Source organism: Enterococcus sp. AZ011, from assembly GCF_050548355.1.
GTDB lineage: Bacteria > Bacillota > Bacilli > Lactobacillales > Enterococcaceae > Enterococcus > Enterococcus faecalis.
In genome coordinates this window covers 1,504,385-1,562,055 of sequence record NZ_CP172959.1, presented here as the reverse complement: position 1 = coordinate 1,562,055, position 57,671 = coordinate 1,504,385, and the positions used below count along the sequence as shown (strand labels likewise).

Below are 57,671 nucleotides of genomic sequence, written 5' to 3'. Positions count from 1 at the left end.
ATTTCTTTGGTAACAACTATGCAACACCGCTTAACTGCCTTAACAGATGCTGCAACTTTACTAGGGGTCTTCATGGTTGGCGCTTTAGTGGCAACGATGGTTAATGTCAAACTATCATGGGCACCAAGTATTGGGGATGTAACACTTAACATGCAAAATAACTTGGATATGATTTTACCACGTCTACTTCCTGCAGGAATTGTCGGTGGCGTTTATTGGATGCTAGGTAAAAAGAATATGACGTCTACTAAAGCCATTTTTATCGTATTAATTGTCTGTGTCGCATTGTCTGCGTTAGGTGTTATTTCAAAATAAGTAAGACAGGAGAAAATCGATGAGTGAACATTTAGTTTTAGTAAGTCATGGCCGTTTTTGCGAGGAATTGAAAAAAAGTGCGGAGATGATTATGGGACCGCAAGAAACAATTTCCACTGTTGCTTTATTACCAGAAGAAGGTGAAGCTGACTTTTTAGAAAAATTTGAAGCGATTACGGAATCGTTAGAAGATTTTGTTGTCTTTGCTGATCTATTAGGGGGGACACCTTGTAATATTTTATCCAAAAAAATTATGCAAGGTGCTTCGTTTGACTTATATACTGGGATGAATTTACCGATGGTTATCAGCTATGTAAATGCAAATTTATTAGCGATTGAAGGTGACTATGTTAAGGAATCAGCAGAAAGTATTGTGAAAGTCAACGAATTGCTGCTAAATGTTGCAGTAGATGATGAGGATGAATAATTCTGACTTGTTGTCGTAAGTAATTAAAGTTTTTAAGAGAATGATTTAGAGATGGACGTTCCAAAAATAAAAGAATTTATTTTTGGAACGCCCCTTTAATTGTTAATGATGAAAGCGTGTTCAAAAAATGTTAGGGGGCTGATTTATCAGATGAAACATGGAAAAATAAAACGATTTAGTACATTGACACTATTGGCAAGCGCAACGATTTTAGTACCATTAAGTACGTCTGCAGAAGAAACAACAAACAGCAGCACTGAAACAAGCTCATCAATGGTGGAACCTGCCGCAACAGAAGAAAAATTGTGGCAATCTGATTTTCCAGGAGGGAAAATTGGTGAGTGGCAAGATGTGATTGGTAAAACAAATCGAGAATTAGCAGGAGAGTCATTGGCGATTTCACGAGATGCAGCAGCAGGTAATAATGCCGTATCTTTAAATTTAGATTCCCCTAAATTAGCTGATGGTGAAGTAGAAACAAAGTTTAAATACACTGCTGGAAACGGTCGAACGGGTGTGATTATTCGTGGTAATACCAAAGATAGCTGGGTTTTTGTAGGCTATAACGCGAATGGCAAATGGTTAGTTGAAAGCCCTAATTCGTGGAATGATTCAATTTCTGGGCCAACGTTAAATGAAGATACGAATTATTTGTTGAAAGTACGTTATGTTGGTGAAAAAATTACTATCTGGCTTAACACCACGTTGATTTACGAAGGAGAACCTGTTTTGGCCAACGGAGACAAAATTCCAACAGAAGCCGGACATGTGGGTGTCCGTTTGTGGTACGACAAAAAAATTGTCAATTATGACTATTTTAAAAATGGCCCCGTAGATAGCATTCCAGAAATTGTGCCAGAAGTGACCCAAATTGCGCCAGTCAAAGTTTTTACAAAAATTGGTGTCGCACCAAAATTACCGAAACAAGTAAAAGTGACCTATAATACTGGTAAAGAAGCCAATGAAGCAGTCCGTTGGGATGAAATCGATCCTGCTGCATACAAAGAACCAGGGACTTTTGAAGTCGACGGTACTTTGGAAAATACAAACATCAAAGCAAAAGCCAGCATTGTTGTTGCTAAAGACAATGAAGCTGAAAAAGGCGACAAAATCTCTTCTGCAGATTTAACAGCCGTGGTTGACCCACAATTTCCACGAATTATTCGCTACGAAGACCCTCAGAGTAATCAAGTGATTTTTAATGGCCAACACGAGAAAATTGACCAAGTAATGATTGATGGCAAAGCATATAAAGCAACTGCTGAAAAACAAAAGAGTGAAGCAAATCAAGCCGTTTATAACGTAGCTGTCCCAGAAATTGGCCTGCGTTTCACAACGACATTGACTGTTTCCGAAGGCCAAGAATTAGCTATGAAACTCTCAGATATTCGTGAAGAAGGAACCAAAATACACACAATTTCAATTCCAAATCAAGGCTTGATTTCTGTCAATAGTACAGATGAAGGGGCGACTTTTGCTGGCGTTGTGATGAATACTGGGACAAATGCAAATAACGGAAATAAAAATGGTGATACTATCCAAGATTTAACTACAACAAGCCAAGAAGAAACGAAAAAATATATGTATGGTTTCTTAAATACGGCGAATTATGCTGCAAGTTTTTGGACGAACGCCTATGGAGACGGCTCTGTCGATGGTAGTGACAACAATCGAATCCATAAACAAACAAAAGAAGCGGCGACTGGTTTTGTAACAACCTTGTCAAGTGGGGCATGGACCTATCGACCATTTGATGCACCGGAAGATTATACAACTGGGGAAACGCCAGAAGTGAAAGTTAAATTCTCAAAAGATAGCAACGACGACAATCGAGTGGATTGGCAAGATGCGGCAATTGGGTTCCGTTCAATTATGAATAATCCAATGGGCGCGGAAAAAGTCCCTGAATTAGTCAACCAACGGATTCCTTTTAACTTTGCTAGTCAGGCGACAAACCCATTCTTAGTGACGTTAGACGAATCAAAACGCATTTACAATTTAACAGATGGATTAGGACAAATGAATTTACTAAAAGGGTATCAAAATGAAGGACATGATTCTGCGCATCCAGATTACGGTGCTATTGGTCAGCGACCTGGCGGGGAACAAGCGTTGAATCAATTAATTGATGAAGGCCATAAATTAAATGCCGTTTTCGGTGTGCATATTAATGACACCGAGTCTTACCCAGAAGCAAAAGGATTTAATGAGGAATTAGTTGATCCAACGAAGCGTGGCTGGGATTGGTTAGATCCGTCTTATTTTATTAAACAAAGACCCGATGCATTGAGTGGTCGTCGCTATGAGCGCTTTAAAGAATTAAAACAAAAAGCACCGAATCTAGATTATATTTATGTTGATGTTTGGGGCAATCAAGGCGAATCAGGTTGGGCAAGTCGTCAACTAAGTAAAGAAATTAATTCACTCGGTTGGTTTACAACCAATGAATTTCCGAATGCTTTAGAGTATGACTCGGTTTGGAACCATTGGTCTGCAGAAAAAGATTACGGCGGTACAACAACGAAAGGCTTTAACAGTACAATCGTTCGCTTTATTCGGAATCATCAAAAAGACACTTGGATTATTTCCGACAACCCTTTGTTAGGTGGAGCTGAATTTGAAGCCTATGAAGGTTGGGTGGGTAAAACCAATTTTAATACCTATCGCCAAAAAACTTTTGCCATTAATGTCCCAACTAAGTTCTTACAACATTACCAAATTACAAACTGGGAAACTACAACAGCAGAAGATGGTCAAATCTATGGCACGATTAAATTAGCGAACGGTGCTGAAAAAGTGACCGTTACTCAAGCAGATGCTAATTCGCCAAGAAGCATTACGTTAAATGAGACAGAAGTTCTAAAAGGTGATGCGTATCTACTGCCTTGGAATGTCAATGGTCAAGACAAACTATATCACTGGAATCCAAAAGGCGGTACCAGCACTTGGTCATTGGATAAGAAAATGCAAGGAAAAACGAATTTACATTTATATGAATTAACAGATCAAGGGCGTATTGACAAAGGCGCAATTGCCACTACAAATAACCAAGTGACCATCCAAGCCGAGGCTAATACACCGTATGTCATTGCTGAACCTGACAGTATTGAACCCATGACATTTGGAACAGGAACACCATTTAAAGATCCTGGATTTAATGAAGCCAATACCTTGAAAAATAACTGGAAAGTTTTCCGAGGTGATGGAGAGGTTAAAAAAGATGCTAACGGTGATTATGTCTTTAGTTCAGAAAAAGAAAGAACCGAAATCAAACAAGACATCAATCTTCCTAAACCAGGAAAATATAGTTTGTATCTAAACACAGAAACACATGATCGCAAAGCCACAGTAACTGTTAAAATTGGTGGTAAAAAATATACGCGGACAGTGAATAATTCGGTTGCCCAAAACTATATTCAGGCAGATATTAACCATACAAGCAGGAAAAATCCGCAGTATATGCAAAATATGCGAATTGATTTTGAAATCCCAGATAATGCCAAAAAAGGCTCGGTGACGTTAGCGGTTGATAAAGGCAATTCCGTTACAAAATTTGATGATTTACGAATTGTTGAGCGTCAAACGGATATCATGAACCCAGACAAACAAACAGTTATTAAGCAAGATTTTGAAGACACACAAGCAGTTGGGTTATATCCGTTTGTTAAAGGCTCAGCTGGTGGTGTAGAAGATCCACGGATTCATTTATCAGAAAGAAATGAACCTTACACACAATATGGTTGGAATGGAAACCTTGTTTCAGATGTATTAGAAGGCAACTGGTCCTTGAAAGCCCATAAACAAGGAGCAGGTTTGATGCTTCAAACAATTCCGCAAAATATTAAATTTGAACCGAACAAGAAATATACGGTCCAATTTGATTATCAAACTGATGGTGAAAATGTCTTTACTGCTGGGACCATTAATGGGGAGTTGAAAAATAACAATGACTTTAAGCCAGTCGGTGAGTTGACTTCGACAGCAGCAGATGGTCAAACCAAGCATTATGAAGCAGAAATAATTGGGGATGCTTCAGGAAACACTACGTTTGGTATTTTTACAACAGGTGCCGATAAAGATTTCATTATGGATAACTTTACGGTCACAGTGGAATCGAAAAAATAAATTTAGTCTATCTAAGCAACTTGGGCTACAAGTTAAACGTACTTGTAGCCCAAGTTGCTTCTTTTATGAAAAGAAGCAAGGTCTAGTGCCTCATTTTTATACTGCAGAATAAACCGACACATTTTTTAAAGTGTCAGGCTTCTTTGTGTATTTCATCAAGAACGAATGGACAAACTTGCCTTTTGCCACAAATCGTTTACAATTACAATGATAGGCATAATTTATTTAGAGGTGAAGTGATTGAAGAAATACAATGTTGATTGGAATTACTGGGTTGTCCGCTTTTTATTTGTAATGGCGCTGATTGTTGGCTATTTATTAATCACGAATTATCAGCACTTTGTCCATAGTGTTTCGGGTTTATTAGGCATCTTATCCCCATTCATTACTGGGTTCGTGATTGCTTATTTATTGAGTGGAAGTCAGAAAAAAATCGAGGGATTACTAGAAAGAGTTCCTTTACCAGCCGTAAAAAAAGCGAAACACGGCTTGAGCGTACTCCTTTTGTACCTGATTATTTTGTTTATTTTTGTCTTGACATTAAACTATATCGTTCCGCTACTCATTAGTAATTTAGTAGATTTAGCAAACTCTTTACCCACTTTTTATGATCACATGGTTCAGTTTGTAATGAGTTTAGAAGATAAAGGGATTTTAAAAACAGCCGCGATTGAAAAATATTTAAATAGTGTCCTTAAAGATTTGTCGCCGGAACGTTTTTTAAATCAATGGACACAAGCGTTATTTTCATTAGGAACGTTGACTAAAAATGTTTCTTCATTCTTTTTAAATGCATTTTTGACGTTGATTATCTCAATATATGCGCTGGTATTTAAGCAATCTATTTTGACATTTGTTGAAAAGGCCGCCCACAAATTGCTGTCTGAAAAAGTGTACAAGCAAACACAAACTTGGTTAAATACAACGAATAAAATTTTCTATAAATTTATCAGCTGCCAATTTCTTGATGCCTGTATAATTGGCGTTTCATCAACGATTTTGTTAAGTATTTTGAATGTGAAATTTGCTGTGACTTTGGGGATTTTATTAGGTATTTGTAATATGATTCCTTATTTTGGTTCGATTTTTGCGTCAATTGTTGCTGGTGTGATTACGCTTTTCACAGGTGGTGTTACTCAAGCCATTACGGTGTTACTAGTTTTATTAATTTTACAACAAATTGACGGCAATATTATTGGTCCTCGAATTATGGGAGATGCCCTAAATGTCAATCCGATTTTAATTATTGTTTCAATTACGATTGGGGGAGCGTACTTCGGCGTCTTAGGGATGTTTTTAGCAGTTCCTGTTGCTGCAATCATTAAAATTATTGTCTCGGAGTGGCTAAATGAATCAAAAGAAAATGATAAGATTGTAGATTCTATTGAATCCTAAAGTAAAACTTTTCGTCTCGCGTTGACGAAAAGTTTTTTAGTGGAAAAGAAAGTTTCATTATTTGGAATTTTTGATATGCTATACTTGAAGTAAATAGAAAATCAAAATTGAGGTGAATAGATGCAGTTTTTAAAAAAATATGGCGGCTATTTTTTAGTTTTAGGGGTCTTACTTGATTTTTTTACACCTTATTATGTCGGATTCAAAGATCAAGGTTACAATCAATTGACAGAAGTAATTAGTTTATTAGGTGATGTGAATAGTCCAGTTAGGGAAAACTTTAATCGGTTAACTATCATTGCGGGAATGTTGATGTTAGCAAGTTTACCTAGGATATATGCTATTTTTTCCAGAAAAACGAAAAAAGGTGCTTGGTTAGTAGTGGCAATGATTGGCGCTTATGGTTTATTTGATTGTATCTTCAGTGGACTCTTCAGCGTAGACACTTCAACCGCTGGCACAGTTGCTGCCGCGCTTCATAACGGAGGATCAGCAGTCGGTTATACAGGCTTTTTGTTGTTATCAGGCGTCTTAACCATTGTCTACAGTAAATACGGTTCGCAAAAAAATAAAAACCTTTTTTGCTTTTTGTTTATTTTATGTATGCTTGCAGCCGGCTTATATGGCTTAGCAAGGATTCCACAGTTGCAACAGGTAAAACCATTTAATTATTTAGGCTTATGGCAAAGAGTGAGTTCATTTTGTAATTATCTACCAATGCTGGCACTGTGTTTACAAACTAAAACCAATGACAAATTTGATTGAACATTTGTCATTGGTTTTTTACTAGTTAAAATTGTCTGGTAATAACTTAATTATTGGCTACGGTGACTTCACCAGTAACAGTGGCACCATCTTTTTCTAAGTCAGCAGAATCTTTGTATTCTTGTTTATCAAAAGTAATATTGCCATTAACTTTGGTACCATTTAAAGTAAAGCCATTTGCTTTCACCTCAATATCACCTTTGACAGTCCCGTGAACGATGTTGAAATTTTCAGAAGAAACGATTAGCTTAGGAACCGTGATTTCATATTCAGCAGTTACTTTTTTATTATCATCTTGGGAATAAAGTGCTAATTTACGATAGACATCGTTGGAATCTTTCCCCTTATCATGGAAAGTACCAGCAACTGTTACCTCGTTATCAAAAGTGACATTGTCAGTAGCTGCGACAATCCAATTTCCTTTATCACTTAACGCCATTTCGAGCTCTTCAGGCTTGGCACTAATTGAAGCACCAGAGACTACTTCTGTACTTGAATTAGCTGTTTCTTTGCTACTAGAACTACTATCTGTTTTTTTATCAGATGAACAAGCACTAAGCAGCACAAGAGCAGCAGTTGCCGTCAAAACAGTGGTGAGTACTTTAGACATTTTCATGAAAATCCCTCCAAAAAATTTATTTATTTCTTCCTTTATCATAACTGATTCAAAGGGAAATGAGTAATCATACACTCAAAGATTGAGAAGTTTAGCCAACGGAAAATTAGGCTTATTCTCTCAAGAGTGTTCAGGAAATATTCAAAGTAATCATTTCTTTTTCAAATGTTCCTTTTCTGTAGTAAGCTAGTAATAGACAGAATTTAAGGAGGAGATTTTGATGCCTTGGAATATGAATGATTATCCTACATCAATGAAAAATTTAGCACCTTTGATTCGGAAAAAAGCGATAGATATTGGCAATGCGTTGCTTGCGGATGGCTACCCTGATGATCGCGCCATTCCAATTGCGATTAGTCAAGCGGAGAAATGGTATCAAGAGGCAAGTGCAGCAGACAAAAAGGCCTTCGAACAAGAAGCAAATCCTACGAAACAAGATTCGCATAAACAGGATAAACATGCTGGGAAATTATTAATGGCGGCTGTCAACGTTAAATATAAAGACGGCCAATGGTTGGTGATTTCAGACAGCGCTGAAAAAGCAAGTAATACATTTACCCACAAACAAGAGGCGATTGAACGAGCCCAAGAAATTGCTCGGAATAAGCAAACAAAGCTGAAAATCTATAAGCAAGATGGTACGTTACAAGAAACCAAAGAGTATACTGAATAATTTTTCGAAACCTTGATATTCCGTTGCAATTCAAGAAACGGTTATCAAGGTTTTTTGGCGAGGGAGAAATGGACAAGTAAGAAAAAATAACAAAAGTTAAGAATGAGAATAAGGCTTGCTTTTCTAGTTTTTGGTGGGTACAATTACACTAATTAAGATAAAAAATCAAAATAATTGAGGTGCTACGACAATGGAAAAAGTCAATCTTGATTGGAATAATTTAGGATTTTCTTACATTAAAACGCCCTTTCGTTATATTAGTTATTGGCGAGATGGCAAGTGGGAAGAAGGCACGCTAACAGATAACAATCAGTTAACGATTAGTGAAGGTTCGCCTGCTCTACATTATGGCCAACAATGTTTTGAAGGATTAAAAGCGTATCAATGTGCAGATGGTTCTGTCAATTTGTTTCGTCCAGATGAAAATGCCAAACGGTTACAAAAAAGTTGTGCGCGTCTACTGATGCCACAAGTACCAGTAGAAACCTTTGTTTCTGCATGTCAAGAAGTGGTGAAAGCCAACCTTGCTTATTTACCGCCATATGGAACGGGCGGTACGTTGTATCTTCGCCCTTATATGATTGGTGTCGGCGATAATATTGGCGTAGCACCTGCCAAAGAATACATTTTTTCTATTTTTTGCGTGCCGGTTGGTTCGTATTTTAAAAATGGTTTAGCACCAACCAACTTTATTGTTTCTGACTATGATCGAGCGGCGGGTCGAGGAACTGGGGCCGCTAAAGTGGGGGGCAATTACGCAGCTAGTCTTTTACCAGGTGCAGAAGCACATGAGAAAGAATTTAGTGATTGCATTTATTTAGATCCGTATACGCATACGAAAATTGAAGAAGTTGGTGCAGCCAATTTCTTTGGCATAACCAAAGATGGTACTTTTATTACGCCGAAATCAGCGTCTATTTTACCAAGTATTACTAAATATTCATTATTGACGCTAGCAAAAGAACGTTTAGGGATGACGGCGCTTGAAGGAGACGTTTACATTGATCGATTAGCGGACTTCTCCGAAGCGGGTGCTTGTGGCACAGCGGCGATTATTTCTCCTATTGGTGGGATTCAAAACGGCACAGATTTCCATGTATTTTATAGTGAAACGGAAGTTGGACCAGTGACTAAGCAACTATATGATGAACTGGTTGGCATACAGTTTGGTGACAAAGAAGCGCCAGAAGGCTGGATTGTAAAAGTTTAAAGAGACAAAAAAGAGAGAATTCATGCTCTCTTTTTTTTGTGTAGAATATTCAGAATTTTCTATAAAAATATTGACTTTGATTCTATTTAAAGGAATAATGGAAGATACAAGATTTAAAAAAGGAGGGGAAGTTATTGCTTATTAAATCAGCAGAATCAGAAGAAATGACGATTTTTTTTGATAAAGAAAACCAACCAAATGCACAAGTTCAAATGGGCATTATTACATTACAACCTGGTGAAAAACGGCCTTTAGCTGGATATGCTCGCCATGAACAGGATGAATATTCTTATGTGATTTCTGGCGAAGCACATACGATTTTAGAAGAAGGTCAAGACTTAGTCGGAAAAGCTGGACAAGCCCAATTAATTGAAGCTGGTGAGGGGCACATTAATTATAATAATGGGTTGGAGCCAGCGGTCGTTGTCTGGATGCTTGTTGAAAGGACAAAATAAAAGGGGAGCTGTCTTTCTGTAAGTAAGAGCATAAAAAAATGAAGAGTTATAGGAGAAAGAAGATGAAAAAGTATTTAAAAATCATAATGGTTTGTATTTTATTGGTAGGATTTTTAGCTGGGTGTACCAATAAAAATGAAAATAAAAAGAAACAGAAAAATACCAAAGAAGCCGTTCAACTGATGTCACCCTCGGAATTAACAACGCTCAACACCTCTGTATTATTGGATTTTCCAGATGCTATTGTCCAAACAGCAGCGTTTGAAGGGTTATATAGTTTAAATGAACAAGACCAATTGGTACCAGCCGTAGCAAAAGCATTGCCGACGATTTCAGAAGATGGAAAAACTTACACGATTTCTTTGAGAAAAGAAGCGGTTTGGAGTAACGATGATCCTGTCACAGCACATGATTTTGAATATGCTTGGAAAAAAATGATTGATCCTAAAAACGGCTTTGTCTATAGTTTCCTCATCGTTGAAACAATTCAAAATGGTGCAGAAATCTCAGCTGGGAAATTAGCACCCAATGAACTAGGTGTCACAGCTGTGGATGATTATACATTAAAGGTGACGCTCAAAGAGCCAAAACCGTACTTTACGTCCTTGTTAGCTTTTCCGACATTTTTCCCGCAAAATCAAAAAGTAGTCGAACAATTTGGTGCGGACTATGGAACTGCTAGTGATAAAGTCGTCTATAATGGTCCGTTCGTGGTAAAAGATTGGCAGCAAACAAAGATGGACTGGCAACTAGCAAAAAATAATCGCTATTGGGATCACCAGAACGTGCGCTCAGACATTATCAATTATACGGTTATCAAAGAAACATCTACCGCATTGAATCTTTTTGAAGATGGACAATTAGATGTGGCTACACTAAGTGGTGAATTGGCGCAACAGAATAAAAATAATACGTTGTATCATTCGTACCCAACAGCGACAATGAACTATTTGCGCTTAAATCAAAAACGGAAAGGGCAAGCAACGCCGCTTGCAAACGAAAACCTGCGTAAAGCGTTGGCTTTAGGAATAGATAAAGAAAATCTAGTCAATAATATTATTGCAGATGGTTCTAAAGCGCTACATGGTGCGGTTACGGAAGGCTTTGTGGCGAATCCCACAACGGGACTCGATTTTCGTCAAGAAGCAGGTGATTTAATGGTTTATAACAAAGAAAAAGCGCAAAGTTATTGGAAAAAAGCACAAGCAGAATTAGGAGAAAAGGTTAACGTTGAATTGATGGTAACAGATGATGGTTCTTACAAAAAAATTGGTGAAAGTTTGCAAGGCTCGCTACAAGAACTGTTTCCTGGTTTGACAATAGAGCTAACCGCATTGCCGACTGAAGCTGCATTGAACTTTGGGCGAGAAAGTGACTATGATTTATTCTTAATTTACTGGACACCAGACTATCAAGATCCTATTTCTACCCTGATGACTTTATACAAGGGCAATGATCGCAATTATCAGAACCCTGTCTATGACAAATTATTAGATGAAGCAGCCACAACCTATGCCTTAGAGCCAGAAAAAAGATGGGCGACACTGATTGCAGCTGAAAAAGAAGTGATTGAAACGACTGCTGGCATGATTCCACTTAGCCAAAATGAACAAACAGTCCTGCAAAATGATAAAGTCAAAGGCTTGAATTTTCATACCTTTGGCGCTCCATTAACGTTAAAAAATGTTTATAAGGAAAAATAAAAAGAGAGCCTGGGCTGAAAATCGCTTTTGATTTTCGGCCCAGGCTTAAATCCTGCTTTTTAACCCAAAATTTGTCACCATTTAGCCTTTTCGGGTTTTATCTCGAACGCTTCTGTTCTAATAGTTCAGAATCAGGTGCAGTGTGGGGCTGGGCATATTTTTTCATATATGTCGGCAAGGCTTGACTAATCTTCGTTGGTAAAACAACATAGTCAGTTTTGGCCAAATCATCTCCAATGAGACTGTGTAAGTAGACGGCGCCAGCAATAGTTTCAATTGTCGGCTTAAACTGAGCTAAAAAACCAGCAATGATGCCAGCCAAGGTATCCCCAGTTCCGCCAGTAGCCATCCCAGGGTTGCCACCTTTATTTTGAAAAGGTTCTCCTGAGTGGAAAATTGTGGTGCGATGACTTTTTAAAACAATCGTACTGCCTAATTTTGCTTGTTGACGCTGGTTATTTGCCAGTGTTTGTTGCTCAATAGGTAAGTGACTCAAACGTTGCCATTCCATTTGATGAGGTGTGAAAACAACTTTTTCAGGATAGGTAAGGGAAAAATTGCCTTGGCTAAACAGGGTAATCGCTGAGCCATCGATAATTAACCATTGTTGTTTTTGATGTTGGGCGAGTACCATCTTTAATATTTGTTGTGCAATAGCATCTAAGCCTAAACCTGGACCAATTAAAATAACCTCCGCTTGCTCTACGACGTCCGTCAGAAGGACTGTTTCTTCAAAGCCCACGACCATCGCTTCTGGGCATCTTGCATGTAAAGGCCCGTGATTTTTAACATCAGTAATCACAGTGGTGAGACCAGCGCCACTATTGATACACGCTTCGGTACTCATGATGATGGCTCCGCCATATTGTCGGTTTCCTCCGATTAATACGACACGCCCAAAATTGCTTTTATAAGAGTCGGAGGGGCGTTGAGTGATGACTTCCTCTAAAATGTCCTTGCTTAAATAGCGCATTCTATCACTCCTTTTCTTGGGATTTCTTTGTTCTCAGTATACTACAAGAGCCCCGAAAAAATCAGTTTATTTAATGTTAAAAGTTACTCTATTGAAGGCAATGAGGTGTATAATAAGGACCAGATAAATGAGTTAGGAGAGTGAAACAGATGGAAGAGAAAAAAACATTTTATATGAGTGGCTACGTAGGAATTGCGAGCTTATTAGTTATTTTAATTGCGGGAATTGGTTTATTTATTTATGGAGCAAGTCATACCAATGGAGTTCTTGTTGTTTTAGGTATTATTTTGTTAGTTGGGGCTATTTTATTTTTAAGTTCCTTAACTATTGTTAGTCCCAACCAGGCGAAAGCTATTTTATTTTTTGGTCGTTACTTAGGTACGATTAAAGAAAATGGGTTGTTTATTACCATTCCATTTACGCAAAAAATGAACATTTCTTTGAAAGTACGAAATTTCAATAGTTCTCTATTAAAAGTCAATGACTCTGACGGGAATCCAATCGAAATCTCTGCGGTCATCGTTTTTCGGGTAGTCGATACAGCTAAGGCGTTATTTAATGTCGATTATTATCAAGACTTTGTGGAAATTCAAAGCGAAACGGCAATCCGGCATGTAGCAACACAATATCCTTATGACACTTTTTCAGATAATGATGTAACTCTGCGAGGAAATACCGAACAAATTTCCGAGGAGTTAACCAAAGAATTGCAAGAACGCTTAGCAGTGGCTGGTGTAGAGGTTATCGAAACACGGTTGAATCATTTAGCTTATGCAACTGAAATTGCTAGCTCCATGTTGCAAAGACAGCAAGCAAAAGCAATCTTAGCGGCTCGACAAACAATTGTTGAAGGTGCGGTAAGCATGACACAAATGGCCTTAGAACAGATTGAAGAAGGGCAAGAAATTAATTTTACCGATGAACGAAAAGTACAACTTATTAATAATTTACTAGTCTCAATCATTACTGATAAGGGCACACAACCAGTTATTAATACAGGCGACGTTTCTTCTTAAAGAGGAAGCAACGCTAAAAATAGCAAAAAAAGAGTCATCTTTCCGATGACTCTTTTTTTGATAAACACGAACATTATATAATTTTAATCTATAATATTTCGGTTTTTCTTTGACATCTCTTTTTCTCATTGTTAGAATAACAGTGAAAAAAGGCGGAAGGAGTTATTACATTCATGAAACCATTAGTCGCTGTGATTATGGGAAGTACCTCAGACTGGGCAACGATGAAAGCTGCTTGTCTTGTGTTGGAAGAGTTGGGAATTTCTTATGAAAAACGAGTGATATCAGCACATAGGACCCCTGACTTGATGTTTCGTTTTGCAGAGGAATCACGAACAAAAGGATTGAAGGTTATTATTGCTGGCGCAGGCGGAGCGGCTCATTTACCAGGGATGGTAGCTGCAAAGACAACCTTACCTGTCATTGGTGTTCCAGTTAAAACACGAACATTAAACGGTATTGATTCACTGTTGTCTATTGTGCAGATGCCAGGGGGAGTTCCTGTAGCAACAACTGCGATTGGCTCAGCAGGTGCTACCAATGCTGGGTTATTAGCTGCAGAAATACTAAGTATTGATGATTTACAGTTGGCAGAAAGAATCCAAGCAAGACGACAATCATTGGAAAAAGCGGTTGTGGAAAGTGGGGAACAACTTGAATAAACCTTTAAAAGTCGGAGCAACTATTGGCATTATAGGTGGGGGACAGTTAGGGCGAATGCTAGTCATGAGTGGTAAAAAAATGGGTTTCCAAATGATTGTGTTGGACCCAACGCTCAATAGTCCAGCTGGTCAAGTAGCTGACCGTCAAATTGTGGCAGCCTTTGATCAGATATCTGCTTTAACTGAACTAGCAGAGTTATGCGATGTGATCACCTATGAATTTGAAAATATTGAAGTGGCCTCCCTAGAAAAGGCCATTCCACTAGAAAAGTTGCCACAAGGAACAGAATTGTTAAAAATTACTCAAAATCGATTGCTTGAAAAAACGTTTCTTCAATCGATTGGCTGTAAGATTGCCCCTTTTGCGGAAGTGAAAAGTCAGAAAGAGCTGCCACAAGCAACAGAAAAGATTGGTTTTCCATGTGTCTTAAAAACTATTCAAGGTGGATACGATGGAAAAGGACAGGTCGTCTTAAAATGCGAAGAGGATTTCTCCCAAGCGACTGAATTATTAGCTAACGCTACTTGTGAATTAGAAAAGTGGGTGCCTTTCACTAAAGAACTTTCAATCATCGTTGCAGGGAATAAGCATGGTTACCAAAGCTTTCCTGTATCTGAAAACATTCATCGAAAGAATATCTTGCATGAATCAATTGTGCCAGCTCGAATTTCTGAGAATGTGCAACAAAAAGCAGCGGAATTGGCGCAACACATTGCTGAGGAATTAAATTTATCTGGGGTTTTAGCTATCGAACTGTTTTTAACGGATTCAGAAGAGTTGTACGTCAATGAATTAGCGCCACGGCCTCATAACTCAGGTCATTACTCTATTGAAGCTTGCTCATTTAGTCAATTTGATGCGCATATTCGAGGGATTAGCAATTGGGGCATTGGGTTACCCCAGTTACTTCAACCAGTGGTTATGGTGAATCTCTTAGGTGAACACTTAGAAAAAAGCTACCAGTTATGCACGTCAAAACCCACTTGGCAAGTCCATTACTATGGAAAAGCCGAATCAAAAGTTGGCAGAAAAATGGGCCACGTCACCATTACAACACCTTGCTTATCAGAAACGTTAAAGGAAATTGAGACTGTTGGTATTTGGAACGTAACTTAATAAATGCTTGCTCCAAGCAAGTTTTTTATTTTTACATTCGGAAAACACGAACGATTATTGTTTTTTTGTAATTAATGTAAGTCTTTGTCTGATGTAAATCAGTTGACTTAGAAAGAATAGGGTTCATGAAGCTAACGAGAAGAGGGAAAGAATGGAAAAGAAAGCACTTGTGTATACAGGAAAAGCGAAGAAGTTGTATCAAACAGAAAATGCAGCGGTTCTTTTTGTGGAATATCTTGATCAAGCAACAGCTTTAAACGGTCAAAAAAAAGACAAAGTTCTTGGGAAAGGCGCTTTAAATAATCAAATCACTAGTCTAATTTTTGAACATTTACAGCAACAGAAGATTCCCAATCATTTTATCAAAAAAGTATCTGAACACGAACAATTAATTCAGGCCGTAGAAATGATTCCTTTGGAAGTTGTCGTACGTAATTATGCGGCAGGAAGTTTTTCAAAGCGTTTAGCGATCGAAGAGGGCACTAAATTAGTGACGCCCGTTATTGAATTTTATTACAAAGAAGATCGTCTGGATGATCCTTTTATTAACGAAGACCATATTCAATTTCTAAAAGTAGCCACTCCTGCTGAAATTGTGGAGATTAAAGCATTGGCTTTACAAATTAATCAGGCGCTTAGTCAACTCTTTCAACGCCTCAATATTTGTTTGATCGATTTTAAAATCGAGATTGGTCGGACGAAGGCCAATCAATTGTTACTGGCAGATGAAATTTCTCCAGACACCTGTCGTCTATGGGATTTAACCACAAACGAACATCTGGATAAAGATGTTTATCGCCGTGAATTAGGAGAAATAGTTCCTGTATATGAAGAAGTTTTACAACGTTTACTAACAGCTAATTGAGGAGGAAGCGCGTATGTATTTTGTCAAAGTCTATGTTACGTATAAAGAATCAATTTTGGATCCCCAAGGTGAAGCGGTTAAGGAAGCAGTCCATCGGCTTGGTTTTACAGAAGTAGCCGAAATCCGTGTCGGTAAGTATTTTGAAATGCACGTCCAGCAGACAGAAGCAATTGAAGAGAAAATTGAACAAATTTGTGATCAACTATTAGCCAATGTAAATATGGAATCCTATCGTTTTGAAATTTTATCTTTGGAGGAAATTTAAATGAAATTGGCAGTGATTGTTTTTCCAGGATCCAATTGTGATGCAGACTTATTGTGGGCTGTCAAAGAGGTGATGGGCGTCGATGCAGAATTTGTCCGACACGATGCCACTTCTTTAGCAAAATTTGATGGCGTATTGTTGCCTGGTGGTTTTTCTTATGGCGATTACTTACGTTGTGGTGCAATTGCTCGGTTTTCGCCAATTATCAATGAGGTGATTCGCTTTGCTACAGAAGGCAAAATGGTTTTTGGTACTTGTAATGGCTTTCAAATTTTAACAGAAATTGGCTTGCTTCCTGGTACGTTGTTAAGAAATGATTCGCTTCGTTTTATTTGTAAAAGTGTCCCATTGAAAGTGAATACGCACACAAAGTTTACAAGCGAGTATCCTGAAAATATTTTGATACATTTACCAGTAGCACATGGCGAAGGGAATTACTATTGTGATGAAAAAACGTTGAAAGAGCTGAAAGAAAAGAACCAAATTGTTTTTACGTATCAAGAAAAGGTGAACGGTAGTCTTGCGAATATTGCTGGTATTTGTAATGAACAGGGCAATGTTCTAGGAATGATGCCTCATCCGGAACGAGCGATGGAAGAATTGTTAGGTTCAACAGATGGACGCAGCTTTTTTGCTTCAATCATTAAAAACTTTGGAAAGGAATTAAGCCAATGATGAATGAACCAACACCAAAAGAAATCAAGGAGACACGGTTGTATGCAGAATGGGGACTAACAGATGAAGAATATCATCAGATTGAGACCATTTTGCAAAGAGAACCTAATTATACAGAAACTGGCTTATTCTCCGTGATGTGGAGTGAACATTGCTCTTACAAAAATTCCAAGCCCGTTTTAAAAAAGTTTCCGACGGAAGGGCCACAAGTGCTTCAAGGCCCTGGTGAAGGAGCTGGGATTGTCGATATTGGTGACGGATTAGCTGTTGTTTTTAAAGCAGAGAGCCATAATCATCCTTCTGCAGTAGAACCTTACGAAGGAGCAGCTACAGGCGTTGGTGGAATTATTCGCGATATTTTCAGTATGGGGGCGCGGCCGATTGCTTTACTGGATTCGCTAAGATTTGGCGAACTGACGGATGCACGAACACGTTATTTGTTTCAAGAAGTTGTGGCGGGGATTAGCGGTTATGGAAATTGTATTGGTATTCCAACCGTTGGCGGCGAAATTGCTTTTGAGCCATGTTATCAAGGAAACCCACTTGTCAATGCTATGTGTGTGGGATTGATTCGTCATGATGAGATTCAAAAAGGCCAAGCAAAAGGCGTCGGAAATAGCATTCTTTACGTAGGTGCGAAAACAGGACGAGATGGAATTCATGGTGCGACCTTTGCTTCAGAAGAATTTAGTGAAGGTGAAGAACAGCAACGATCTGCGGTACAAGTAGGTGATCCGTTTATGGAAAAATTATTATTGGAAGCTTGTCTTGATTTAATCAAAAATCATCAAGATATTTTAATCGGCATCCAAGATATGGGGGCGGCTGGCTTGGTTTCTTCAAGTGCTGAAATGGCATCAAAAGCAGGTTCAGGCTTGATTCTAGAGCTGGATAAAGTTCCGCAGAGAGAGACGCAGATGAGCCCCTATGAAATGCTCTTGTCTGAGTCCCAAGAACGGATGTTAATCTGTGTGGAAAAAGGAGCAGAACAGCAAGTTTGTGAATTGTTTCAAACATATGACTTAGAAGCGGTAGCGATTGGATCCGTAACAGATGATGGACAGTATCGTGTCTTTCACAGTGGCAAAATAGTCGCAGATGTACCAGTAGATGCTTTAGCAGAAGAAGCACCTGTTTACCAGAAAGCCTATCAAGAACCAGAGCGGATGCGTGCTTTTAAAAAATTAGCGCCCTTCATTCCAGAAATTACGAATAGTACGGAATTATTAAAACGCCTATTGCAACAGCCAACGATTGCATCGAAAAAATCAGTTTACGAAACCTATGATAGTCAAGTACAAACGAATACAGTGGTGCAACCAGGAAGTGATGCAGCTGTTTTAAGAGTGCGGGGCACCAATAAAGCCTTAGCGATGACGACAGATTGTAATAGCCGTTATTTGTATTTAAATCCTGAAATTGGTGGGCAAATTGCGGTTGCAGAAGCAGCCCGTAATATTGTAGCAAGTGGAGCACAACCTTTGGCTATCACTGATTGCTTGAATTATGGTTCCCCAGATAAACCAGAAAGTTTTTGGGAATTATGGACGTCGGCGGATGGAATCGCCGCAGCCTGCCGTCAGCTAGGAACACCCGTGATTTCAGGGAACGTCTCTCTTTACAATGAAACAGATGGTCAAGCCATTTATCCAACGCCAATGATCGGCATGGTGGGAGTGATTGAAGATGTTTCACAAATTACCACACAAGCGTTTAAACAAGTGGATGACTTAATTTATCTCATCGGTGAAACCCACGCAGATTTTAACGGCTCAGAAATTCAAAAAATGCAACTGGGGCGAATTGAAGGGCAATTACGCTCATTTGATTTAAAAGAGGAAAAAGCAAACCAAGAATTAGTTTTAAAAGCAATTCAAGTAGGCCTAGTTGCTAGCGCGCATGATTGCGCTGAAGGTGGCGTTGCCGTTGCTTTAGCCGAGTCGGCTTTTGCTAACGAACTGGGGTTACAGGTGACACTGCCATTAAAAAAAGAATATCTATTTGCGGAGACGCAATCCCGTTTTATTCTTTCAGTTAGTCCCCAGCATCAAGAAGCATTTGAAACACTTATCGGAAGAAAAGCTCAACATATTGGGAAAGTGACTGAAACTGGTTTGATCATTCATGCGTTAGATGATGTGATCAATTGTTCAACAAAAGAAGCCAAAGCCTTATGGGAGGATGCGATTCCATGTCTTATGAAGCAAAAAGCTTAAATGAAGAGTGTGGTATTTTTGGTATTTGGGGTCATCCTGATGCGGCACAAGTGACCTATTTTGGTTTACACAGCTTGCAGCATCGAGGCCAAGAAGGCGCGGGAATTGTGGCGAACAATTCTGGGAAATTAGATGGCCACCGTGATTTAGGTTTATTAGCAGAAGTATTCCAAAAGCAAGAACAACTGAATGCGTTAGAAGGAACGGCGGCTATTGGTCATGTACGCTATGCAACCGCTGGTACGGGTAGCGTGGATAATATTCAGCCATTTTTATTTAAATTTTATGATAGTCAAATTGGGTTAGCACACAATGGCAATTTGACAAATGCCAAGCGTTTACGAAAACAACTAGAAAGAGAAGGCGCTATTTTTCATTCCAATTCAGACACTGAAATTTTAATGCACTTGATTCGAAAAAGCACTGCTGCCTCGTTTATCGATAAACTAAAAGAGAGCTTGAATTTGGTTAAGGGGGGCTTTGCTTATCTTTTATTAACAGAAACGATGATGATTGCTGCACTCGATCCCAACGGCTTTCGCCCTCTCTCCATCGGACAAATGAACAATGGGGCGTACGTTGTGGCATCCGAAACGTGTGCATTAGAAACAGTTGGGGCTCGCTTTATTCAAGATGTGGCGCCTGGTGAAGTAGTCATCATTTCTGATGAAGGCTTGAAAATAGAGGTTTTCACTACGGAAGTCCAACCGGCAATTTGTGCAATGGAATATATTTATTTTGCACGACCAGATTCAAATATTGCTGGAGTTAATGTGCATACAGCTCGTAAAAGAATGGGGAAGAACTTGGCAATCGAAAGTCCAGTCGCAGCTGATATGGTAATTGGTGTACCGAACTCGTCATTGTCTGCAGCTAGCGGCTATGCAGAAGAAGCACAGATACCTTACGAACTAGGTTTAGTAAAAAATCAATATGTCGCTCGAACATTCATCCAGCCGACACAAGAATTAAGAGAACAAGGTGTCCGTATGAAACTATCGGCAGTTCGTGGCGTGGTCAAAGGAAAAAAAGTCATTTTAGTAGATGATTCGATTGTTCGCGGGACCACTATTCGGCGCATTATTCATTTATTAAAAGAAGCAGAAGCGCAAGAAGTTCATGTCAGAATTGCTTCACCACCATTAAAATATCCGTGTTTTTATGGCATTGATATACAGACGCGGGACGAACTAATTGCGGCAAACTATTCAATTGAAGAAATCAAAGAGCAGATTGGCGCAGATTCGCTGGCTTTTTTGAGTGAAGCAGGGCTGATTGATGGGATTCAATTAAATTATGATGCTCCTTATTCTGGGCTGTGTATGGCTTACTTTAATGGAGACTATCCAACGCCTTTGTATGATTATGAAGAACAATATCAAGCATCCTTGAAAAAAGAAACTAGGAGGAATTGACATGGAAAATGCCTATTCAAAAGCTGGTGTAAATGTTGAGGCGGGATACGAAGTAGTAGAACGAATTCAAAAGCATAGCCAAAAAACACAACGGACGGGAACGTTGGGCATGCTTGGTGGTTTTGGTGGTTGTTTTGATTTAAGTAGTTACAAGCTTAAAGAACCAGTTTTGGTATCAGGAACGGATGGCGTAGGCACAAAGTTACTCTTGGCAATTGAAGAACAGAGACACGAGACAATCGGAATTGATTGTGTAGCAATGTGTGTCAATGATGTCGTCGCACAAGGCGCCGAACCGTTATATTTTTTAGATTATTTAGCGTTAGGGACCGTTAATCCAGCTAAAGTTGAAGCAATTGTTGCGGGTGTTGCGGCTGGCTGTTGTGAGGCGAATGCAGCCTTAATTGGGGGCGAAACAGCTGAAATGCCTGATATGTATGAAGCAGATGCTTATGACGTGGCTGGTTTTGCCGTGGGTATTGCTGAGAAAAGTCAACTCTTGACTCCAAGTAACGTAAAAGAAGGCGATTTCTTGATTGGTCTTCCTTCAAGTGGTCTTCATTCTAATGGTTACTCGTTAGTAAGAAATGTTTTTTTTAAGAAACATTCGTTTAAAACAACGGACAAGCTTCCAGAATTGGCACCCAAAACGTTAGGGGAAGAATTATTAACACCAACAAAAATTTATGTGAAGGAATTATTGCCATTGTTAAAAGCAGGACTCGTGCATGGGGCAGCGCATATTACTGGCGGCGGGTTTTTAGAAAATCTACCAAGAATGTTTTCTTCCTCATTAGCTGCAGAGATTCAATTAAATAGTTGGCCAGTGCTACCAATTTTTAAATTGATTCAAAAATACGGTGAAATTCCACCTGAAGAAATGTATGAAATTTTCAATATGGGCTTAGGAATGATTTTAGCGGTGAGTCCAGAGCATGTTGAAAAAGTTCAGGAGCTTTTGCCAGAAGCTTTTGAAATTGGTCGTTTGGTACCTAGGAAAACGAAAGCCGTTATTTTTAAGGAAGCCTTATGAAGATAGCTGTTTTTGCATCTGGCAATGGTAGCAATTTTGAGGCGATTGCTGCAGCTTTTTCCCAGAAAAAAATCGCAGGGCAGTTGAGCTTAGTCTTTTGTGACCAGCCTGAAGCCTATGTATTGACCCGTGCCCAAAAACGCAAGATTCCCGTTGTTTGCTTTTCGCCATCTGATTTTCCATCTCGTGGGCAGTATGAAGAACAAGTATTGAAACATTTAAAAGAGCATCAGATCGATTTAATCGTGTTAGCTGGTTATTTGAGAATTATCGGCAAGACTTTACTGGAGGCTTATCCAAAGAGAATCGTCAATATTCATCCTTCTCTGTTACCTAGTTTTCCAGGTCTTCACGGAATTGAAGAGGCATTTCATTATGGAGTGAAAATAACAGGAATCACTATCCATTATGTTGACTCTGGGGTTGATACAGGACCGATTATTTTCCAAACAACCACCAAGATTGATACTGAAGATACGTTGGACACATTAACAGAGAAAATTCATGCTCTTGAGCACGAATGGTACCCAAAAATAATTTCAAAAATTGTAAAGGAGACAATGAAATGACCAAAAGAGCATTGATTAGCGTTTCAGACAAAACAGGAGTGACAACATTTGCAGCAGGCTTAGTTGCAAATGGCTTTGAAATTATCTCCACTGGGGGAACAAGGACTGTCTTGGAAGAAGCGGGGGTACCGACACTTGCTATTGACGACATCACTGGCTTTCCAGAAATGTTAGATGGCCGTGTCAAAACGTTACATCCGAATATCCATGGCGGACTTTTGGCAAAAAGGGGAAACCAAACGCATCAAAAAGCACTGACTGAACAAGGCATTCAATTTATTGACCTTGTAGTAGTGAATCTTTATCCATTTAAAGAAACAATTTTAAAACCAGCAATCTCTGAAGCAGAAGCGATTGAAATGATTGATATTGGCGGTCCTAGCATGTTACGTTCAGCGGCAAAAAATTATCAAGACGTAACAGCAGTGGTTGATCCTAGTGATTATGAACAGGTATTAAGTGAAATTAGCAGCACTGGAACTAGCCAGTTAGCCACTAGAAAAAGATTAGCAGCAAAAGTCTTTCGTCATACCGCTGCTTATGACGCGCTTATCGCTGACTATTTAACGACGCAAGTGGGTGAAACTGAACCAGAGAAACAGACGCTTACTTATGAACGTAAGCAAACATTGCGTTATGGCGAAAATAGCCATCAACAAGCCACCTTTTATCAATCCGTTGTACCTGTATCATTATCCATTGCTTCCGCTCGACAACTTCATGGCAAAGAACTGTCATATAACAATATTCGAGATGCTGATGCAGCACTCCGGATTGCTAGCGAGTTTACAGAACCTACGGTCGTCGCTGTTAAACATATGAACCCATGTGGAATTGGAACAGGAAAAACGATTTTGGCAGCCTATCGTCAGGCATTTGAAGCAGATCCAGTTTCAATTTTTGGTGGCATTGTTGTTTTGAATCGTCCAGTGGACCAAGCGACTGCGGCTGAAATGCATCAAATCTTTTTAGAGATAATTATTGCGCCTAGTTTTGAGGAAGAAGCTTTGGCACTGTTATCTCAGAAAAAGAATCTTCGTTTGTTAACGTTAGATTTTCATGCTCAAGAAAAAAAAGCGGTGGAATTAGTTTCTGTTATGGGCGGGTTATTAATTCAAGAACAGGATACAGTTGTTGAAAATGACCAAGCATGGCAAGTTGTTACAGAGCGCCAACCCACACCAGCTGAAAGAGACGCATTGAACTTTGCTTGGAAAGCAGTCAAGCATGTAAAATCAAACGCTATTGTTTTAGCCAATGAAAGCCAAACGGTGGGGATTGGCGCTGGTCAAATGAATCGAATTGGGTCAGTAAAAATTGCAGTTGATCAAGCCCAAGCAGCTGGAAAATTACAAGGGGCCGTCTTAGCAAGTGATGCCTTTTTCCCCATGGTAGATAGCGTGGAATATGCTGCACAACATGGCATTCAAGCAATTATTCAGCCAGGCGGGAGCATTAAAGACCAAGCATCAATTGATCTAGCGAATCATTATGGTATTGCGATGATTTTTACTGGGACTCGTCATTTCAAACATTAATTTTTAAAGGAGAAACCGATGAATATATTAGTGATTGGGCGTGGTGGTCGTGAACATGCAATCGCCAAAAAATTACAGCGAGAAGACAAAGTCAAGACTGTTTATTGTGCACCAGGTAATCCTGGTATGAGTGGTGATAATATTCGGACCGTACCTATCAGTGAAGAGCAGCAAACGGAACTAATTCAATTTGCGAAGGATAATCAGATTGATTGGACATTCGTCGGACCAGAAACGCCATTAATTGAAGGGATTGTAGATGCCTTTCAAGCAGCGGGATTACTGATTTTTGGCCCGACAAAAGCAGCTGCAATAATTGAAGGTTCAAAAAGTTTTGCGAAAGATTTTATGCAAAAATACCAGATTCCAACGGCGGAATATCGGGTCTTTCGACGTTTGGCACCTGCCTTAGAATATATTGAACAGCAAGGAGTACCAATTGTTATTAAGGCGGATGGTTTGGCAGCTGGAAAAGGAGTAGTAGTTGCCGAAACAAAAGCAGCCGCAAAACGGGCGCTAGTTGCGATGATGGAGGATCAACAATTTGGAGTAAGCGGTCAAACGGTTGTAATCGAAGAATTTTTGCAAGGAGAAGAATTTTCCTTAATGGCTTTTGTTTCTAATGAGAAGGTATATCCGATGGTGATTGCTCAAGATCATAAGCGGATTTTCGATGGGGATGCTGGTCCGAATACAGGGGGGATGGGTGCTTACACACCAGTGCCTCAGATCCCAGAAGAAGCGGTTCAGCAAGCCATTAGCCAAGTCCTGAAACCGACTGCTAAAGGAATGGTGGCTGAAAAACGTCCGTTTCAAGGGATTTTATATGCTGGTTTAATCCAAACAGCAACTGGCCCCAAGGTTATTGAATTTAATGCTCGATTTGGGGATCCAGAAACACAAGTTGTGTTGGCACGTTTAGAGAGTCCCCTTTCAGAAATAATTTCTTCATTGCTGGTGAAAGAGCAACCAACGATTGCATGGAATGAGTTAGCGAGTGTTGGTGTTGTTGTAGCAGCAGAAGGCTATCCTAATCAATACAAGACAAATCTACCATTGCCAGAAATCTCTGGTGAAACCATCTATTATGCAGGGGTAACTCGTTCAGAACAGGCTCTGGTTTCGGCTGGCGGACGAATCTTTTTAGCAGAAGCAACTGCTTCGACTCTTGAAGAAGCCCGCAAAAAAGTTTATCAAACATTGGATAATTACTCATTTCCTGGAATGTACTATCGAAAAGATATAGGTGTGAAAGGCTTGATTTAAGGTTTTTAAAAACAGAGGCAAGGACATTTAATCGAATGTTTCCTTGTCTTTTTTTTATTGCAAATTCAGATAGGGAGGCATAAACTGAAAGTATATCTATCATTAAATAGAGGAGAAAACTAAGATAATGAGAAACAAGCAGATTGAAAAAGTTAGTCAACGGTTGTTTATTGTTACAAGTGTCTTGGCAGTCAGTTTACTGTTATTAAGTGCGGTGGTTTATCCTGATTTACCAGCTCATGTGCCCATTCATGTGAATTTTTTGGGCGAGGGTAATTCGTTTGGCCCAAGATCTAGTATATTTATGTGGCCAGCGGTCCTGTTTGGCTTGAGTATTTATCAACGAAGTTATCAATCAGTACAACCATATGGCAGATGGCTGAAGGTATTATTAATCATTGTTAATCTTGGCGCTTTGTTTAGTATTCTGCGTCTATTTATTCATTTGTTGGTTTGAAGGGGTCGAAAGGTGAGAGAATGAGAAAGTTAATTTTGGTTTTTGTGGGCTGTGCCATGGCCTTTTGTTTATGGCCTAATCAAGCGGCGGCTGTAGCTGGTGGCTATGGCGGCGGACGTGTAGAAAGTCCTAGCGGAGGTAATCCCTCGAATGGTTTTTCGCCAAGCGGTGATGGATCAAGAAGTTATGTTCATCATAACGAGACCGGGACCAGCAACACAACGCCACTGGAAGGCTTAATTTCAACAGTGTTTTTTGTTCTTTTTGGGGGCGCGATGATTTGGCAAAGACGCCGTAGAAATCAACCAGTCGATGAAGGTGCTTTTCAAGAAATGTGGGCAGCATTACCTGGAACATCAAAAGAAAAAAAGGCACTCTTAAAAGAAATACAACAAACGTTTTTAGAAATACAACAAGCGTGGGATCAAGAAAATTTGTCTGTAGTCAAAGATAACTATACAGAAAAACTTTATCAAAAACATCTTGCAGTATTACAAGCAAATCAACAAGCGGGCATCAGAAATCATGTAAAAAAAGTGAAAGTAGCGCCAGCTTCGAATTATCATCCTATTAGTGAAACCAGTTTTTCACTGATGCTTCATTTTTCTTGTATTGACTACGAGGAAGATACTCAAAGCGGTCGTGTTTTATCGGGATACAAGCATCAAAAACAATATTTTTCACAACTTTGGTATTTTGATTACAATCCATCTCTTGGAAAATGGCAAGCAGACTTCATTCAACCTAAAGGATAGTGCTAAAAAGCGCTTGGGGTTTAAACCCCAAGCGCTTTTTTATTCTTCGATGCGTTTTACAAGCTGTATTTTTTTATTTAATACGTAAATCAGAATACCGCCGACGGTCATTGAAAGAAGTTCACCAAGTCCAACGGTCAACCATGTGTACCAAAAAGGTAACTGATAAAAGAACGTTAAGGGTCCGGCGACAGTGAACATGGACAAAGCAAAAAGAATGGCCGTCAGCATTAGTTTAATCAATAAATTTTGCTGATTTTTTGTCGCAAAATAGGCAATCCATAAGACTGCGCACGTTCCAGCGCTACCGATGACTATATCGATGATACCAAGAGGCGAAGCGGCGTTGGCAATCGCAACCCCTAACGTAATGGACCAGATATATCGCTTGTTAAAAACGCCTAAATAATTAAATAATTCGGCAAGACGAAGCTGTATCGGACCAAAACTAAGCGGAGCGAGAAGTACAGTGACAACGACATACAAAGCGGTAACCAGCGCCATTTTAGCCAAAGCCGTAGCTGACCACGTACTGGTTTGTGGATTTGATGAATGATTCATTTAAGATTCTCCTTTATAAAACAACGACGTGTTTTAGTGATAACCATAACCAAAGGAAGGGCAGCAAAGCCAACTGAAGTGTTATGGTGTGAGTTGCCTCACTGTGTTACATGTTACTGAAGAACAGACACTCTGTAAAGTCTTTTTATTTCATGGTCCAACCACCATCAATGGTCATAACTGTGCCATGGATATAATCAGCGTCATCACTAGCTAGAAATAATGAAAGTTTTGCTACCTCTTGTGGCTGTGCCCAACGGCCCGCGGGTGTTTCACGTGCTACCCAAGTAGCCATTTCACCTTCTCCTGCAAAATCAGCTGCGTTCATGGGTGTTTGGATGGCACCTGGCGCAATCGCATTTGCTCGAATGCCTAATTTGGCATAATCGTAGGAAAGTTGTTTTGTATACCCGATGATTGCGTGTTTAGAGGCAGTGTACGCTGCGCCGCCGCCCCCAGCTACTAAGCCAGCGATAGATGCCATGTTAACGATTACTCCTTTTTTTTGTTGGAGGAAATAAGGTAATAGAGCATTGGTCACTAAAAAGACACTTTTTAAATTGGTTGCTAAAATTTGATCCCATAAAGCTTCCGAAGTTTCTAGAGAAGGACGATAATCATCTAAAATACCTGCCGTATTTAATAAAATATCAATTTGGCCGTTGTCTTTCACAATTTGTTTCATCGTGGCTTGCACAAATGAGGGAGAAGACACATCACCGACAAAATAAGTAAATGGCTTAGTAGAATCTAGGTTAACCAGTGCGGCTGTCTGCTTTAACCCCGTTTCGTCTAGGTCGATGCCAATAACTTCAGCACCTTGCTCAGCAAAGGCAATTGCTTGTGCTTGGCCAATCCCTGAAGCTGCACCGGTTACAAGCACCCGTTTTGTTTCAAATTCTTTTGGCATAAGAAAAACTCCTTTAAACATTTAAAAATTAAGGTCTGGAAGAACGAGCAATCGCCGTAATCTGCCAGACCTTATGTGTGTAGTTATGCTTCAACAATCACCCAATCTTCTGCTAAGACATCACAAGGTGTTGGTGAAAACATGCTGTAGCCTTCATCAGAAGTTTTGATTAAAAAATACGGGGTAACTTGTAAAAATTCACCTTCGGAGGTGCCAATTTCATCACGTAATTCAATAAAAAGTTCAAAACCGCTCCAGCCTTTACGTACGGCTTTTTTTCCTGCTTTAATCTGTGGCAATACTTCTTCAAATGTCATTTGCTTGTGCTCCTTTTTCGTTAAATGGTAGTTCGTGATAGCTCGTTGCGCCTTTTTCAATTGTCAACTGACCGTTAAGTAAATCCGTCATTTCAGCTATAAATGTTTCTGTTGCTTGTTCATCTACTAAACAAATTAACTGAATAGACTCTGTGTAAATAGTTTCTTTAAGCGTGTAGGGACTATGTTCTAAAAAGGCCTGGGCTTTTCCTAATAAAGGATAGGCGATCGTAATCAATAGCTCTTGTTGCAATTTGCCAATGACTAAACCAATTTCATCTAAAGTGTGGGAAAGAGCATGACTATATGCTCGGATTAAACCACCAGTGCCTAATTTTATTCCGCCAAAATAACGAGTGACAACAGCCACTACGTTGATTAACTCTTTTTTCTTTAAGACTTCCAGCATTGGAACACCAGCAGTGCCACTAGGTTCGCCGTCATCGCTGCTCCGCTGAATGTCATTTTTTTCGCCGATCACAAAAGCACTACAATTATGATTGGCTTTCCAATGTTCTTTTTTTATTGCGGCGATAAAGGCTTTTGCTTCTTCTTCTGATGTTACGCGCTTTACAGAACAGATAAATCGCGATTTCTTGATTTCAATCTCGCTGAAACCATCTTGTTTGACTGTAATATAGCTTTCTAACATATGGGTATCCTTTTCTCTCGTAATAAAGTCAGTATAAAAAAGAATCAACTGAATAGCAACTTTTTCTCTCATCTTTTTTGTGAGATTTTTGGAAAAAAACGTTATAATAAGGTATGATAGAGAAAAGGGAGGCGCTGGAAAATGGTACATACACGACAGAAAAAATATGATACAATTACTCATTATTTGAAAACGAATGGCGGTTCCCAAGTTACCTTGACCTTTACCCAGTTTGATGAATTGTTATTCCCTCATTCTGGTTTACCAAAAACTGCTAAGACAGATGTCGATTGGTGGGCAAACGATTATAAGCATCCAGAAAAGGGCGCTTATGGTTGGTTGAATGCGAGTTACCAAGTAGTTCAAGTGAATTTGGAAAAAGAATATGTGGTATTTAATAAATTACTGAAATCAGCATGGTACGTTTAAACCAAGATTGTATCCGCTTTAAAAAACAAGAATGATTGACAAAAATTAACTTTACACTATAATATTTTTAATAGATAATGTTGAAAATTGAAAAAGGCAATGGTAAAAGGGGCTGTTAAAATGTCAAAAAAAACAATTATGTTAGTTTGCTCCGCAGGAATGAGTACTAGTTTACTTGTTACAAAAATGCAAAAAGCAGCATTTAATCAAGGCTTAGATGCCCATATATTTGCGGCTTCTGCATCGGAAGCAGACACAAATTTAGAAAATAATCCAGTCGATGTGTTATTGTTAGGTCCACAAGTTCGTTATATGAAGAGTGATTTTGAAAAGCGTCTATCACCAAAAGGTATCCCAACAGATGTCATTAGCATGTCTGATTACGGCTTAATGAACGGGGAAAAAGTGTTGGAACAAGCCTTGGATTTGTTAGCACAAGCAGATAAAAAAGAGTAAAAACAAGTTGTTTTTTCGAGAATCTTCGAAAAAGCAACTTGTCTTTTTTTATGATTTTAGTTAATTGGAATTGAGCTGAGGCAGTCATTCTGGTTTATCAGTTCCATAAATTATAGAGCCGAAATTAGTCCTGTGAGCTAGAGAAAGACAACTGTCTTTAATTTTTTACTTTAATCTAGATACTAAAAAAACATACTTAACAATCTATTTTCTGAATAATAAACGCCTTTTTCCGTAGTCTAAAAGTAGTAATTCAAAGAATGATTAACAATATTTTTATATACGAGTCATTATAGTATGGCATAAGCAATTCGAATAACAGACTTATTCAGCAAATAAATGAGAGAGAATTCTGTTTTTGTTGTTTAAAAATAATGAGGTTATTTCATAAGGCATACTTTCTTCATACGTGATTTCTAAAGGACTATCTTTATCAAAAGAAATAATTTGTGAGTCAGGCATTGCAAGTAATATAGGTGAATGAGAGACAATAATAAACTGAGACCCCTCATCAATTAGTTTTTTTATAGATATCATTAAGGCTAGTTGGCGTTGAGGTGAGAGAGCAGCTTCAGGTTCATCTAACAGGTACAGACCATTTCCTCTAAACCGATGGTTCACCAGATTCAAAAAACTTTCGCCGTGTGATTGATGATGTAGGGATTTATCGCCATATTCAGAAAAATCTAAGTCTATATTTTCTGCATATGTAGCAACATTGTAGAAACTTTCAGCTCTTAAAAAGAAGCCATCCGTAGCACGCTTTACACTTTTTCCAACAGTTAAATAATTATGTAAATCCAAGTGAGTATCGTTTGTAGAGAAATTAAAATTAATACTACCGCCTTCAGGATTAAATCCCCAATTGACTGCGATTGCTTCTAATAAAGTGGATTTTCCAGTTCCATTTTCACCTGAAAAAAAAGTAATAGGTTTTTTAAAATTTAGTAAATTAAATTTATTCAGCCCTTCAATTTTTGAAAAAACAGAATCTTCTTCAAAAGCTTTGAGTTCTAGTCTTTTTAAAAAAATATTTTCCATGATAAAGCTTGCTCCTTTCTAGTCTTTTCAAATTAAAGCTTGAATTACTAGATATACTTTAACATTAATTTTTCTTTAAAGGTAGATAAATTTGTTTATAAAAAAGCTGCATATAGGTAAGTCGAAAGTAGAAGATTCGTGTAAACAATAAAGCGTATCAAGAGTTTGTTTAGTAGGTAACGACTAGATAAGAATAGAAAGATAACGGTGGGAGATCTCCTTTTTCGCAAAAAAGCTAGAGAAATGCGTATTTTATAATTGAGGTGGTTAACATGGAAGATTTGCATGGACGTAAAATAATTCTTGAAGAAACAGAACCTTCAATACAGACAAAACTGGTTTATTTACCAACAATGTTAGAGCATTCACCCCTAACAATTCAATGTCAGCGGTGCGGGGAAGTCGTATCAAAAAAAGAAAATAGACTAGCGACAAATGTATACTACTGTCATGCGTGCATTCAATTAGGCCGTGTGACTTCTTGTCAAAAATTTTGTCATTTACCAGAAAGGCCCAATAGCCCAAGAACTGTCTTTTTTGAGTGGTCTGGACAATTAACAAAGGGACAGCAAGCGATCTCGGTTGAACTTTGTGAGACAGCAAAAGCAAGAGAGAATCGCTTAGTGTGGGCAGTTACAGGTGCAGGCAAAACAGAAATGTTATTTGCTGTTTTGCACCAAACCTTACAAGAAGGGGGACGAATTGCGCTGGCTTCGCCGCGTGTCGATGTTTGCTTAGAACTGTTTCCCAGAATCCAAGCGGTTTTTCCTCATGAAGCAATTGCTTTACTCCACGGAAACAGTCAAGAATCGTATCGTTATACGAAACTAGTGATTTGCACCACCCATCAATTATTGAAATTCCATCAAGCGTTTGATTTACTTATCGTTGATGAAGTCGACTCTTTTCCTTTTGTTAATAACGAGCATCTTTATTATGGAGTGCGTAACGCACGAAAAAAAAGAAGTAGTTTGGTGTACTTAACAGCAACCCCTACGAAAGAATTACGGAAGCTTTTACAGCAAAAGAAGTTAGCAGCCAGTATTTTGCCAGCAAGATATCATCGTAGGCCATTACCTGTGCCACGCCGATTTTGGGTTCAGTCGTGGCAACGTCTTTCTAGCAAAAATATTAAAATCATTGCACATCATTTGAAACGTTTATTGGTGCGTAATTCAGTTTTACTATTTTGCCCAAGCATTTCATTAATTCACCAATTGCATGCATTAATAGCTGAGCGATTTTCCGACAAAGAAGTTGTCGCCGTTTATGGTAGTGATGAGCTTCGCCTAGAAAAAGTTCAAGCAATGCGTCAGCAGAAAACGGATATTTTGATCACTACAACCATTTTAGAACGTGGTGTGACTTTTGATGCAGTCTCAGTTATTGTTTATGGTGCCAATCATCGAGTCTTCACTTCTTCAACACTTGTCCAAATTGCGGGCCGAGTCGATCGAAGACAAGAATTCAATTACGGCGAAGTTTTATTTTTACATGATGGGGAAACAAGAGACATGAAAGAGGCAATTCGGCAAATAAAGCAAATGAATCGCTTGGCTAGCAAACGAGGGATGTTAGATGGATTGTAAAAATTGCGCAAGCCCCATTCGTTTGGAGATAACATTAAAAATGCTCTTACGTTTTAAAAAATGGGCGAGGCCTTCACTTTGCCAGCACTGCCAAGCAAAGTTCCAGAAACTGCCAATGACAGGCACTTGTTTTGGCTGTAGTCGCGTCAGCCAAGAGCGCTATTGTTTTGATTGTCAAAGGTGGCAGCTGCTTTATCCAGAGTATTCTTTTCATAATGCAGCGTTGTTTCATTATGATGAAGGAATGCAAGAGTGGATGGAACGCTATAAATTTCAAGGAGACTATCGCTTAAGAATGTGTTTTAACGAGGAAATCAACTTTTACTTTCAGCAACAATCTGCGGACTATATTATTCCGGTGCCCTTATCCGAAAAACGAATGCAAGAACGAGGCTTCAACCAAGTAATTGGCTTACTAGAAGCGGCTGATGTTCCGTACAGCCCTTTTTTAATTAGAAAAGAGGAAAATGTTCCGCAATCTAAAAAAACTAGAAAGGAAAGGATGCAGTTGCAACAACCATTTGCCATCCAAAAAGAAAACCAAAAAAAATTAAAAAATTGTTCTGTTATTTTGGTGGATGACATCTATACCACTGGACGAACTCTTTTCCACGCAGCTGCTGTTATCAATGACTGTTATCCTAAAAGTTTGAATACGTTTACTCTCGCGCGGTAAAAAGAAAAGAATTCATAAATTTGATAACTATTTTGTTGGCAAAACCCAGATTATTCGATATAATGAAATTAAGAAGAAGGGAATTAAAGAGTGGTCCTTTAATCTTTTCTTTACTGGTAGATGAAAGGGGTAATTGTTATGTTTAGATATAATGTACGTGGAGAAAATATCGAGGTAACCGAAGCGATTCGAGACTATGTTGAGAAAAAAGTCGGTAAATTAGAAAGATATTTCAGCGATTCACCTGAAGCAACGGTTCACGTGAATTTGAAAGTGTACACTGAAAAAACAGCCAAAGTCGAGGTTACTATTCCTCTTCCTTATCTAGTTTTACGAGCTGAAGAAACGTCACCTGATTTATACGCAAGTATTGATTTGGTTGTCGATAAATTAGAACGACAAATTCGTAAATTTAAAACAAAAATCAACAGAAAATCTCGTGAAACAGGACGTAACAATACAAAAGCCGCTGTCTTCTTAGTTGGTGAAGAAACAGAAGAAACACCTTCAGAATTAGACATCGTTCGTACAAAACGTCTATCATTAAAACCGATGGACAGTGAAGAAGCTGTTTTACAAATGAACATGTTAGGACACAACTTCTTCATTTTTGAAGATGCTGAAACAAATGGAACAAGCATTGTTTATCGTCGTAAAGATGGCAAATATGGCTTGATTGAAACAGACTAAAGCTTAAAATAAGAGCTGAAATGCCTTCGTGCATTTCAGCTCTTTAAACATCTTTAAAGCACGGAGTAAAGAAAAAATAAAGAAATACATAAAATAACTTTAAAAGTTCCTCTTTTAAAGGAAAATGTCTGTAAAATAGAGAGAAATGGTTTTCTTTCTCGTCAAGTAATGATAAAATAAAACGGATAGATTGTGCTTCTTGTACAAAAAGGATACAAAAATAAAAAGAGGTAATTGAAAGGAACACAGATACCAATGGCAAATTTTTTGAAAAAAATGATTGAAAACGATAAAAAAGAATTAAGACGATTAGAAAAAATCGCCGATAAAATTGATGCACATGCAAGTGCAATGGAACAACTAAGCGATGAACAATTACGTGAAAAAACAGATGAATTTAAAGCCCGTTATCAAAAAGGGGAAACCTTAGACGAACTATTACCAGAAGCGTTTGCGGTTGTCCGTGAAGCTGCTAAACGAGTACTAGGTTTATTCCCATACCGTGTCCAATTAATGGGTGGGATTGTGCTTCATGACGGGAACATCCCTGAAATGAGAACAGGTGAAGGGAAAACCTTGACTGCCACAATGCCTGTATACTTGAATGCACTATCTGGCGAAGGAGTACACGTTGTTACAGTTAATGAATACTTAGCAACCCGTGACTCTAACGAAATGGGAGAATTATATAATTTCTTAGGCTTAAGCGTTGGCTTAAACATTAACTCTAAATCTTCTGATGAAAAACGTGAAGCGTATAACTGTGATATCACTTATAGTACAAATAACGAATTAGGATTTGACTATTTGCGTGATAACATGGTTGTTTATCGCAGCCAAATGGTTCAACGTCCATTAAACTATGCAATTGTCGATGAAGTGGATTCAATCTTAATTGATGAAGCAAGAACCCCATTAATTATTTCTGGACAAGCTGAAAAATCGACAGCACTCTATACGCGTGCCGATAATTTTGTCAAACGCTTAAAAGAAGACGAAGATTACAAAATTGATATTCAGTCTAAAACAATTGGTTTAACAGAAGCAGGTATTGAAAAAGCTGAACAAACTTTCGGATTGGATAACCTTTACGATATTGAAAATACAGCATTAACGCACCATTTAGATCAAGCGTTACGGGCAAACTATATCATGTTATTAGACATTGATTACGTGGTTCAAGACAATAAAGTCTTAATTGTTGACCAATTTACTGGTCGTATCATGGATGGTCGTCGTTATTCTGATGGCTTGCATCAAGCGATTGAAGCAAAAGAAGGCGTCGAAATTGAAGATGAAACAAAAACAATGGCGACGATTACGTTCCAAAACTACTTCCGGATGTACAAAAAACTAGCCGGGATGACTGGTACTGCTAAAACAGAAGAAGAAGAATTCCGTGAAATTTACAATATTCAAGTCATTCAAATCCCAACCAATCGTCCAATTATCCGTGACGATCGTCCAGATTTACTTTATCCAACCTTAGAAAGTAAATTTAATGCAGTGGTGGAAGATATTAAAGAACGTTACCACAAAGGGCAACCAGTGTTGGTGGGGACTGTTGCGGTAGAAACGTCAGAATTACTTTCTGATAAATTAAACGCAGCTAAAATTCCTCATGAAGTATTAAATGCGAAAAATCACTTTAAAGAAGCCGAAATCATTATGAATGCCGGTCAAAAAGGCGCAGTTACAATTGCAACAAATATGGCTGGTCGTGGAACGGATATTAAACTTGGTTTAGGTGTACTTGAACTAGGTGGTCTAGCAGTTATCGGGACAGAACGTCATGAGTCACGTCGTATTGATAATCAGTTGCGTGGACGTGCAGGACGTCAAGGGGATCCAGGGGTTTCACAATTTTATTTATCTTTAGAAGATGACTTAATGAAACGCTTTGGTTCAGAACGAATTAAAACATTCTTAGAACGAATGAATGTGCAAGAAGAAGATGCAGTTATTCAAAGTAAAATGTTTACTCGCCAAGTAGAGTCTGCTCAAAAACGTGTGGAAGGAAATAACTATGACACACGTAAAAATGTCTTACAATACGATGACGTGATGCGCGAGCAACGTGAAGTTATTTATGCGCAACGACAAGAAGTAATTATGGAAGAAAATGACTTGTCTGATGTATTGATGGGCATGGTAAAACGGACGATTGGCCGAGTGGTGGATAGCCATACACAATTAGAAAAAGAAGAATGGAATTTAGATGGGATTGTCGATTTTGCAGCCTCAACACTTGTCCATGAAGATACGATTTCTAAAAAAGATTTAGAAAATAAATCAGCTGAAGAAATCAAAGACTACTTAGTGGCACGTGCGCAAGAAGTATTTGAAGAAAAATCTCAACAATTGAATGGCCAAGAACAATTGCTAGAATTTGAAAAAGTAGTCATCTTGCGTGTTGTCGATACTAAATGGACAGATCACATTGATGCAATGGATCAATTACGCCAATCTGTCGGCTTACGTGCGTACGGTCAAAACAACCCATTAGTAGAATATCAAACAGAAGGTTATTCTATGTATAACAATATGGTGGGTTCAATCGAATATGAAGTAACACGTTTATTCATGAAATCGGAAATTCGCCAAAATGTCCAACGTGAGCAAGTAGCTCAAGGACAAGCGGAACATCCAGAAACAGAACAAGATGCAGCTGCACAAAGCAACACAAGTGCGAAGCGTCAACCTGTGCGTGTAGATAAAAAAGTGGGCCGTAATGATTTATGCCCATGCGGAAGTGGCAAAAAATTCAAAAATTGTCATGGAAGAAACGCTTAATTAAAGAAAAAACGCAGGGTGGGGCAATTTGTCCCGCCTTTGCTCTTTTTACCATAAAGAGAAAGAAGGAATCATTTTGGAAAACCCAGAAATTCGTACATTATTAGACGAAATGACACAAAAAATTACTAGCTTCAGGAGGTCTCTTTGACTTAGACCAGTTAGAAGAAGACATTGCCGAGGCGGAAAATCGGATGGGAGAACCTGGTTTTTGGGACAACACAGAAACGGCTCAAAAGCTAATTAACGAAACCAATAGTTTGAAAGAAAAATATCAACAATTTCATCAGCTCTCTGAGGAACTTGACGAATTAACGGTGATGTTTGAATTACAACAAGAAGAATATGATACAGAGATTCAAGAAGAATTGGAAGAAAGAATTCATCTCTTGCAAGAACGTTTAACAACGTATGAGCTATCCTTACTACTAAATGAGCCATATGATCATAATAATGCCCTAATTGAATTACACCCTGGTGCCGGTGGTACTGAATCACAAGATTGGGGAAGTATGCTTTTACGAATGTACACACGTTGGGCAGAAAGTCACGGTTTCCAAGTTGAAACGTTGGATTACCAAGCTGGAGATGAAGCAGGGATTAAAAGTGTCACCTTATTAATCAAAGGTTACAATGCTTATGGTTACCTAAAATCTGAAAAAGGTGTCCATCGTCTTGTGCGGATTTCGCCCTTTGATTCCGCCAAACGCCGTCATACTTCGTTTTGTTCAGTTGATGTAATGCCTGAATTAGACGATACAATAGAGATTGCGATCAATCCAGATGACTTAAAAATTGATACCTATCGAGCAAGTGGTGCTGGTGGTCAGCATATTAATAAAACAGAATCGGCTGTTCGAATTACACATATTCCAACAGGCACCGTTGTCGCAAGCCAAGCACAACGTTCTCAATTAAAAAACCGTGAGCAAGCAATGAGTATGTTAAAAGCCAAATTATATCAATTGGAAATGGAAAAGAAAGCCCAAGAAGCAGCAAGTTTACGTGGTGAACAAATGGAAATTGGCTGGGGCTCACAAATCCGTTCTTACGTGTTCCATCCGTATTCAATGGTCAAAGACCATCGGACAAATTACGAAACCGGCAATGTACAAGCTGTGATGGATGGAGACCTTGATGGTTTCATTGATGCCTACTTAAAACAGCGCTTAAGTTAAGCTCTTCATTAAATTGAAATAAAAATGTAACTTAATGCAAGAAGTTTGCAATATTGACATGTTATAATGAGTAGGATTGAAGAAAAAAGAGATGGAGAGAACGCCATGATTGAAATGAAAGATGTAATGAAGAAATATTCGAATGGTACAACAGCGATTCGAAATATTTCAGTAGAGATTGACCAAGGCGAGTTCGTCTATGTGGTTGGTCCCTCAGGTGCAGGGAAATCAACCTTTATTAGATTAATGTATCGTGAAGAAAAAGCAACAAAAGGTAATTTGACAGTTGCAGGTCATGATTTAATGAAAATAAAAAATAAAGAAGTTCCTTATTTACGTCGTGAAATCGGCATCGTTTTCCAAGACTATAAACTATTACCAAAGAAAACTGTGTATGAGAACGTGGCCTATGCGATGCAAGTTATCGGACGACGTCCTCGCGAAATCAAAAAACGCGTGATGGAAGTTTTAGATTTAGTCGGTCTAAAACATAAGGTACGTGTTTTTCCAAGCGAACTTTCTGGTGGGGAACAGCAACGGGTATCCATTGCACGAGCAATTGTAAATACACCGAAAGTTTTAATTGCCGATGAACCAACTGGGAACTTAGATCCAGAGAATTCATGGGAAATCATGAAATTGTTGGACCGGATTAACGCACAAGGAACAACAGTCGTGATGGCAACGCATAATAGTACAATTGTAAATACGATTCGTCACCGTGTTATTGCCATTGAAAATGGTCGCATTATCCGTGACCAAGTGGAAGGAGAATACGGCTACGATGATTAGAACATTCTTTTCTCATTTATTTGAAAGTATCAAAAGTTTAAAACGGAACGGTTGGATGACTGTTGCCTCAGCAAGTGCGGTTACAATTACATTAGTTTTAGTTGGTATTTTTATGGGCGTTATTTTTAATGCAACGAAACTTGCTGATGATATCGAAAAAAACGTGACAGTGTCTGTCTTTGTCGATATTGGTACAAAACAAAATGAAATGAAAACATTAGAAAAACAACTTAAAGGATTAGACAATGTTGAAGATATTTCTTATTCAAACAAAGATCAACAATTGAAAAAAATCCAAGAACAAATGGGGGATGCCTGGAATCTTTTCGAAGGCGACAGTAACCCATTATATGATGTGTATTATGTCCGTGCGAAAACACCAGAAGACACGAAAGATATTGCGAAACAAGCAGCTAAATTCCCAAGTGTTTTTAAAGCCGATTACGGTGGTGTAAATTCAGACAAAATCTTTAAAATCGCTCAAACCGTTCGAACTTGGGGCTTAGCAGCTGCTGCATTACTTTTATTCGTTGCAGTGTTCTTAATTTCCAACACTATTCGGATTACGATTTTATCTCGTCAAAAAGAAATCCAAATTATGCGTCTTGTAGGAGCCAAAAACAGTTTCATTCGTTGGCCGTTCTTCTTAGAAGGTGCTTGGATTGGGTTGATTGGCGCAATCGTGCCAGTCATTATTATGACGTTAGGCTACCATCAAGTTTATAACATGTTTAACCCGCAGTTATTGCGTTCGAATTATTCATTAATTCGTCCAGAAGATTTTATCTGGAAAGTCAATCTATTAATGATTGCAACAGGAATGATTATTGGATCACTAGGTTCAGTTATTTCAATGCGTCGTTTCTTGAAAATTTAAACGAAAAAAAGCTCTCCATTTTGGAGAGTTTTTTTTGTTTTAGTTTTAAAATACTTGTTATTTAATTTAAGAGTTTTCTCAGTTGTACCAACAAATTGATAACTTATAATTTTCAAGTCCTACATATAATGGTAAAATAGAATAGATTGAAATTAATTGGAGGAATAATGAATCGATGAAAAAAAGATTGCTATTATTTATTGGTTTGGCAAGTATACTTACTTTGACAGGATGTGCAAAATGGATTGATCGTGGTGAATCCATCACAGCGGTAGGCTCATCAGCTTTACAACCATTAGTAGAGACAGCGAGTGAGGAATATCAAAGTCAAAATCCGGGAAGATTTATTAATGTCCAAGGGGGCGGAAGCGGAACAGGTCTGAGTCAAGTCCAATCTGGTGCGGTAGACATTGGTAATTCTGATTTATTTGCAGAAGAGAAAAAGGGCATCAAAGCGGAAGACTTAATTGATCATAAAGTTGCTGTTGTTGGGATTACACCAATCGTTAACAAAAATGTCGGTGTCAAAGATATCTCAATGGAAAATTTAAAGAAAATCTTTTTAGGTGAAGTAACAAACTGGAAAGAACTTGGCGGGAAAGATCAAAAAATTGTTATTTTGAACAGAGCGGCCGGTAGTGGTACGCGTGCGACTTTTGAAAAGTGGGTCTTGGGAGATAAAACAGCCATTCGTGCGCAAGAACAAGATTCCAGCGGCATGGTTCGTTCCATTGTTTCTGATACACCAGGAGCGATTAGTTATACCGCATTTTCATATGTTACTGATGAAGTAGCTACGTTAAGTATTGATGGTGTTCAGCCAACAGATGAAAATGTAATGAACAATAAATGGATTATTTGGTCTTATGAACACATGTACACTCGTAAAAATCCAAGTGATTTAACCAAAGAGTTTTTAGACTTTATGTTGTCAGATGATATCCAAGAACGTGTGATTGGTCAATTAGGGTATATTCCTGTTTCAAAAATGGAAATTGAACGGGATTGGCAAGGAAATGTCATTAAATAATTCTCTTAACACAAAATTTACAAACTTAACATAAAATTTACATGTTATTAAAAACAAATTGATGTAAAAAAGGTACACTATTTTTATCTGTAAAAGTTGGATTGTTTGAGGAGGAAATATTCTTGGAAGATGTACAGAAAAAATTATTAACAAAATCGAAAAGAGCCAAGATGGAGCAACGAGGGAAATTTATTAGTTTCCTATGTATTGCCTTAATTGTAGCAGTGGTTGTTTCAATTTTCTATTTTGTTGCAAGTAAAGGACTTGCTACATTCTTTAAAGATAAGATTAACGTGTTTGATTTCTTATTTGGAACAAACTGGAACCCAAGTGATATCGGCGCAGACGGTAAACCCATGGTTGGGGCTTTACCGATGATTGCGGGTTCCTTTATTGTAACGTTTTTGTCAGCGATTGTTGCGACACCATTTGCGATTGGAGCGGCTGTTTTTATGACAGAAATTTCACCTAAAAAAGGAGCAAAATTTTTACAACCAGTTATTGAATTACTTGTAGGGATCCCCTCTGTTGTTTATGGATTTATTGGTTTATCTGTCATTGTTCCTTTTGTCCGTTCAATCTTTGGCGGAACTGGCTTCGGTATTTTAGCTGGTACGTTTGTGCTATTTGTCATGATTTTACCAACGGTTACTACGATGACCGTAGATGCATTAAAAGCTGTGCCTCGACATTATCGTGAAGCGTCGTTGGCGCTTGGTGCTACGCGTTGGCAAACGATTTATAAAGTTGTCTTGCGGGCAGCTGTGCCTGGTATTTTAACTGCGGTTGTCTTTGGTATGGCTCGTGCGTTTGGTGAAGCCTTAGCAATCCAAATGGTAATCGGAAATGCAGCTGTGATGCCAACTAGTTTGACAACACCAGCTTCGACACTAACAAGTATTTTGACAATGGGGATTGGGAATACAATTATGGGAACAGTTGAAAACAACGTTCTTTGGTCTTTAGCCTTGATTCTATTGTTGATGTCTTTACTATTCAACATTGTTATCCGAATTATCGGTAAGAGAGGAGCCTTAAAATAATGAATGCAAAAAAAGCAGATAAAATCGCAACAGGTATCTTATATGCCGTATCTGGCGTCATTGTTTTAATTTTGGCGGCCTTACTGATTTACATTTTAGCTAGAGGAATTCCACATATTTCGTGGGAATTTTTAACACAACCATCCAGAGCTTATCAAGTTGGTGGTGGGATTGGTATTCAGCTTTTTAACTCACTATATTTACTATTGATTACAATGATTATTAGTATTCCAATTTCATTGGGTGCTGGAATTTACTTATCGGAATATGCGAAAAAGAATTGGTTAACTGATTTAATTCGTACCTCAATTGAAATTTTAAGTTCATTGCCTTCCGTTGTTGTCGGGCTGTTCGGCTTCTTGATTTTCGTTGTACAAATCGGATATGGCTTTTCAATCTTATCAGGTGCGTTAGCATTAACATTTTTTAACTTACCATTATTGACTAGAAATGTTGAGGAATCTTTGAAAGCCATTCATTATACACAGCGTGAAGCGGGGTTAGCCTTAGGTCTTTCACGTTGGGAAACAGTTAAAAAAGTTATTTTGCCAGAAGCGTTACCAGGAATTTTGACAGGTGTTATTTTGAGTTCTGGTCGGATTTTCGGTGAAGCCGCTGCGTTAATTTATACAGCAGGACAAAGCGCACCTGCCTTAGATTTCAGTAATTGGAATCCATTGAGCGTTTCAAGTCCAATTAGCATTTTCCGTCAAGCGGAAACGTTGGCTGTGCATATTTGGAAAATTAATACCGAAGGAACGATGCCAGATGGCGCTGCGGTCTCAGCAGGTGCCTCCGCTGTGTTAATTTTAGTAGTTTTACTTTTCAATTTCGGCGCTCGTTTTATCGGCAACCGTCTTTATAAGAGAATGACATCAGCTTAATGTTAGGGGAATTAGCATGAAAGAATACAATTTAAATGATACCCATTTACTTCAACTAGATAGCCAAAAAGACCCGATTGCGTTACACACGGAAGACTTACATGTCTTTTACGGGGACAATGAGGCTATCAAAGGTGTTGATTTGCAATTTGAAAAGAACAAAATAACCGCCTTAATTGGGCCTTCTGGTTGCGGTAAATCCACGTATTTACGTTCGCTAAATCGTATGAACGATGGCATTGCCAATTCACGTGTTACTGGAAAAATTATGTATAAAGATGTCGATGTCAATACGAAAGAAGTTGACGTCTACGAAATGAGAAAACGCATTGGCATGGTTTTTCAGCGGCCCAATCCATTTAGTAAATCTATCTATGAAAATATCACATTCGCATTGAAACAGCATGGTGAAAAGGATAAGAAAAAATTAGATGAAATCGTTGAAACAAGTTTGAAGCAAGCCGCACTTTGGGATCAAGTGAAAGATAACTTAAACAAAAGCGCCTTAGCTCTGTCTGGTGGGCAACAACAACGTTTGTGTATCGCTCGGGCAATTGCGATGAAACCAGATATTTTATTGTTAGATGAACCGGCAAGCGCGTTAGATCCGATTTCAACAGGAACGGTTGAAGAAACGTTAGTGAATTTAAAAGATGATTACACGATCATCATTGTGACACATAACATGCAACAAGCGGCGCGGATTAGTGACTATACAGCTTTCTTCTATATGGGTAAAGTCATTGAATACGACCATACAAGAAAAATCTTTACACGACCAAAAATTCAAGCAACGGAAGACTACGTTTCAGGACATTTTGGTTAGGAGGAGCAAGATGGGCAAAGAAATTATTTCATCAAAAGATTTACATTTATATTACGGGAAAAAAGAAGCATTGAAAGGCATTGATTTAACTTTTAATCAAGGAGAATTAACTGCCATGATTGGTCCTTCTGGTTGCGGGAAGTCAACGTATTTACGTTGCTTGAATCGTATGAATGATTTAATCCCAGACGTAACTATTACTGGAAGTGTTGTCTATAAAGGAAAAGATATTTATGGACCGAAAACAGATAACGTTGAATTACGTAAAGAAATTGGCATGGTTTTCCAACAACCTAATCCATTTCCGTTTTCAGTTTATGAAAATGTGATTTATGGCTTGCGCCTAAAAGGAGTCAAAGACAAGCAAGTCTTAGATGAAGCAGTTGAAACCAGTTTGAAAGCTGCTGCTGTTTGGGAGGATGTCAAAGATAAACTTCACAAAAGTGCACTTTCACTTTCTGGTGGACAACAACAGCGGGTTTGTATCGCTCGTGTGTTAGCTGTGGAACCAGATATTATTTTATTAGATGAACCAACTAGCGCCTTGGACCCAGTTTCTAGTGGTAAAATTGAAAACATGCTGTTAACATTAAAAGAGAAATATACCATGATTATGGTGACACATAATATGTCACAAGCATCACGGATTTCTGATAAAACGGCCTTCTTTTTACAAGGTGATTTAATTGAATTTAATGACACGAAAAAAGTATTTTTAAATCCAAAAGAAAAACAAACAGAAGATTACATTTCTGGTAAATTTGGTTAAAAGGGGGAAAAAGAATGTTACGGACACAATTTGAAGAAGAACTATTGAATCTGCACAATCAATTTTATGAAATGGGTATGATGGTTAGTAGTGCCGTCCATAAATCCGTGAAGGCATATATTAATCATGATAAAAAATTAGCTCAAGAAGTGATTGATCGCGATATTGAAATCAATGATATGGAAGTCAAACTTGAGAAAAAGAGTTTTGAAATGATTGCGTTACAACAACCAGTGACAACAGACTTACGTATGATTATCACTGTTATGAAAGCTAGTTCGGATTTAGAAAGAATGGCGGACCATGCCGTTTCAATTGCTAAATCAACGATTCGCTTAAAAGGAGAAACACGTATTCCTGAAATCGAAAAAGAAATTTCAGATATGTCTGATTATGTGAAAAAAATGGTGGATAATGTTTTAATCGCCTACGTTAAAACGGATCAAAAAGATGCACGAATGATTGCACAAATGGATGATCGTACTAATGAATATTTCGATAGTATTTACAAACATGCCGTAGAAGCAATGAAAGCTAATCCAGAAACGGTCATTAGCGGAACTGATTATCTACATGTGGCACAATACTTGGAAAGAATTGGCGACTATGTCACAAATATTTGTGAGTGGATTGTTTACTTGGCAACTGGTAAAATTACCGAATTGAATAGTAATCGTGACGAACAATTTTAAGAAAAACAAATAAAAAAACTAGGAGACGGCCTTTTTTAGACCAATTCCTAGTTTTTTTAGCGTAAAATGAACTGATTTTATAAAACTAGTCCTTACTAATGAGAAGAAATCGTTCTTAAGTCCTATGACAAATGATCAAAAACAAGGCATAATAATGCATGTAAGGAAAACACTATTGAGTGAAAAATTTGCTAAGGAGGCAATATCCATGAAAGAAAGAGAACGCGTATTAGAATTAGTGAAAAAAGGTATTCTAACGTCAGAAGAAGCGTTAATTTTATTAGAAAATATGGCAACTGAAAAAGATGAAAAACAAATCGAAAAAGCTGCTGAAAAAGTTGATACACAAAATATTGGAACAACAAATAAAGAAGATCAAGTCGCAGATTTAATGGATGCATTAGAAAAAGGCGAATCAGAAGGACCTACTGTTGATTCGTTTGAAGAAAATACACAGGACAGTGCAGAAAAAGATCGTGAAAACTTAGAAAGAATTCTTGATGAGTTAGCAACAAAAGCCAATCGTGCTTCGGCTGAATTGGACGAAGTCAACGCAGAAATTGCCGGCATCAAAGAAGAAATTAAAGAAGTCGCTGAAGAAATTGGAACATTAGATACAAAAGAAGAATTAGATGCATTAACAGAAGATGAACAAGTTCAACGAAAAGACTTGCACGTTTTACTTGCACAATTAGAAGAAAAATTAGCGACTCAAAGTACTGAAAAAACAGCACTGGAAGAAGAACTAAAAAATATTCGCAAAGAACAATGGAAAGGTCAATGGAATGATACAAAAGAAAAAGTTTCTTCTCAATTCTCTGAAGAGTGGAAAGATCAAGCCACAGACACCTTTAACCAAGTCGGCGGTAAAGTTGCCGAAGTTGGCGGCCAAGTGGGAGAATTCTTGAAAAAAACATTTAATTCTTTCAGTGATACCATGAATGATAATGTGGAATGGAAAGACATTAAAATGAAAGTTCCTGGTGTGGCAACAACTAAGTTTGAACATGAGTTTAACTATCCAAATCCACAAGCAAGTTTAATTGATGTCAAGGTAGCAAATGGTACCGTGGTTTTCAAAACTTGGGATCAAGAAGATGTGAAAGTCGAAGCAAAAATCAAATTATATGGTAAAATGGCAGGAGATTCACCAATGGAAGCTTTCTTAGAACGAAGTGACATTGATGTGGATGATGAAACAATTTCTTTCCAAGTGCCAAACAAACGGGTGAAAGCAGATTTAACGTTCTATTTACCAAAACGCACTTACGATCATGTATCTGTTAAATTATTAAACGGAAATGTCTTAGTAGAAGAGTTAACAGCGAAAGATGTTTACACAAAATCAACGAATGGGACGATTACGTTTAAAAAAATTGATGCAACTATGTTAGAAATTGAAGGCGTGAATGGTGAAATTAAAGTCCTAGAAGGAACGATTTTAGATAACATTATTGAAACAGTCAATGGTGATGTGTCTATTTCCGCGGCACCAGAAAGTCTAAGTGTTTCTCTGATTAATGGAGATATCCGCATTACAGCTAAAGAAAAAACGCTTCGCCGTGTTGAAGCAAGCTCTGCAAATGGGAATATCAAGTTGGCCTTGCCAAATAACTTAGGCGTTGAAGGGCAAGTGAAAACGAATTTAGGTAGTATTAACAGCCGTTTAACAGATATTGAAGTTGTTCGTGAAAAGAAAGATCGCGGCAATCAACAATTACATTTTAGACGTGTACTGGAAGAATCAATGGCTCAAATTAATGCTTCTACAACAACGGGAAGTATTTTCCTAAAAGATACGGATAAATAATTAATAATTTTAAGCTAGATGGGCTGACGAATCAGCCTTTCTAGTGTAAAATTTAGTAGACGAGGTGAAAACATATGAAAAGAAAACTAACAAAATCTCCGAATAACGTGGTTTTAACAGGAAGCTTAGCTGGGATTGCTGATTGGCTAGGAATTGACCCAACAATTATTCGTGTCGTTTATGTCTTGCTCAGCTTTTTCTCAGCAGGATTTCCAGGCATTCTCTTATACATTGCCTTAGCAGTCTTGATCCCTTCTGGAAGAACAGGAAGCGATCGCGGCTACGGCCATCAAAATCCTTATAATAGAAATGTTCGCAATGAAAATCCTTATGCTGCCAATAAAAAGCAACGTAAAGAAGCGGAAAAAATTGATGATGACGAATGGAGTGACTTTTAATGACATATTTTCAGCGATTGGTTGTTAATACACTGACATTCATTTCTTTATCAGTTGTTTTTCCTGGCATGATTCATGTGAGAGGCATAATGCCTGCAATTATTGCCGCCTTTGTTCTCTCAATCCTAAATATGTTGGTGAAACCAGTCTTAACAATCTTGTCGCTCCCATTTACTTTATTAACGTTTGGTCTATTTAGCTTTGTTGTCAATGCAGCGATTTTACAAATGACCTCGTTTTTTGTGGGGGAAATGAACTTTGGCTTCTCAAGTTTTTGGGCAGCGGTGCTAATGGCTGTAATTATGTCAATTGTCAATACGATCGTTACGGATCACAATTTATCTAAATATGAATAAAAAAAGCCTGAAGAACGTAGCATAAAATGCGTTCTTCAGGCTTTTTCGATGGTTAAATTTTCTAGGTGACATTCTGGATGGCGGCTGATATAGCCATATAAAATGTTTAAAAAATCAACTTGTTGCTTCGAGTAATGCTCAATTGTTTTCGGTGGTTTTTTGGGCATGATTTTTTTTGCTAGTTCAAGCGATGAATATTTTTGAAACGTTTGTTTAGTTACAACACGTGTTGCTACCACCAAGCCTTGGTAAATTAAATAGTATTTGATTTTTTTCTGACAAGGTAACCACATCAGTTGCCAATCTCGTTGGTTAGCTTGACTAATTCGTTGATTTTGGTTTGCAAAGCGCGTCAAAAAGAGCCAATCTTCTTTGAGTTTTGCCGCTTTTTCGAAGGCTTGTTTTTCAGCAGCTTCTTGCATTTGTTGAGCAATTCGTTTGATTGGTTCTCGTCCTTGATTATGGAAAAAGTCGAACAATTCTTGTTGAAATAGTTCGGTCGGAATGGCACTCTCTTTTTGAAAGGTTTGATGCCAATAGTTGGTTGGGACGAGATCGTAGATACTATCCAAAATTATTTTTAAACGGTTTAATTTTCGGCGAATCGAATAAGGACCAAAACAGTTCTCTTTAGTGGGAATATTTAAGAGTTTAATCTCTAATTGCCGCTCATTAACGGCTACCGATACATAAGAATATTGTTCATAAGCATTCATTTGGCGATTGTAGCGCGGCCGATACTGTTGAATCAGTTGACATTCTAGGAGGAGCGCATCCAATTCTGTGTCAGTATGGAGAACATCGAAGTCTATAATTTGTTTGACTAAACGCATCGTCTTTCGAGAATGTTGATTACTATTAATAAAATAGCTCGACACGCGATTTTTTAATTTTTTGGCTTTACCCACATAAATAATTGTGTCGGTTGCGTCTTTCATTAAATAAACACCCGGTGTTAACGGTAATTGATGGGCTTTTTCCTTTAAATATTCTTTCATAAGTTTCCTCTTTTCTTAAAAGGATCGGCTTCAAGTATACAAAGTTTTCTGAAATAGTCAAGTAACAGAAATAGCATAGGTAATTTCACTGAAAAATAGTTTCATTTTTTTGAAATATGATAATTCTAGGAATTATCTAGTGAATAGCTAGAAACTTGTATTTTTAAATGATAAAATATAACAAGTAGCAGAAAGGACTGACATTCGATATGACAGAAGTGGTAAAGATTTATCAACTGGTAGAAAATCTTTCTTTAGAAGTAGTATACGGAGATGAAGAAAGCTTAAATAGAACAATTAAAACTGGTGAAATTTCCCGGCCAGGTTTAGAATTAACTGGGTATTTTAATTATTATTCCCATGACCGTTTACAATTATTTGGGAGCAAAGAAATTACCTTTGCAGAACGAATGATGCCTGAAGAGCGTTTATTAGTGATGCGCCGTTTATGTGCGAAAGATACTCCAGCCTTTATAGTATCCAGAGGACTAGAAATCCCCGAAGAATTAATTACAGCAGCAAAAGAAAATGGGGTTTCTGTATTACGTTCACCGATTTCAACTTCCCGTTTACTAGGGGAACTATCCAGTTATTTAGATGGCCGTTTAGCTGTTCGGACAAGTGTCCATGGGGTTTTAGTTGATGTTTATGGACTTGGTGTTTTGATTCAAGGAGATAGCGGTATTGGTAAAAGTGAAACAGCTTTAGAGCTTATTAAACGTGGACATCGGCTAATCGCAGACGATCGTGTCGATGTTTATCAGCAAGATGAATTAACCGTGGTTGGAGAGCCACCAAAAATTTTGCAGCATTTAATTGAAATTCGTGGTATCGGAATTATTGACGTCATGAACCTGTTTGGAGCTAGTGCGGTCCGCGGCTTTATGCAAGTTCAATTGGTCGTTTATTTAGAGGCATGGGAAAAAGACAAGAAATATGATCGTCTTGGTAGTGATGATGCAATGGTTGAAATAGCTAACGTTGATGTCCCTCAGATTCGTATTCCTGTTAAGACCGGCCGAAATGTGGCCATTATCATTGAAGTAGCAGCAATGAACTTCCGCGCGAAAACAATGGGCTATGATGCAACAAAAACGTTCGAAGAGCGCTTAACCCGTTTGATTGAAGAAAATTCAGGAGAATAGAAGGAGAAGATGTGATGATGTTAGCTCAAGTAAATTCAATTGCATTTCGCCTTTTCGGTATTCCCGTCTATTGGTATGCAATTATTATTGTTTCAGGGATTGCTTTAGCTGTTTGGCTAAGTAGTCGTGAAGCCGTTCGTGTTGGTTTAAAAGAAGATGATGTCTTTGACTTTATGCTCTGGGGATTACCTGCAGCAATTGTTGGCGCGCGCTTGTATTACGTCGCTTTTCAATGGCAAGATTATGTAGACAATCCGATTGAAATTTTCTTTACTCGAAATGGTGGCTTAGCGATTTATGGTGGTCTTATTGGTGGGGGACTGGCGCTGTTTTTCTTTACGCGTCATCGTTTCATTTCTACATGGACTTTTTTAGATATTGCCGCACCAAGTGTGATTTTAGCGCAAGCAATTGGTCGCTGGGGCAACTTTATGAATCATGAAGCCTATGGGCCAGCGACCACCAGACAATTTTTAGAAAATCTCCATTTACCAACGTTTATCATTGATAACATGAATATCAACGGAACGTATCATCAACCAACATTTTTATATGAATCTGTCTGGAATGTTTTAGGCTTTATCGTTTTAGTGTTATTACGCAAAAAGCCACACTTTTTAAAAGAAGGCGAAGTCTTTTTAGGTTATATAATATGGTATTCTTTCGGCCGTTTCTTCATCGAAGGCTTACGGATGGACAGTTTGTATGCGTTTAGTAACATTCGTGTCTCACAATTGTTGTCTTTAGTGATGTTCGTGGCAGCAATTGTTATTGTGATCGTTCGTAGAAGAAATCCCAATTTGAAATTTTACAATCGGGAGAAACAAAAGAAAAAAATAACAACTTCTTAATCCAACTTGATCGAAGAATATGGTAAACTAAAGAAGTAACGTTGTTTAGCGAAAGGAGAGTTTCACCGATGAAACAAAAAGTCGCTGTTTTAGGTCCAGGTTCCTGGGGGACAGCTTTAGCTCAAGTATTAGCCGAAAATGGACACGAGGTCTGTATTTGGGGAAATAAACCAGAGCAAATCGATGAAATAAATACAAAACACACCAACAAACATTATTTACCAGAATTAATCTTACCTACTTCAATTCAGGCAACCACTGATTTAGCTACTGCTTTAGTAGATGTGGATGCGGTACTGTTTGTGGTACCAACTAAAGCCATTCGTTTAGTAGCACAAGAAGTGGCCCAACATTTAAAAACAAAACCAATTATTATTCATGCAAGTAAAGGGCTCGAGCAAGGTACACATAAGCGGATTTCAGAAGTGATAGCAGAAGAGATTCCAGCAGAAAAACGGCAAGGGATTGTGGTTTTATCTGGTCCAAGCCATGCAGAAGAAGTCGCTGTTCATGATATCACAACCATTACAGCAGCAAGCGAAAATTTAGCAGACGCTGTGTATGTGCAAGAGTTGTTTATGAATGATTACTTTAGAATTTATACGAATGATGATGTGATTGGTGTAGAAACAGGGGCGGCCTTAAAAAATATTATTGCTTTGGGCGCCGGAGCGATTCATGGCTTAGGCTTTGGTGATAATGCCAAAGCGGCAATTATGACTCGTGGTTTAGCAGAAATTAGTCGTTTAGGGGTTGCGATGGGAGCAAACCCATTAACATTTATTGGTTTAAGTGGTGTTGGGGATTTAATTGTTACTTGTACAAGTGTCCATTCTCGAAATTGGCGTGCGGGTAATTTATTAGGAAAAGGCCATAAGTTAGATGAAGTCTTAGAAAACATGGGCATGATTGTGGAAGGTGTTTCAACAACTAAAGCAGCCTATGAATTGGCACAACAATTAGAAGTCGAAATGCCAATCACAGAAACAATCTACAATGTCTTGTACAATGACGAAGATGTACAACAAGCAGCAAAAGAAATCATGTTGCGCGATGGCAAAACCGAAAACGAATTTACACTTGATTTTTAGGAGGAAAAAAGATGAAAGTTAAAAAGGCAGTTATTCCAGCAGCTGGGTTAGGAACACGTTTCTTGCCGGCTACCAAAGCGATGGCAAAAGAAATGTTACCGATTGTTGATAAACCAACGATTCAATTTATTGTAGAAGAAGCACTAGCTTCAGGAATCGAAGATATTTTAATTGTGACAGGCAAAGCCAAACGTCCGATTGAAGATCATTTCGATTCAAATGTTGAATTAGAAAATAATTTAAAAGAAAAAAATAAAACCGATTTATTGAAATTAGTCGAAGAAACAACGGATGTTAATTTACATTTTATTCGTCAATCCCATCCGAAAGGCTTAGGACACGCTGTTTTACAAGCGAAAGCATTTGTTGGCAATGAACCTTTTGTCGTGATGTTAGGCGACGATTTAATGGAAGATAAAGTGCCATTAACGAAACAATTAATGGATGATTATGAACAAACACATGCTTCGACAATTGCGGTAATGAAAGTACCCCATGAAGATACTTCAAAATATGGTATTATCAATCCAGAAAAAGAAATCGAAAAAGGACTATACAATGTCGAGAACTTTGTTGAAAAACCAAAACCCGAGGAAGCACCAAGTGATTTAGCGATTATCGGCCGTTATTTATTAACCCCTGAAATTTTTGATGTACTTGAAAATCAAAAACCAGGAGCTGGTAACGAAATTCAGTTAACAGATGCGATTGACACTTTAAATAAAACACAACGCGTTTTTGCTCGTGAGTTTAAAGGTGAACGTTACGACGTTGGCGATAAATTTGGGTTTATGAAAACAAGCATTGAATATGGTTTGACTCATCCAGAAGTAAAAGATAATTTGCGAGAATACATTATTAATTTAGGTGCTCAATTAGCGAAAAAAGAGCAACCAAAAGAAAAATAAATAAAAATAAGCGTAAAATTTCAATTCGTTAGAAGGAAATTTTACGCTTATTTTCTTAAAGAAAAGGGCATGAGAATTTTATAAAATAAATTGTCATTCTTAGCTTTATGAGTTGTGAAAAATATAAGTTGGTGTTATCCTAAGATTATAAATAAAATTTCAGAGGGGAGTAATGATATGTCAGGTGGGGAAATTGCTGCCTTAATTGCAGCGGTAGCATTTGTTGTTTTAGTCATCTTTTTAGTACTTGTGTTATATAAAGTCTCTCAAGTTGTTTCAAAAATTGAAGATACAATTGATGAAACAAATACAACAATCAAAGTCGTGACTAGCGATGTGAATGTATTGAGTCGCCAAGTGGAAGGCTTGCTTGTTAAAAGTAATGAACTATTGACAGATGTGAATCAAAAAGTGGCAACGATTGATCCGTTGTTTACGGCCGTTGCTGATTTAAGCGAAAGTGTCTCTGAATTGAACACCTCAAGTAAACATTTGATTACAAAGGTAGGAACCGTAGGGAAAGGCACAGCGAAAGCTGGTTTAGTGAGTAAAGTAGGCGGTTCTGCTTTTAGAGCAATGCGTTCAAAAAATAAAAAAACAAATAACTAATTGGAGGAGATTTTTATGGCTAAAAAAGGCGGATTTTTCTTAGGAGCAGTAATTGGTGGAACAGCAGCAGCCGTTGCCGCATTATTACTTGCACCAAAATCAGGTAAAGAATTACGTGATGATTTATCAAATCAAACAGATGATTTAAAAAACAAAGCGCAAGATTACACAGATTATGCTGTTCAAAAAGGAACAGAATTAACAGAAATCGCAAAACAAAAAGCCGGCGTTTTATCAGATCAAGCCTCTGATTTGGCAGGTTCTGTCAAAGAAAAAACAAAAGATTCATTGGATAAAGCACAAGGTGTTTCTGGCGACATGCTTGATAACTTTAAAAAACAAACAGGTGATTTATCTGATCAATTTAAAAAAGCAGCTGACGATGCTCAAGATCACGCAGAAGATTTAGGTGAAATTGCCGAAGATGCAGCAGAAGATATCTATATTGACGTTAAAGATTCTGCGGCAGCGGCCAAAGAAACTGTTTCTGCTGGTGTCGATGAAGCAAAAGAAACCACCAAAGATGTTCCTGAAAAAGCTGCAGAAGCAAAAGAAGATGTTAAAGATGCAGCGAAAGACGTAAAAAAAGAATTTAAAGGGTAACAAGCGTTTAGCTTATGAAAGTTAGCAACGGATCGTGTTGCTTTTGTTCAGCGGCTTACCTTAAAATTTAGAAATGAGGCCATCAGTCCGGTTGACTGATGGCCTCATTTTATTTTTATGCTATTGAATAATTTGCAATTCTTTGGTTGTCTTAGTGAATGGTTCGGAGCCTGTTTTCGTTACGTGTAAACAATCTTCAATACGAACGCCTACTTTTCCAGGAATGTAAATACCGGGCTCAATAGAGAAACACATACCTTCTTCAATGACTAAATCATTGCCATGAACTAGCGATGGGTATTCATGGACAGTGGTTCCAATGCCATGGCCTAAGCGATGGTTAAAGTATTCACCATAACCAGCTTTTGTAATTACACCTCGGGCAATATCATCTAATTCGCCTGCTGTAACACCAGGTTTCACCGCTTCAGTTGCTGCTAATTGTGCTTCTAAGACAATTCCATAAATTTCTTTTTGGAAATCAGAAGGTTCCAAGTAGCTGACTGTTCGTGTGGCATCACTACAATAGCCATTATGAACGACACCTAAATCAAATAACACTAAGTCATGGGGCTCAATTTTTGTTTCGCCAGGTACCCCGTGAGGACTAGCTCCGTTTTTTCCTGTTAAGACTAACGTATCAAAACTCATTGAGCGAATACCTTGACGTTTTAATTGATACTCGATTTCTGCAACAATTTCTTGTTCCGCAACGCCTGCTTGAATTGCTTTGAAGCCAATCTCAAAAGCGACATCAGCCCAACTACCAGCTTCTAGTAAACGTTGAATTTCAGGTTCTGTTTTAATTAATTGAAGTTTTTCAATTAAAGGCGTAACATCATGCGAAAAATCGCTAGCTGGGAAATAGGTTTTCAATTGATCGAAACGAGCTAAAGAAAGAGCTTGTTTTTCTAAAGCAAAGCGTGGTGTGCCTTGTGTTCGTTTATTTAATAAAGCCGCAATTTTTTCCCAAGGATTTTCGCTATCTAAATAACCATAAACGGGATAAGTCCAACTACTCTTTTCGGCATCTTCGACTTCCAATGCAGGTGTAAATAAAAATGATTGGTCGTCCGCAGCGATAAACAAAGCTAACACGCGTTCATGAGGTTCGCTTTCGTAACCGGAAAAGTAAGCGATATGACCAGGATCACTAATATAAGTGAAGTCAATCTTTTCTTGGTGCATCCAATTTTTTAAATCGGCAATTTTTTCTTGATTCATAAAACATCCTTCTTTCTTTTATTCTGAAGTGAATCACAGTACTATCATAACATGAAATGACAAAAAGTTCCTTTTGAAATGGAAAGTAAATTTTCATGAAAAAACGATAAAACGGTTGCAAAAATAGAAGAATTTTGATATTCTAGGCTAGGAAAGAAATGTAAACAGTGTTTTCAGAAAATGAGAACAAATTCATATTTATAGGAGAAGAAACATGGAAAAACAAACAATTACAATTTATGATGTTGCTAGAGAGGCAAATGTATCTATGGCTACTGTTTCTCGTGTTGTCAATGGTAATCCCAATGTAAAACCAGCAACGCGTAAAAAAGTCTTAGAAGTGATTGATCGCTTAGATTACCGTCCTAACGCAGTCGCACGTGGTTTAGCAAGTAAAAAAACGACAACAGTGGGTGTTATTATTCCAGATGTTAGTAATGCATTTTTTGCTTCATTAGCACGTGGCATTGACGATGTGGCTACAATGTATAAATATAATATCATTTTAGCTAATTCAGATGGAGACGATCAAAAAGAAGTTACTGTATTGAACAATTTACTTGCCAAGCAAGTAGATGGGATTATCTTTATGGGTCATCGCATTACAGATGATATTCGTGGTGAATTTTCACGTTCAAAAACACCTGTTGTCTTAGCAGGTTCAATTGATCCAGATGAACAAGTCGGTAGCGTTAATATTGATTACACAGAAGCAACGAAAGATGCAACAGCGACTTTAGCGAAAAATGGGAACAAAAAAATTGCTTTTGTTAGTGGTGCATTAATCGATCCAATTAATGGTCAAAACCGAATGAAAGGCTACAAAGAAGCCTTAGCGGAAAATGGCTTGTCTTATAATGAAGGCTTAGTTTTTGAATCTGAATATAAATTTAAAGCAGGTATTAATTTGGCTGAGCGTGTCCGTAATAGTGGGGCAACTGCTGCCTTTGTTACAGACGATGAGCTAGCGATTGGTTTATTAGATGGGATGCTAGATGCTGGTGTGAAAGTTCCAGAAGAATTTGAAATCATTACAAGCAATAACTCATTGCTTACAGAAGTCTCTCGTCCACGTCTATCAAGTATTACACAACCTTTATATGATATCGGTGCCGTGTCAATGCGCTTATTAACAAAACTAATGAACAAAGAAGAAATTGAAGAAAAAACAGTTGTTTTACCTTATGGAATTGATCAAAAAGGTTCAACAAAATAAGAGAAAATTCTACTAGAAATGCAAAAAAGTACAAGAAGAAATCATGAAAATGATTTCTTCTTGTACTTTTTTATTTGCGTAATATCTTTTTAGTTTAAATCTGTTACCAAGTTCTATAAGAGAATACCCAATAATGTTTGTAATGACCTGGAAAATGCCAGGTCTTTGGACGACGAGCATAGTAACTTCTATTGTAGCCTCTAGGGTATCTTAATGTTTTATAATGCACATTAATCAGGCCGCTCCATCCTGTTCTATACTCCCATTGATCAGCAGTATGAGGGACATTTTCATAGTACGCAGCATCCACTTCATTAGGAGATATAACACTTGAAATAAAAAAACTAGTCAAAAGAGAGAACGTACCAACAATTACCTTTTTCTTCATAATTCATCTACTCCTTTAAATATATATTGAATAATTCCTTATTCAATACATATTTTATCATATATCATTCCAAAAATTAAGTAAAAATTAAAAATATTTTAATTTCATTGGAAACAAATGATTTTTATGGTATCTTTAGATTAAAAAAAGAGGTGTTTCTATGAAGGTAAAAGAATTAACTGTCGAGTATGGTAATAGAACAATTATAGAAAATTTATCTATGCAAGCTGAATTTGGTGAAATAATTGGCTTAGTTGCTCCTAATGGAACTGGAAAAACCACGTTCTTTAATGCTATATCTGGTTTAATCCCTAGAAAAAATGGAAATATTAGTTTAAATAAGATTGATTACAATAGTAGAAGTGCAACGTATTTAAAAGAACTATTTTTTCTTGAAAGTAGTAAAAATTTATATGATTATTTGACGCCGAAAGAACATCTTGAATATATTAAAGCCGCTTGGAAAAGTAATAGCGATATAGAGCATATTTTTGAACAATTAAAGATGAAAGAATATCAAAATAAAACAATAAAAAAATTATCTCTTGGAATGAAACAACATGTATTATTAGCAATGTATCTAGCAAGTGATGCAACAATACTTTTGTTAGACGAACCTTTTAATGGATTGGATCCTACTAGTGTTAGTTTATTCATAATGTGCTTAAAAGAAATAGTTTCTAAAGATAAAATAGTTATTTTATCTTCTCATGATTTGTATAATGTTGAACACACATGTACACGTATTTTATTTATGAAAAATAAAAAGCTGGTTGAGAATGATCAACGTAACCTTTCTTTACGTGAACAATATGATAACTTATATTTAAGAGGAGAAGAAAGAAATGCTTAAGATAGAAACGATAAAAATATTGAAAGAGAAGAGTCTGTGGTTTGTGTTTGTATCCTTTATTTTAATGTTAATTTATCCGTTACTAGCTCAACCCCAACAACTTTCTTTTAAAGAAATGCAATATGAAAACCGAATCAAAAATAACGAACAAGCGAAAGAAAAAATGAAAAATGAACCTGCAGCAAAAGAAACTTTAAATGAGATAGAAGATGAAAGTGAGCAATTAAGGAAAGCAATTAATGCCATCAAAATTGGTGATGAATGGGCTTTATTAGAAGCTGAGAAAAAATTGGAAGAAAGTAATTTAAACGCAATGTTAAAAGGAACATTGTACAGTATACCAATTATTGAGCAACAAAAAAGAGTCAAAGAATTGCAATATTTATCTGAAAACAGGATCAAACAAGTGGATTCTTCTGAAGTTGCTAAAATGCCTGCTTTGAATTACCTAGGTTTTCTTTTATCGATGGATTTTCCATATACATTATTATTAATTATCCCTAGTTTAAT

60 protein-coding genes (2 of these 60 running past the window's edge) are annotated in these 57,671 nt (G+C 37.8%); 50 read left to right on the top strand and 10 right to left on the bottom strand.

Annotation, left to right across the window (positions count from 1 at the left end; all coding sequences use genetic code 11):
- From IGL36_RS07585 to IGL36_RS07565, 5 genes are all read left to right on the top strand, one after another.
- Positions 1-315 carry the end of a PTS system mannose/fructose/sorbose family transporter subunit IID gene (locus IGL36_RS07585; protein WP_002357254.1) on the top strand. The gene continues 495 nt to the left of window position 1, outside the view, so the window shows 315 of its 810 coding nt (coding positions 496-810); the start codon falls outside the window, past its left edge; it ends in the stop codon at positions 313-315.
- A 19-nt stretch (positions 316-334) separates the two neighbouring features.
- Positions 335-742 (top strand): PTS sugar transporter subunit IIA, encoded by a 408-nt coding sequence (locus IGL36_RS07580; RefSeq protein WP_002365775.1) that lies wholly within the window; start codon positions 335-337, stop codon positions 740-742.
- Positions 743-892: 150 nt separating this feature from the next.
- Positions 893-4,867, top strand: coding sequence for an endo-alpha-N-acetylgalactosaminidase family protein (locus IGL36_RS07575; RefSeq protein ID WP_010717014.1), 3,975 nt, complete (start codon positions 893-895; stop codon positions 4,865-4,867).
- A gap of 240 nt (positions 4,868-5,107) precedes the next feature.
- Positions 5,108-6,262, top strand: coding sequence for an AI-2E family transporter (locus tag IGL36_RS07570; protein ID WP_010717013.1), 1,155 nt, complete (start codon positions 5,108-5,110; stop codon positions 6,260-6,262).
- Between the two features lie 120 nt (positions 6,263-6,382).
- Entirely contained in the window at positions 6,383-7,027 is a 645-nt protein-coding gene (locus tag IGL36_RS07565; protein WP_002398369.1) for a DUF998 domain-containing protein, read from the top strand.
- 46 nt (positions 7,028-7,073) lie between these two features.
- On the opposite strand, the gene IGL36_RS07560 is transcribed toward IGL36_RS07565, so the two are convergent.
- Positions 7,074-7,685, bottom strand: coding sequence for a hypothetical protein (locus IGL36_RS07560; RefSeq protein ID WP_002381806.1), 612 nt, complete (start codon positions 7,683-7,685; stop codon positions 7,074-7,076).
- A gap of 178 nt (positions 7,686-7,863) precedes the next feature.
- Here IGL36_RS07560 and IGL36_RS07555 point away from each other — a divergent pair, with 178 nt between their 5' ends.
- The 4 genes from IGL36_RS07555 (at position 7,864) to IGL36_RS07540 (ending at position 11,684) form a co-directional block, all read left to right on the top strand.
- Positions 7,864-8,316 (top strand): DUF2188 domain-containing protein, encoded by a 453-nt coding sequence (locus IGL36_RS07555; RefSeq protein WP_002398367.1) that lies wholly within the window; start codon positions 7,864-7,866, stop codon positions 8,314-8,316.
- A 190-nt stretch (positions 8,317-8,506) separates the two neighbouring features.
- Entirely contained in the window at positions 8,507-9,526 is a 1,020-nt protein-coding gene (locus IGL36_RS07550; protein WP_002398364.1) for a branched-chain amino acid aminotransferase, read from the top strand.
- A 134-nt stretch (positions 9,527-9,660) separates the two neighbouring features.
- Complete coding sequence (locus tag IGL36_RS07545) at positions 9,661-9,981, top strand: cupin domain-containing protein (RefSeq protein ID WP_002398362.1); 321 nt, start codon at positions 9,661-9,663, stop codon at positions 9,979-9,981.
- Positions 9,982-10,043: 62 nt separating this feature from the next.
- Positions 10,044-11,684 (top strand): peptide ABC transporter substrate-binding protein, encoded by a 1,641-nt coding sequence (locus IGL36_RS07540; protein WP_010717012.1) that lies wholly within the window; start codon positions 10,044-10,046, stop codon positions 11,682-11,684.
- A 97-nt stretch (positions 11,685-11,781) separates the two neighbouring features.
- Here the strand turns inward: IGL36_RS07540 and IGL36_RS07535 are convergent, their stop codons facing one another.
- Entirely contained in the window at positions 11,782-12,657 is an 876-nt protein-coding gene (locus IGL36_RS07535; protein ID WP_002398360.1) for an NAD(P)H-hydrate dehydratase, read from the bottom strand.
- A gap of 149 nt (positions 12,658-12,806) precedes the next feature.
- Here IGL36_RS07535 and IGL36_RS07530 point away from each other — a divergent pair, with 149 nt between their 5' ends.
- The 14 genes from IGL36_RS07530 to IGL36_RS07465 all read left to right on the top strand — a co-directional run bounded on the left by IGL36_RS07530 (position 12,807) and on the right by IGL36_RS07465 (position 26,506).
- On the top strand, positions 12,807-13,673 hold the full coding sequence (locus tag IGL36_RS07530; RefSeq protein WP_002357267.1) for an SPFH domain-containing protein: 867 nt from the start codon (positions 12,807-12,809) through the stop codon (positions 13,671-13,673).
- 173 nt (positions 13,674-13,846) lie between these two features.
- Complete coding sequence (gene purE, locus IGL36_RS07525) at positions 13,847-14,335, top strand: 5-(carboxyamino)imidazole ribonucleotide mutase (protein WP_002357268.1); 489 nt, start codon at positions 13,847-13,849, stop codon at positions 14,333-14,335.
- On the top strand, positions 14,328-15,452 hold the full coding sequence (purK, locus tag IGL36_RS07520; protein ID WP_002371924.1) for a 5-(carboxyamino)imidazole ribonucleotide synthase: 1,125 nt from the start codon (positions 14,328-14,330) through the stop codon (positions 15,450-15,452). The genes purE and purK overlap by 8 nt, the downstream gene beginning before the upstream one ends.
- A 151-nt stretch (positions 15,453-15,603) precedes the next feature.
- The gene (purC, locus tag IGL36_RS07515; protein WP_002398358.1) at positions 15,604-16,317 is read left to right on the top strand and encodes a phosphoribosylaminoimidazolesuccinocarboxamide synthase; all 714 of its coding nucleotides are present in this window, start codon (positions 15,604-15,606) and stop codon (positions 16,315-16,317) included.
- Positions 16,318-16,330: 13 nt separating this feature from the next.
- Positions 16,331-16,582 (top strand): phosphoribosylformylglycinamidine synthase subunit PurS, encoded by a 252-nt coding sequence (purS, locus tag IGL36_RS07510; protein WP_002357271.1) that lies wholly within the window; start codon positions 16,331-16,333, stop codon positions 16,580-16,582.
- Complete coding sequence (gene purQ / locus IGL36_RS07505; protein ID WP_002374675.1) at positions 16,583-17,257, top strand: phosphoribosylformylglycinamidine synthase subunit PurQ; 675 nt, start codon at positions 16,583-16,585, stop codon at positions 17,255-17,257.
- Positions 17,254-19,473, top strand: coding sequence for a phosphoribosylformylglycinamidine synthase subunit PurL (gene purL, locus IGL36_RS07500; RefSeq protein WP_002398357.1), 2,220 nt, complete (start codon positions 17,254-17,256; stop codon positions 19,471-19,473). The genes purQ and purL overlap by 4 nt, the downstream gene beginning before the upstream one ends.
- A complete protein-coding gene (gene purF, locus IGL36_RS07495) occupies positions 19,449-20,888 on the top strand; it encodes an amidophosphoribosyltransferase (protein ID WP_002398356.1) in 1,440 nt (479 codons plus the stop codon). Before purL ends, purF begins: the two co-directional genes overlap by 25 nt.
- A 1-nt stretch (position 20,889) precedes the next feature.
- The gene (gene purM / locus IGL36_RS07490; RefSeq protein ID WP_002398355.1) at positions 20,890-21,921 is read left to right on the top strand and encodes a phosphoribosylformylglycinamidine cyclo-ligase; all 1,032 of its coding nucleotides are present in this window, start codon (positions 20,890-20,892) and stop codon (positions 21,919-21,921) included.
- On the top strand, positions 21,918-22,490 hold the full coding sequence (purN, locus tag IGL36_RS07485) for a phosphoribosylglycinamide formyltransferase (protein ID WP_002374681.1): 573 nt from the start codon (positions 21,918-21,920) through the stop codon (positions 22,488-22,490). The genes purM and purN overlap by 4 nt, the downstream gene beginning before the upstream one ends.
- On the top strand, positions 22,442-24,028 hold the full coding sequence (gene purH / locus IGL36_RS07480; RefSeq protein ID WP_002398354.1) for a bifunctional phosphoribosylaminoimidazolecarboxamide formyltransferase/IMP cyclohydrolase: 1,587 nt from the start codon (positions 22,442-22,444) through the stop codon (positions 24,026-24,028). The genes purN and purH overlap by 49 nt, the downstream gene beginning before the upstream one ends.
- A gap of 18 nt (positions 24,029-24,046) precedes the next feature.
- On the top strand, positions 24,047-25,294 hold the full coding sequence (purD, locus tag IGL36_RS07475; protein WP_002405360.1) for a phosphoribosylamine--glycine ligase: 1,248 nt from the start codon (positions 24,047-24,049) through the stop codon (positions 25,292-25,294).
- Between the two features lie 127 nt (positions 25,295-25,421).
- Positions 25,422-25,751 carry a DUF1648 domain-containing protein gene (locus IGL36_RS07470; RefSeq protein ID WP_002398351.1) on the top strand — a complete coding sequence of 110 codons (330 nt, stop codon included), beginning with the start codon at positions 25,422-25,424 and terminating at the stop codon, positions 25,749-25,751.
- A 20-nt stretch (positions 25,752-25,771) separates the two neighbouring features.
- Entirely contained in the window at positions 25,772-26,506 is a 735-nt protein-coding gene (locus IGL36_RS07465) for a TIM44-like domain-containing protein (RefSeq protein ID WP_002380369.1), read from the top strand.
- A gap of 39 nt (positions 26,507-26,545) precedes the next feature.
- Here IGL36_RS07465 and IGL36_RS07460 read toward each other — a convergent pair whose 3' ends face one another.
- The 4 genes from IGL36_RS07460 to IGL36_RS07445 all read right to left on the bottom strand — a co-directional run bounded on the left by IGL36_RS07460 (position 26,546) and on the right by IGL36_RS07445 (position 28,946).
- Complete coding sequence (locus tag IGL36_RS07460) at positions 26,546-27,067, bottom strand: QueT transporter family protein (protein ID WP_002364076.1); 522 nt, start codon at positions 27,065-27,067, stop codon at positions 26,546-26,548.
- A gap of 145 nt (positions 27,068-27,212) precedes the next feature.
- Positions 27,213-27,998 carry a 3-oxoacyl-ACP reductase gene (locus IGL36_RS07455; RefSeq protein ID WP_002398350.1) on the bottom strand — a complete coding sequence of 262 codons (786 nt, stop codon included), beginning with the start codon at positions 27,996-27,998 and terminating at the stop codon, positions 27,213-27,215.
- Positions 27,999-28,060: 62 nt separating this feature from the next.
- Positions 28,061-28,294, bottom strand: a complete 234-nt coding sequence (locus tag IGL36_RS07450) for a DUF2829 domain-containing protein (protein ID WP_002357284.1) — start codon at positions 28,292-28,294, stop codon at positions 28,061-28,063.
- The gene (locus IGL36_RS07445) at positions 28,284-28,946 is read right to left on the bottom strand and encodes a YigZ family protein (RefSeq protein WP_002357285.1); all 663 of its coding nucleotides are present in this window, start codon (positions 28,944-28,946) and stop codon (positions 28,284-28,286) included. The genes IGL36_RS07450 and IGL36_RS07445 overlap by 11 nt, the downstream gene beginning before the upstream one ends.
- Before the next feature lie 141 nt (positions 28,947-29,087).
- Here IGL36_RS07445 and IGL36_RS07440 point away from each other — a divergent pair, with 141 nt between their 5' ends.
- Together IGL36_RS07440 and IGL36_RS07435 are read left to right on the top strand one after the other, a co-directional pair.
- On the top strand, positions 29,088-29,375 hold the full coding sequence (locus tag IGL36_RS07440) for a DUF7662 domain-containing protein (protein WP_002357286.1): 288 nt from the start codon (positions 29,088-29,090) through the stop codon (positions 29,373-29,375).
- Between the two features lie 120 nt (positions 29,376-29,495).
- A complete protein-coding gene (locus IGL36_RS07435) occupies positions 29,496-29,831 on the top strand; it encodes a PTS sugar transporter subunit IIB (RefSeq protein WP_002364074.1) in 336 nt (111 codons plus the stop codon).
- 324 nt (positions 29,832-30,155) lie between these two features.
- Here IGL36_RS07435 and IGL36_RS07430 read toward each other — a convergent pair whose 3' ends face one another.
- Positions 30,156-30,872, bottom strand: coding sequence for an AAA family ATPase (locus tag IGL36_RS07430; RefSeq protein WP_002398348.1), 717 nt, complete (start codon positions 30,870-30,872; stop codon positions 30,156-30,158).
- A 272-nt stretch (positions 30,873-31,144) separates the two neighbouring features.
- Between IGL36_RS07430 and IGL36_RS07425 the strand changes: the two genes are divergently transcribed.
- The 16 genes from IGL36_RS07425 to IGL36_RS07350 all read left to right on the top strand — a co-directional run bounded on the left by IGL36_RS07425 (position 31,145) and on the right by IGL36_RS07350 (position 47,275).
- Entirely contained in the window at positions 31,145-32,461 is a 1,317-nt protein-coding gene (locus IGL36_RS07425) for a DEAD/DEAH box helicase (protein WP_002398347.1), read from the top strand.
- The gene (locus IGL36_RS07420; RefSeq protein WP_002361937.1) at positions 32,451-33,137 is read left to right on the top strand and encodes a ComF family protein; all 687 of its coding nucleotides are present in this window, start codon (positions 32,451-32,453) and stop codon (positions 33,135-33,137) included. Before IGL36_RS07425 ends, IGL36_RS07420 begins: the two co-directional genes overlap by 11 nt.
- 138 nt (positions 33,138-33,275) lie before the next feature.
- The gene (hpf, locus tag IGL36_RS07415; RefSeq protein ID WP_002357293.1) at positions 33,276-33,827 is read left to right on the top strand and encodes a ribosome hibernation-promoting factor, HPF/YfiA family; all 552 of its coding nucleotides are present in this window, start codon (positions 33,276-33,278) and stop codon (positions 33,825-33,827) included.
- A 255-nt stretch (positions 33,828-34,082) separates the two neighbouring features.
- Positions 34,083-36,620, top strand: coding sequence for a preprotein translocase subunit SecA (gene secA / locus IGL36_RS07410; protein ID WP_002381826.1), 2,538 nt, complete (start codon positions 34,083-34,085; stop codon positions 36,618-36,620).
- A gap of 76 nt (positions 36,621-36,696) precedes the next feature.
- Positions 36,697-37,798, top strand: a protein-coding gene (gene prfB / locus IGL36_RS07405; protein ID WP_100068981.1) for a peptide chain release factor 2 whose coding sequence is annotated in 2 segments (ribosomal slippage) — positions 36,697-36,768 and positions 36,770-37,798 — 1,101 coding nt in all. Because the reading frame shifts where the segments join, the coding sequence is not laid out codon by codon here.
- A gap of 105 nt (positions 37,799-37,903) precedes the next feature.
- The gene (gene ftsE, locus IGL36_RS07400; RefSeq protein ID WP_002361935.1) at positions 37,904-38,590 is read left to right on the top strand and encodes a cell division ATP-binding protein FtsE; all 687 of its coding nucleotides are present in this window, start codon (positions 37,904-37,906) and stop codon (positions 38,588-38,590) included.
- Positions 38,583-39,467 carry a permease-like cell division protein FtsX gene (gene ftsX, locus IGL36_RS07395; protein WP_002364071.1) on the top strand — a complete coding sequence of 295 codons (885 nt, stop codon included), beginning with the start codon at positions 38,583-38,585 and terminating at the stop codon, positions 39,465-39,467. Before ftsE ends, ftsX begins: the two co-directional genes overlap by 8 nt.
- Positions 39,468-39,642: 175 nt before the next feature.
- Positions 39,643-40,497, top strand: coding sequence for a phosphate ABC transporter substrate-binding protein PstS (locus tag IGL36_RS07390; protein ID WP_002357298.1), 855 nt, complete (start codon positions 39,643-39,645; stop codon positions 40,495-40,497).
- Positions 40,498-40,619: 122 nt separating this feature from the next.
- Positions 40,620-41,540 (top strand): phosphate ABC transporter permease subunit PstC, encoded by a 921-nt coding sequence (gene pstC, locus IGL36_RS07385; protein WP_002357299.1) that lies wholly within the window; start codon positions 40,620-40,622, stop codon positions 41,538-41,540.
- A complete protein-coding gene (pstA, locus tag IGL36_RS07380; protein WP_002357300.1) occupies positions 41,540-42,424 on the top strand; it encodes a phosphate ABC transporter permease PstA in 885 nt (294 codons plus the stop codon). Before pstC ends, pstA begins: the two co-directional genes overlap by 1 nt.
- Before the next feature lie 16 nt (positions 42,425-42,440).
- Positions 42,441-43,250, top strand: a complete 810-nt coding sequence (pstB, locus tag IGL36_RS07375; protein WP_002357302.1) for a phosphate ABC transporter ATP-binding protein PstB — start codon at positions 42,441-42,443, stop codon at positions 43,248-43,250.
- 10 nt (positions 43,251-43,260) lie between these two features.
- On the top strand, positions 43,261-44,019 hold the full coding sequence (gene pstB, locus IGL36_RS07370; RefSeq protein WP_002357303.1) for a phosphate ABC transporter ATP-binding protein PstB: 759 nt from the start codon (positions 43,261-43,263) through the stop codon (positions 44,017-44,019).
- A 14-nt stretch (positions 44,020-44,033) separates the two neighbouring features.
- Positions 44,034-44,711, top strand: a complete 678-nt coding sequence (gene phoU / locus IGL36_RS07365) for a phosphate signaling complex protein PhoU (RefSeq protein ID WP_002357304.1) — start codon at positions 44,034-44,036, stop codon at positions 44,709-44,711.
- A gap of 208 nt (positions 44,712-44,919) precedes the next feature.
- A complete protein-coding gene (gene liaX / locus IGL36_RS07360; RefSeq protein ID WP_010717009.1) occupies positions 44,920-46,521 on the top strand; it encodes a daptomycin-sensing surface protein LiaX in 1,602 nt (533 codons plus the stop codon).
- 74 nt (positions 46,522-46,595) lie between these two features.
- Positions 46,596-46,919, top strand: a complete 324-nt coding sequence (locus IGL36_RS07355) for a PspC domain-containing protein (protein WP_002357306.1) — start codon at positions 46,596-46,598, stop codon at positions 46,917-46,919.
- Positions 46,919-47,275 (top strand): phage holin family protein, encoded by a 357-nt coding sequence (locus IGL36_RS07350; protein ID WP_002357307.1) that lies wholly within the window; start codon positions 46,919-46,921, stop codon positions 47,273-47,275. Before IGL36_RS07355 ends, IGL36_RS07350 begins: the two co-directional genes overlap by 1 nt.
- A 35-nt stretch (positions 47,276-47,310) precedes the next feature.
- On the opposite strand, the gene IGL36_RS07345 is transcribed toward IGL36_RS07350, so the two are convergent.
- Positions 47,311-48,273, bottom strand: a complete 963-nt coding sequence (locus IGL36_RS07345; protein WP_002361928.1) for a GIY-YIG nuclease family protein — start codon at positions 48,271-48,273, stop codon at positions 47,311-47,313.
- A 209-nt stretch (positions 48,274-48,482) separates the two neighbouring features.
- On the opposite strand from IGL36_RS07345, the gene hprK reads away from it, so the two are divergent.
- The 6 genes from hprK (at position 48,483) to IGL36_RS07315 (ending at position 53,480) form a co-directional block, all read left to right on the top strand.
- Positions 48,483-49,418 carry an HPr(Ser) kinase/phosphatase gene (hprK, locus tag IGL36_RS07340; protein ID WP_002357309.1) on the top strand — a complete coding sequence of 312 codons (936 nt, stop codon included), beginning with the start codon at positions 48,483-48,485 and terminating at the stop codon, positions 49,416-49,418.
- Positions 49,419-49,435: 17 nt separating this feature from the next.
- Positions 49,436-50,269: a prolipoprotein diacylglyceryl transferase gene (gene lgt, locus IGL36_RS07335; RefSeq protein WP_002381830.1), complete on the top strand. Its 834-nt coding sequence runs from the start codon at positions 49,436-49,438 to the stop codon at positions 50,267-50,269.
- 68 nt (positions 50,270-50,337) lie between these two features.
- The gene (locus IGL36_RS07330; protein WP_002398344.1) at positions 50,338-51,360 is read left to right on the top strand and encodes an NAD(P)H-dependent glycerol-3-phosphate dehydrogenase; all 1,023 of its coding nucleotides are present in this window, start codon (positions 50,338-50,340) and stop codon (positions 51,358-51,360) included.
- An 11-nt stretch (positions 51,361-51,371) separates the two neighbouring features.
- Complete coding sequence (galU, locus tag IGL36_RS07325; RefSeq protein ID WP_002357314.1) at positions 51,372-52,268, top strand: UTP--glucose-1-phosphate uridylyltransferase GalU; 897 nt, start codon at positions 51,372-51,374, stop codon at positions 52,266-52,268.
- 177 nt (positions 52,269-52,445) lie between these two features.
- Positions 52,446-52,877, top strand: a complete 432-nt coding sequence (locus IGL36_RS07320; RefSeq protein ID WP_002357316.1) for a DUF948 domain-containing protein — start codon at positions 52,446-52,448, stop codon at positions 52,875-52,877.
- A 15-nt stretch (positions 52,878-52,892) separates the two neighbouring features.
- Positions 52,893-53,480, top strand: coding sequence for a YtxH domain-containing protein (locus tag IGL36_RS07315; protein ID WP_002381831.1), 588 nt, complete (start codon positions 52,893-52,895; stop codon positions 53,478-53,480).
- Positions 53,481-53,600: 120 nt separating this feature from the next.
- On the opposite strand, the gene IGL36_RS07310 is transcribed toward IGL36_RS07315, so the two are convergent.
- Positions 53,601-54,704, bottom strand: coding sequence for an aminopeptidase P family protein (locus IGL36_RS07310; RefSeq protein ID WP_002361926.1), 1,104 nt, complete (start codon positions 54,702-54,704; stop codon positions 53,601-53,603).
- 214 nt (positions 54,705-54,918) lie between these two features.
- Here IGL36_RS07310 and ccpA point away from each other — a divergent pair, with 214 nt between their 5' ends.
- Complete coding sequence (gene ccpA, locus IGL36_RS07305) at positions 54,919-55,920, top strand: catabolite control protein A (protein WP_002357319.1); 1,002 nt, start codon at positions 54,919-54,921, stop codon at positions 55,918-55,920.
- Positions 55,921-56,023: 103 nt separating this feature from the next.
- Here ccpA and IGL36_RS07300 read toward each other — a convergent pair whose 3' ends face one another.
- Positions 56,024-56,308 carry a hypothetical protein gene (locus IGL36_RS07300; RefSeq protein ID WP_002371910.1) on the bottom strand — a complete coding sequence of 95 codons (285 nt, stop codon included), beginning with the start codon at positions 56,306-56,308 and terminating at the stop codon, positions 56,024-56,026.
- 160 nt (positions 56,309-56,468) lie between these two features.
- Between IGL36_RS07300 and IGL36_RS07295 the strand changes: the two genes are divergently transcribed.
- Both IGL36_RS07295 and IGL36_RS07290 read left to right on the top strand, forming a co-directional pair.
- Positions 56,469-57,161: an ATP-binding cassette domain-containing protein gene (locus IGL36_RS07295; RefSeq protein WP_002380363.1), complete on the top strand. Its 693-nt coding sequence runs from the start codon at positions 56,469-56,471 to the stop codon at positions 57,159-57,161.
- Positions 57,154-57,671, top strand: partial view of an ABC transporter permease gene (locus IGL36_RS07290; protein ID WP_002394504.1) — the start only. It continues 583 nt past the right edge of the window; the window shows 518 of its 1,101 coding nt (coding positions 1-518); it begins with the start codon at positions 57,154-57,156; its stop codon lies off the right edge, out of view. The genes IGL36_RS07295 and IGL36_RS07290 overlap by 8 nt, the downstream gene beginning before the upstream one ends.

Excerpts from the sequence above, each read along its gene's own strand:
- IGL36_RS07580 (WP_002365775.1), top strand. The coding sequence starts at position 335 with ATGAGTGAACATTTAGTTTTAGTAAGTCATGGCCGTTTTTGCGAGGAA.
- IGL36_RS07575 (WP_010717014.1), top strand. The coding sequence starts at position 893 with ATGAAACATGGAAAAATAAAACGATTTAGTACATTGACACTATTGGCA.
- IGL36_RS07565 (WP_002398369.1), top strand. The coding sequence starts at position 6,383 with ATGCAGTTTTTAAAAAAATATGGCGGCTATTTTTTAGTTTTAGGGGTC.
- IGL36_RS07560 (WP_002381806.1), bottom strand. The coding sequence starts at position 7,685 with ATGATAAAGGAAGAAATAAATAAATTTTTTGGAGGGATTTTCATGAAA.
- IGL36_RS07555 (WP_002398367.1), top strand. The coding sequence starts at position 7,864 with ATGCCTTGGAATATGAATGATTATCCTACATCAATGAAAAATTTAGCA.
- IGL36_RS07550 (WP_002398364.1), top strand. The coding sequence starts at position 8,507 with ATGGAAAAAGTCAATCTTGATTGGAATAATTTAGGATTTTCTTACATT.
- IGL36_RS07540 (WP_010717012.1), top strand. The coding sequence starts at position 10,044 with ATGAAAAAGTATTTAAAAATCATAATGGTTTGTATTTTATTGGTAGGA.
- IGL36_RS07535 (WP_002398360.1), bottom strand. The coding sequence starts at position 12,657 with ATGCGCTATTTAAGCAAGGACATTTTAGAGGAAGTCATCACTCAACGC.
- IGL36_RS07530 (WP_002357267.1), top strand. The coding sequence starts at position 12,807 with ATGGAAGAGAAAAAAACATTTTATATGAGTGGCTACGTAGGAATTGCG.
- purE (WP_002357268.1), top strand. The coding sequence starts at position 13,847 with ATGAAACCATTAGTCGCTGTGATTATGGGAAGTACCTCAGACTGGGCA.
- purC (WP_002398358.1), top strand. The coding sequence starts at position 15,604 with ATGGAAAAGAAAGCACTTGTGTATACAGGAAAAGCGAAGAAGTTGTAT.
- purS (WP_002357271.1), top strand. The coding sequence starts at position 16,331 with ATGTATTTTGTCAAAGTCTATGTTACGTATAAAGAATCAATTTTGGAT.
- purQ (WP_002374675.1), top strand. The coding sequence starts at position 16,583 with ATGAAATTGGCAGTGATTGTTTTTCCAGGATCCAATTGTGATGCAGAC.
- purL (WP_002398357.1), top strand. The coding sequence starts at position 17,254 with ATGATGAATGAACCAACACCAAAAGAAATCAAGGAGACACGGTTGTAT.
- purF (WP_002398356.1), top strand. The coding sequence starts at position 19,449 with ATGTCTTATGAAGCAAAAAGCTTAAATGAAGAGTGTGGTATTTTTGGT.
- purM (WP_002398355.1), top strand. The coding sequence starts at position 20,890 with ATGGAAAATGCCTATTCAAAAGCTGGTGTAAATGTTGAGGCGGGATAC.
- purN (WP_002374681.1), top strand. The coding sequence starts at position 21,918 with ATGAAGATAGCTGTTTTTGCATCTGGCAATGGTAGCAATTTTGAGGCG.
- purH (WP_002398354.1), top strand. The coding sequence starts at position 22,442 with ATGGTACCCAAAAATAATTTCAAAAATTGTAAAGGAGACAATGAAATG.
- purD (WP_002405360.1), top strand. The coding sequence starts at position 24,047 with ATGAATATATTAGTGATTGGGCGTGGTGGTCGTGAACATGCAATCGCC.
- IGL36_RS07470 (WP_002398351.1), top strand. The coding sequence starts at position 25,422 with ATGAGAAACAAGCAGATTGAAAAAGTTAGTCAACGGTTGTTTATTGTT.
- IGL36_RS07465 (WP_002380369.1), top strand. The coding sequence starts at position 25,772 with ATGAGAAAGTTAATTTTGGTTTTTGTGGGCTGTGCCATGGCCTTTTGT.
- IGL36_RS07460 (WP_002364076.1), bottom strand. The coding sequence starts at position 27,067 with ATGAATCATTCATCAAATCCACAAACCAGTACGTGGTCAGCTACGGCT.
- IGL36_RS07455 (WP_002398350.1), bottom strand. The coding sequence starts at position 27,998 with ATGTTTAAAGGAGTTTTTCTTATGCCAAAAGAATTTGAAACAAAACGG.
- IGL36_RS07450 (WP_002357284.1), bottom strand. The coding sequence starts at position 28,294 with ATGACATTTGAAGAAGTATTGCCACAGATTAAAGCAGGAAAAAAAGCC.
- IGL36_RS07445 (WP_002357285.1), bottom strand. The coding sequence starts at position 28,946 with ATGTTAGAAAGCTATATTACAGTCAAACAAGATGGTTTCAGCGAGATT.
- IGL36_RS07440 (WP_002357286.1), top strand. The coding sequence starts at position 29,088 with ATGGTACATACACGACAGAAAAAATATGATACAATTACTCATTATTTG.
- IGL36_RS07435 (WP_002364074.1), top strand. The coding sequence starts at position 29,496 with ATGTCAAAAAAAACAATTATGTTAGTTTGCTCCGCAGGAATGAGTACT.
- IGL36_RS07430 (WP_002398348.1), bottom strand. The coding sequence starts at position 30,872 with ATGGAAAATATTTTTTTAAAAAGACTAGAACTCAAAGCTTTTGAAGAA.
- IGL36_RS07425 (WP_002398347.1), top strand. The coding sequence starts at position 31,145 with ATGGAAGATTTGCATGGACGTAAAATAATTCTTGAAGAAACAGAACCT.
- IGL36_RS07420 (WP_002361937.1), top strand. The coding sequence starts at position 32,451 with ATGGATTGTAAAAATTGCGCAAGCCCCATTCGTTTGGAGATAACATTA.
- hpf (WP_002357293.1), top strand. The coding sequence starts at position 33,276 with ATGTTTAGATATAATGTACGTGGAGAAAATATCGAGGTAACCGAAGCG.
- secA (WP_002381826.1), top strand. The coding sequence starts at position 34,083 with ATGGCAAATTTTTTGAAAAAAATGATTGAAAACGATAAAAAAGAATTA.
- ftsE (WP_002361935.1), top strand. The coding sequence starts at position 37,904 with ATGATTGAAATGAAAGATGTAATGAAGAAATATTCGAATGGTACAACA.
- ftsX (WP_002364071.1), top strand. The coding sequence starts at position 38,583 with ATGATTAGAACATTCTTTTCTCATTTATTTGAAAGTATCAAAAGTTTA.
- IGL36_RS07390 (WP_002357298.1), top strand. The coding sequence starts at position 39,643 with ATGAAAAAAAGATTGCTATTATTTATTGGTTTGGCAAGTATACTTACT.
- pstA (WP_002357300.1), top strand. The coding sequence starts at position 41,540 with ATGAATGCAAAAAAAGCAGATAAAATCGCAACAGGTATCTTATATGCC.
- pstB (WP_002357302.1), top strand. The coding sequence starts at position 42,441 with ATGAAAGAATACAATTTAAATGATACCCATTTACTTCAACTAGATAGC.
- pstB (WP_002357303.1), top strand. The coding sequence starts at position 43,261 with ATGGGCAAAGAAATTATTTCATCAAAAGATTTACATTTATATTACGGG.
- phoU (WP_002357304.1), top strand. The coding sequence starts at position 44,034 with ATGTTACGGACACAATTTGAAGAAGAACTATTGAATCTGCACAATCAA.
- liaX (WP_010717009.1), top strand. The coding sequence starts at position 44,920 with ATGAAAGAAAGAGAACGCGTATTAGAATTAGTGAAAAAAGGTATTCTA.
- IGL36_RS07355 (WP_002357306.1), top strand. The coding sequence starts at position 46,596 with ATGAAAAGAAAACTAACAAAATCTCCGAATAACGTGGTTTTAACAGGA.
- IGL36_RS07350 (WP_002357307.1), top strand. The coding sequence starts at position 46,919 with ATGACATATTTTCAGCGATTGGTTGTTAATACACTGACATTCATTTCT.
- IGL36_RS07345 (WP_002361928.1), bottom strand. The coding sequence starts at position 48,273 with ATGAAAGAATATTTAAAGGAAAAAGCCCATCAATTACCGTTAACACCG.
- hprK (WP_002357309.1), top strand. The coding sequence starts at position 48,483 with ATGACAGAAGTGGTAAAGATTTATCAACTGGTAGAAAATCTTTCTTTA.
- lgt (WP_002381830.1), top strand. The coding sequence starts at position 49,436 with ATGTTAGCTCAAGTAAATTCAATTGCATTTCGCCTTTTCGGTATTCCC.
- IGL36_RS07330 (WP_002398344.1), top strand. The coding sequence starts at position 50,338 with ATGAAACAAAAAGTCGCTGTTTTAGGTCCAGGTTCCTGGGGGACAGCT.
- galU (WP_002357314.1), top strand. The coding sequence starts at position 51,372 with ATGAAAGTTAAAAAGGCAGTTATTCCAGCAGCTGGGTTAGGAACACGT.
- IGL36_RS07320 (WP_002357316.1), top strand. The coding sequence starts at position 52,446 with ATGTCAGGTGGGGAAATTGCTGCCTTAATTGCAGCGGTAGCATTTGTT.
- IGL36_RS07315 (WP_002381831.1), top strand. The coding sequence starts at position 52,893 with ATGGCTAAAAAAGGCGGATTTTTCTTAGGAGCAGTAATTGGTGGAACA.
- IGL36_RS07310 (WP_002361926.1), bottom strand. The coding sequence starts at position 54,704 with ATGAATCAAGAAAAAATTGCCGATTTAAAAAATTGGATGCACCAAGAA.
- ccpA (WP_002357319.1), top strand. The coding sequence starts at position 54,919 with ATGGAAAAACAAACAATTACAATTTATGATGTTGCTAGAGAGGCAAAT.
- IGL36_RS07300 (WP_002371910.1), bottom strand. The coding sequence starts at position 56,308 with ATGAAGAAAAAGGTAATTGTTGGTACGTTCTCTCTTTTGACTAGTTTT.
- IGL36_RS07295 (WP_002380363.1), top strand. The coding sequence starts at position 56,469 with ATGAAGGTAAAAGAATTAACTGTCGAGTATGGTAATAGAACAATTATA.